At 74.0% G+C, this 57,493-nt stretch carries 45 protein-coding genes and 1 pseudogene (2 of these 46 running past the window's edge); 23 read left to right on the top strand and 23 right to left on the bottom strand.

The genetic code is table 11. From position 1 onward, the window contains the following. From ACIQUR_RS24055 to ACIQUR_RS24025, 7 genes are all read right to left on the bottom strand, one after another. On the bottom strand, positions 1–1,128 hold the 5' portion of the coding sequence (locus tag ACIQUR_RS24055) for a pyridoxal phosphate-dependent decarboxylase family protein (protein ID WP_403667955.1). 360 nt of this gene lie to the left of the window's left edge; the window shows 1,128 of its 1,488 coding nt (coding positions 1–1,128); the start codon lies at positions 1,126–1,128; its stop codon lies beyond the left edge, outside the window. 162 nt (positions 1,129–1,290) lie between these two features. Next, a complete protein-coding gene (locus ACIQUR_RS24050) occupies positions 1,291–2,157 on the bottom strand; it encodes a siderophore-interacting protein (RefSeq protein ID WP_403667745.1) in 867 nt (288 codons plus the stop codon). A 27-nt stretch (positions 2,158–2,184) separates the two neighbouring features. Next, a complete protein-coding gene (locus ACIQUR_RS24045) occupies positions 2,185–3,213 on the bottom strand; it encodes an ABC transporter substrate-binding protein (RefSeq protein WP_403667742.1) in 1,029 nt (342 codons plus the stop codon). A gap of 197 nt (positions 3,214–3,410) precedes the next feature. Further along, positions 3,411–4,571, bottom strand: a complete 1,161-nt coding sequence (locus ACIQUR_RS24040) for an acyl-CoA dehydrogenase family protein (RefSeq protein WP_403667738.1) — start codon at positions 4,569–4,571, stop codon at positions 3,411–3,413. An 8-nt stretch (positions 4,572–4,579) separates the two neighbouring features. Beyond that, the gene (locus tag ACIQUR_RS24035) at positions 4,580–5,500 is read right to left on the bottom strand and encodes a hydroxymethylglutaryl-CoA lyase (protein WP_403667953.1); all 921 of its coding nucleotides are present in this window, start codon (positions 5,498–5,500) and stop codon (positions 4,580–4,582) included. Positions 5,501–5,517: 17 nt separating this feature from the next. Next, positions 5,518–7,527: an acetyl-CoA carboxylase biotin carboxylase subunit gene (locus ACIQUR_RS24030; protein ID WP_403667736.1), complete on the bottom strand. Its 2,010-nt coding sequence runs from the start codon at positions 7,525–7,527 to the stop codon at positions 5,518–5,520. 20 nt (positions 7,528–7,547) lie between these two features. Then, positions 7,548–9,164: a carboxyl transferase domain-containing protein gene (locus ACIQUR_RS24025; protein WP_403667733.1), complete on the bottom strand. Its 1,617-nt coding sequence runs from the start codon at positions 9,162–9,164 to the stop codon at positions 7,548–7,550. Positions 9,165–9,253: 89 nt separating this feature from the next. On the opposite strand from ACIQUR_RS24025, the gene ACIQUR_RS24020 reads away from it, so the two are divergent. Continuing rightward, positions 9,254–9,832 carry a TetR/AcrR family transcriptional regulator gene (locus ACIQUR_RS24020; RefSeq protein WP_403667730.1) on the top strand — a complete coding sequence of 193 codons (579 nt, stop codon included), beginning with the start codon at positions 9,254–9,256 and terminating at the stop codon, positions 9,830–9,832. A 110-nt stretch (positions 9,833–9,942) separates the two neighbouring features. Continuing rightward, positions 9,943–10,728: a phosphatase gene (locus ACIQUR_RS24015; protein ID WP_403667727.1), complete on the top strand. Its 786-nt coding sequence runs from the start codon at positions 9,943–9,945 to the stop codon at positions 10,726–10,728. Positions 10,729–10,830: 102 nt separating this feature from the next. Here ACIQUR_RS24015 and ACIQUR_RS24010 read toward each other — a convergent pair whose 3' ends face one another. Both ACIQUR_RS24010 and ACIQUR_RS24005 read right to left on the bottom strand, forming a co-directional pair. Next, the gene (locus ACIQUR_RS24010) at positions 10,831–11,703 is read right to left on the bottom strand and encodes an acyl-CoA thioesterase (protein WP_403667950.1); all 873 of its coding nucleotides are present in this window, start codon (positions 11,701–11,703) and stop codon (positions 10,831–10,833) included. 20 nt (positions 11,704–11,723) lie between these two features. After that, entirely contained in the window at positions 11,724–12,881 is a 1,158-nt protein-coding gene (locus tag ACIQUR_RS24005) for an acyl-CoA dehydrogenase family protein (RefSeq protein WP_399950280.1), read from the bottom strand. Between the two features lie 295 nt (positions 12,882–13,176). Here ACIQUR_RS24005 and ACIQUR_RS24000 point away from each other — a divergent pair, with 295 nt between their 5' ends. Next, positions 13,177–13,881, top strand: coding sequence for an IclR family transcriptional regulator (locus ACIQUR_RS24000; protein WP_403667724.1), 705 nt, complete (start codon positions 13,177–13,179; stop codon positions 13,879–13,881). 327 nt (positions 13,882–14,208) lie between these two features. Here the strand turns inward: ACIQUR_RS24000 and ACIQUR_RS23995 are convergent, their stop codons facing one another. Then, a complete protein-coding gene (locus tag ACIQUR_RS23995) occupies positions 14,209–14,604 on the bottom strand; it encodes a GNAT family N-acetyltransferase (protein ID WP_403667721.1) in 396 nt (131 codons plus the stop codon). Positions 14,605–14,743: 139 nt separating this feature from the next. On the opposite strand from ACIQUR_RS23995, the gene ACIQUR_RS23990 reads away from it, so the two are divergent. Further along, on the top strand, positions 14,744–15,247 hold the full coding sequence (locus tag ACIQUR_RS23990; protein WP_403667718.1) for a hypothetical protein: 504 nt from the start codon (positions 14,744–14,746) through the stop codon (positions 15,245–15,247). A gap of 51 nt (positions 15,248–15,298) precedes the next feature. Here ACIQUR_RS23990 and ACIQUR_RS23985 read toward each other — a convergent pair whose 3' ends face one another. Next, complete coding sequence (locus ACIQUR_RS23985) at positions 15,299–17,083, bottom strand: helix-turn-helix domain-containing protein (RefSeq protein ID WP_403667715.1); 1,785 nt, start codon at positions 17,081–17,083, stop codon at positions 15,299–15,301. Between the two features lie 133 nt (positions 17,084–17,216). Here ACIQUR_RS23985 and speB point away from each other — a divergent pair, with 133 nt between their 5' ends. The 5 genes from speB to ACIQUR_RS23960 all read left to right on the top strand — a co-directional run bounded on the left by speB (position 17,217) and on the right by ACIQUR_RS23960 (position 26,277). Next, positions 17,217–18,185 (top strand): agmatinase, encoded by a 969-nt coding sequence (gene speB / locus ACIQUR_RS23980; protein WP_403667712.1) that lies wholly within the window; start codon positions 17,217–17,219, stop codon positions 18,183–18,185. 28 nt (positions 18,186–18,213) lie between these two features. Then, a complete protein-coding gene (locus ACIQUR_RS23975) occupies positions 18,214–19,899 on the top strand; it encodes a thiamine pyrophosphate-binding protein (RefSeq protein WP_403667709.1) in 1,686 nt (561 codons plus the stop codon). 408 nt (positions 19,900–20,307) lie between these two features. Beyond that, positions 20,308–24,186, top strand: coding sequence for an ABC transporter ATP-binding protein (locus ACIQUR_RS23970; RefSeq protein WP_403667947.1), 3,879 nt, complete (start codon positions 20,308–20,310; stop codon positions 24,184–24,186). 139 nt (positions 24,187–24,325) lie between these two features. Further along, positions 24,326–24,721, top strand: coding sequence for a hypothetical protein (locus ACIQUR_RS23965; protein ID WP_403667707.1), 396 nt, complete (start codon positions 24,326–24,328; stop codon positions 24,719–24,721). Between the two features lie 122 nt (positions 24,722–24,843). Continuing rightward, entirely contained in the window at positions 24,844–26,277 is a 1,434-nt protein-coding gene (locus ACIQUR_RS23960) for a S28 family serine protease (RefSeq protein ID WP_403667704.1), read from the top strand. A 106-nt stretch (positions 26,278–26,383) separates the two neighbouring features. Here the strand turns inward: ACIQUR_RS23960 and ACIQUR_RS23955 are convergent, their stop codons facing one another. After that, positions 26,384–28,174 (bottom strand): glycoside hydrolase family 3 protein, encoded by a 1,791-nt coding sequence (locus ACIQUR_RS23955; RefSeq protein ID WP_403667701.1) that lies wholly within the window; start codon positions 28,172–28,174, stop codon positions 26,384–26,386. Positions 28,175–28,183: 9 nt separating this feature from the next. Next, positions 28,184–29,128: a LysR substrate-binding domain-containing protein gene (locus ACIQUR_RS23950; protein ID WP_403667699.1), complete on the bottom strand. Its 945-nt coding sequence runs from the start codon at positions 29,126–29,128 to the stop codon at positions 28,184–28,186. A gap of 81 nt (positions 29,129–29,209) precedes the next feature. Here ACIQUR_RS23950 and ACIQUR_RS23945 point away from each other — a divergent pair, with 81 nt between their 5' ends. After that, a complete protein-coding gene (locus tag ACIQUR_RS23945) occupies positions 29,210–30,163 on the top strand; it encodes an EamA family transporter (protein ID WP_403667696.1) in 954 nt (317 codons plus the stop codon). Here ACIQUR_RS23945 and ACIQUR_RS23940 read toward each other — a convergent pair. Together ACIQUR_RS23940 and ACIQUR_RS23935 are read right to left on the bottom strand one after the other, a co-directional pair. Beyond that, positions 30,075–30,572: pseudogene (locus ACIQUR_RS23940) on the bottom strand (GNAT family N-acetyltransferase); the annotation flags it as partial. The gene ACIQUR_RS23945 and the pseudogene ACIQUR_RS23940 sit on opposite strands and share 89 nt — an antisense overlap. Before the next feature lie 97 nt (positions 30,573–30,669). Continuing rightward, positions 30,670–31,218 carry a DUF937 domain-containing protein gene (locus ACIQUR_RS23935; protein WP_403667693.1) on the bottom strand — a complete coding sequence of 183 codons (549 nt, stop codon included), beginning with the start codon at positions 31,216–31,218 and terminating at the stop codon, positions 30,670–30,672. A 294-nt stretch (positions 31,219–31,512) separates the two neighbouring features. Between ACIQUR_RS23935 and ACIQUR_RS23930 the strand changes: the two genes are divergently transcribed. Continuing rightward, positions 31,513–33,747: an ATP-dependent RecD-like DNA helicase gene (locus tag ACIQUR_RS23930; RefSeq protein WP_403667690.1), complete on the top strand. Its 2,235-nt coding sequence runs from the start codon at positions 31,513–31,515 to the stop codon at positions 33,745–33,747. Positions 33,748–33,925: 178 nt separating this feature from the next. After that, positions 33,926–35,215, top strand: coding sequence for a citrate synthase (locus tag ACIQUR_RS23925; RefSeq protein WP_403667688.1), 1,290 nt, complete (start codon positions 33,926–33,928; stop codon positions 35,213–35,215). A 377-nt stretch (positions 35,216–35,592) separates the two neighbouring features. Here ACIQUR_RS23925 and ACIQUR_RS23920 read toward each other — a convergent pair whose 3' ends face one another. Both ACIQUR_RS23920 and ACIQUR_RS23915 read right to left on the bottom strand, forming a co-directional pair. Next, positions 35,593–37,887 (bottom strand): heavy metal translocating P-type ATPase, encoded by a 2,295-nt coding sequence (locus ACIQUR_RS23920; RefSeq protein WP_403667685.1) that lies wholly within the window; start codon positions 37,885–37,887, stop codon positions 35,593–35,595. A 127-nt stretch (positions 37,888–38,014) separates the two neighbouring features. Then, positions 38,015–38,314, bottom strand: a complete 300-nt coding sequence (locus ACIQUR_RS23915; RefSeq protein ID WP_403667682.1) for a heavy-metal-associated domain-containing protein — start codon at positions 38,312–38,314, stop codon at positions 38,015–38,017. A 202-nt stretch (positions 38,315–38,516) separates the two neighbouring features. Here ACIQUR_RS23915 and ACIQUR_RS23910 point away from each other — a divergent pair, with 202 nt between their 5' ends. After that, complete coding sequence (locus ACIQUR_RS23910) at positions 38,517–39,731, top strand: cation:proton antiporter (RefSeq protein ID WP_403667680.1); 1,215 nt, start codon at positions 38,517–38,519, stop codon at positions 39,729–39,731. Between the two features lie 19 nt (positions 39,732–39,750). Here the strand turns inward: ACIQUR_RS23910 and ACIQUR_RS23905 are convergent, their stop codons facing one another. Further along, positions 39,751–40,431, bottom strand: a complete 681-nt coding sequence (locus ACIQUR_RS23905) for a TetR/AcrR family transcriptional regulator (RefSeq protein WP_403667944.1) — start codon at positions 40,429–40,431, stop codon at positions 39,751–39,753. Between the two features lie 314 nt (positions 40,432–40,745). Here ACIQUR_RS23905 and ACIQUR_RS23900 point away from each other — a divergent pair, with 314 nt between their 5' ends. Further along, a complete protein-coding gene (locus ACIQUR_RS23900) occupies positions 40,746–42,977 on the top strand; it encodes an MMPL family transporter (protein ID WP_403667677.1) in 2,232 nt (743 codons plus the stop codon). Positions 42,978–42,985: 8 nt separating this feature from the next. Here the strand turns inward: ACIQUR_RS23900 and ACIQUR_RS23895 are convergent, their stop codons facing one another. The 3 genes from ACIQUR_RS23895 to ACIQUR_RS23885 all read right to left on the bottom strand — a co-directional run bounded on the left by ACIQUR_RS23895 (position 42,986) and on the right by ACIQUR_RS23885 (position 45,416). After that, on the bottom strand, positions 42,986–43,186 hold the full coding sequence (locus tag ACIQUR_RS23895) for a helix-turn-helix transcriptional regulator (protein WP_399950339.1): 201 nt from the start codon (positions 43,184–43,186) through the stop codon (positions 42,986–42,988). A 264-nt stretch (positions 43,187–43,450) separates the two neighbouring features. Beyond that, a complete protein-coding gene (locus ACIQUR_RS23890; protein WP_403667673.1) occupies positions 43,451–44,464 on the bottom strand; it encodes a Gfo/Idh/MocA family protein in 1,014 nt (337 codons plus the stop codon). A 37-nt stretch (positions 44,465–44,501) separates the two neighbouring features. Further along, positions 44,502–45,416: a sugar phosphate isomerase/epimerase family protein gene (locus tag ACIQUR_RS23885; RefSeq protein WP_403667670.1), complete on the bottom strand. Its 915-nt coding sequence runs from the start codon at positions 45,414–45,416 to the stop codon at positions 44,502–44,504. Positions 45,417–45,444: 28 nt separating this feature from the next. On the opposite strand from ACIQUR_RS23885, the gene iolC reads away from it, so the two are divergent. From iolC to ACIQUR_RS23860, 5 genes are all read left to right on the top strand, one after another. Next, positions 45,445–46,416, top strand: a complete 972-nt coding sequence (gene iolC / locus ACIQUR_RS23880) for a 5-dehydro-2-deoxygluconokinase (protein ID WP_403667667.1) — start codon at positions 45,445–45,447, stop codon at positions 46,414–46,416. Positions 46,417–46,423: 7 nt separating this feature from the next. Then, a complete protein-coding gene (gene iolB / locus ACIQUR_RS23875) occupies positions 46,424–47,482 on the top strand; it encodes a 5-deoxy-glucuronate isomerase (RefSeq protein ID WP_403667941.1) in 1,059 nt (352 codons plus the stop codon). After that, the gene (iolD, locus tag ACIQUR_RS23870) at positions 47,479–49,374 is read left to right on the top strand and encodes a 3D-(3,5/4)-trihydroxycyclohexane-1,2-dione acylhydrolase (decyclizing) (protein ID WP_403667663.1); all 1,896 of its coding nucleotides are present in this window, start codon (positions 47,479–47,481) and stop codon (positions 49,372–49,374) included. Before iolB ends, iolD begins: the two co-directional genes overlap by 4 nt. A 10-nt stretch (positions 49,375–49,384) precedes the next feature. Further along, positions 49,385–50,884 carry a CoA-acylating methylmalonate-semialdehyde dehydrogenase gene (locus ACIQUR_RS23865; RefSeq protein ID WP_403667660.1) on the top strand — a complete coding sequence of 500 codons (1,500 nt, stop codon included), beginning with the start codon at positions 49,385–49,387 and terminating at the stop codon, positions 50,882–50,884. A gap of 274 nt (positions 50,885–51,158) precedes the next feature. Further along, a complete protein-coding gene (locus tag ACIQUR_RS23860) occupies positions 51,159–51,578 on the top strand; it encodes a nitroreductase family deazaflavin-dependent oxidoreductase (protein WP_403667657.1) in 420 nt (139 codons plus the stop codon). 172 nt (positions 51,579–51,750) lie between these two features. Here ACIQUR_RS23860 and ACIQUR_RS23855 read toward each other — a convergent pair whose 3' ends face one another. Both ACIQUR_RS23855 and ACIQUR_RS23850 read right to left on the bottom strand, forming a co-directional pair. Then, complete coding sequence (locus ACIQUR_RS23855) at positions 51,751–52,416, bottom strand: response regulator (protein WP_403667654.1); 666 nt, start codon at positions 52,414–52,416, stop codon at positions 51,751–51,753. Beyond that, positions 52,413–54,110, bottom strand: a complete 1,698-nt coding sequence (locus ACIQUR_RS23850) for a sensor histidine kinase (RefSeq protein ID WP_403667652.1) — start codon at positions 54,108–54,110, stop codon at positions 52,413–52,415. The genes ACIQUR_RS23855 and ACIQUR_RS23850 overlap by 4 nt, the downstream gene beginning before the upstream one ends. An 84-nt stretch (positions 54,111–54,194) precedes the next feature. On the opposite strand from ACIQUR_RS23850, the gene ACIQUR_RS23845 reads away from it, so the two are divergent. The 4 genes from ACIQUR_RS23845 to ACIQUR_RS23830 all read left to right on the top strand — a co-directional run. After that, positions 54,195–54,953, top strand: coding sequence for a 4'-phosphopantetheinyl transferase family protein (locus ACIQUR_RS23845; RefSeq protein ID WP_403667649.1), 759 nt, complete (start codon positions 54,195–54,197; stop codon positions 54,951–54,953). Between the two features lie 145 nt (positions 54,954–55,098). Further along, entirely contained in the window at positions 55,099–55,536 is a 438-nt protein-coding gene (locus ACIQUR_RS23840; RefSeq protein ID WP_403667938.1) for a GNAT family N-acetyltransferase, read from the top strand. Between the two features lie 187 nt (positions 55,537–55,723). Further along, entirely contained in the window at positions 55,724–56,341 is a 618-nt protein-coding gene (locus ACIQUR_RS23835; RefSeq protein WP_403667646.1) for a DUF6368 family protein, read from the top strand. Between the two features lie 257 nt (positions 56,342–56,598). Beyond that, a protein-coding gene (locus ACIQUR_RS23830; RefSeq protein WP_403667643.1) for a S8 family peptidase crosses the window boundary here: on the top strand, positions 56,599–57,493 show its 5' portion. 482 nt of this gene lie beyond the right edge of the window; the window shows 895 of its 1,377 coding nt (coding positions 1–895); it begins with the start codon at positions 56,599–56,601; its stop codon lies beyond the right edge, outside the window.

The following is a 57,493-nucleotide window of genomic DNA, read 5'->3' as shown; positions in this document are numbered from 1 at the left end:
GATGCCGTCGGCGCCCATGGTGCGCAGGGTCATCCACAACTTGAGGGCGTCGAACCGGCGGGTGGTCTGGATGGACTTGTCGACCTGGTTCGGGATCCGCTCCTCGGCCATGCGGCGCGGGTTGAGGTAGTCGGCGTAGAACGTGGCGTGCTGGAGGGTGTCGCGGTCGCGGACCAGCATCGCGCTGGAGGACACCGGCTGGAAGAAGGACTTGTGGTAGTCCACGGTGACCGAGTCGGCGAGCTCGATGCCGTCGAGGAGGTGCCGACGGGTGGGGGAGACCAGCAGTCCGCAGCCGTACGCGGCGTCCACGTGCATCCAGGTGGCGTGCTCGGCGGCCAGGCGGGCGATCTCGGGGAGCGGGTCGATGGACCCGAAGTCGGTGGTGCCGGCGGTGGCGACGACGGCCATCGGGTACAGCCCGTCGCGGCGGCAGTTCTCCAGCTCCAGGGCGAGGGCCGCGGTGTTCATCCGCTTGTCGGCGTCGACCGGGACGGGGATGACGGCCTCGTAGCCCAGGCCGAGCATGGCGGCCGACTTCTTCACGCTGAAGTGGCTGACCTCGGAGGTGAAGATGCGGAGTTTGGGCAGCAGTTCGGCCTTGGGGAGCGGGACGTCGCTGTTCTGCATCGCGACCCGGCAGGCCTCGTCGCGGGCCAGCAGCAACGCGTGGAAGTTGGACTGGCTGCCGCCGGAGGTGAACACGCCGTCGGCGGACGGGCCGAAGCCGATGCGGCCGGCAGTCCAGTCAATCAGGCGGCGCTCGATGAGCGTGCCGCCGATGGACTGGTCCCAGGTGTCCAGCGAGGAGTTGACGGCGGAGAGGATCGCCTCGCCGAGCACGGCGGGGATCACCACCGGGCAGTTGAGGTGGCCCAGGTAGCGCGGGTGGTGGAAGTACACCGCGTCGCGCAGGTAGACGTCCTCCAGCTCGTCCAGCACGGCGGCCGGGTCGGCGAGGGGGCGGTCCAGGTCGATGCCCGCGATGACCGGGGTGAGTTCGTCGACGGAGATGCCGGTGTGGGGCTTCTCGGTGGACGCGAGTTTCGCGGCCACGCGTTCGACGCCCTCGGTCACGGAACGCCGGTAGTCAGCGGCGGTCGTCTCGTTGAGCAGATGCTGGCGCATCGACATCGAACTGGTCCTCCGGGGCAGGGGGCGGGGGGGCGGTGATGCGTGACTAAGGTTAGCCTAACCTTAGTTGTATGCAAAACACGTAGGGCCCCGGTGAAAACCGGGGCCCTACGTGTGAACTGCCTTACAGAGGTGTGGAGTTGTGGTGTTCCGCCGCTACAGCGCCGACTCGGGGTCCTCGCTGGGCGCCTGGCCCGCGTAGGCCTCCGCCAGCAGCTGCTCCTCGCTGGCGCCGAGCCGCCAGTAGCCCGTGAAGCGCACGGACTTGCGGTCCACGGAACGTTCCTGCACGAAGTGGCGGCGGACCGCCCGCACCGTGCCCGCCTCGCCGGCCAGCCAGACGTACGGCGTGCCCGCGGGGAGGTCGGCCTTCCGTACCGCGGCCAGGACGTGCTCCGCGCGCCCCGCGCCCGGGTCCTCCCGTACGACCCAGGTGATCTCGGTGTCCGCGGGGGCGGACAGCGCGAGCCGGTCGTCCGCGTGCGGGACCTCGAACCAGGCGCGCACGCGGACGTCCGCGGGCAGCCGCTCCAGGATGGCCGCGGCCGCCGGGAGGGCGGTCTCGTCGGCGTACACCAGCACCAGGTCCGCGTCCGAAGGTCGCTGGAAGCGCACCGACTTGTTCTCCGCGACCCGCGGCCCGATCACCATGATCCGGCTGCCCGGCACCGCCCGGCCCGCCCAGTGGGAGGCGGGGGAGGAGTCCCCGTGGAGGACGAAGTCGATGTCGACCTCGTCCACGCCCGCGGGGGTGCGGCGCTGCTCGCGCACCGTGTACGAGCGCATCACCGGCCGGTCCTCGTCCGGCATCCCGCGCCAGGCGCCGAACCAGGTGTCCTCGGCCGTGGAGGGGAGTTCGGTGTGCTCCCGGTGCGGCTGCGGGAGGAAGAGCGAGAGGCTCTGGTCGAAGCCTCCGGAGCGGAAGTCCCGGAGGGACTCACCGCCGAACGTGACGCGCAGGAACGAGTGGCCGAGCCTGCGCGTGCGCAGCACCTCGAACTCGAAGAAGCCGAAGTCGGTCATGGCGGTGGGTCCCCCTCAGAGCTCGGGTCAGCTGACCTTCTTGGACTTCTCGATCGCGGCGGCCAGGTCCTCCAGGAGCGGGGCGCACTTGTCGTACGAGAAGATCGGCTCGGTCACGCGCGGGAAGACCTGGCCGGCCTTGACGGCGGGCAGCTGGGCCCAGGTGGGCTTGGCCTTCAGGTCGTTCGGCTGGAGGGTGCCGGTGCGGTTGTCCAGGATGATGACGTCGGCCTTGTACTTGCCGGCGTTCTCCCAGGACAGCTCCTCGAAGAAGCCCTCCTTGTTGACCTTCGGCTCGATGAAGGTCAGGCCCAGCTCCTGGAAGTAGCGGGTGTCGGCGTTCGGGCCGGCGGCCGAGACGTAGAACAGGTCGGCGCTGCCGGAACCGATGAGGATCTTCAGGCCGGGGTTGGCCTTCGCGGCGGAGCGAAGGCGCTCGGCGGCCTTCTCGAAGCGGGCCTTGGCGTCGGTGACGTTCTTGGCCTGAAGGTCGGCGCCCAGGCTGGCGGCGAGCTGCGCGTGGCGGTCGATGACCTTCGGGATGGTGGTGTCCGCGGCCCACAGGGCGACGCTCGGGGCCAGCTTGAGGATCTTGTCCTTGGACTCGTCCGGCACGTACCAGAGCTGGTCCTTGATCCACATGTTGGTGACGAGCAGCTCGGGCTTCAGGGCCGCGTACTTCTCGACGTTGAACTCGCCCCAGACGTTGCCCAGGATCTCCACCTTGGAGATGTCCATGGTGCCGGCCTGCACGTCGGGCTTGCCGTCGGCGGTCTTGGTCGGGCCGAAGACGCCCTTGACCTGGATGCCGAAGTCGTGGAGCGCGGCGGCGGTGCCGGTGAAGGCGACGATGTTCTTCGGAGTGGCCTTCGAGGTCACGTTCGTGCCGCGGTCGTCCTTGAAGGACCAGGGGCCCTTGTCGGAGGTGGCGGCGCCGTTGCCCTTGTCCTTTTTGTCGCCGTCCCCGCACGCGGCCAGCACGGCACCGAGGCCGAGGACGCCGCCCGCGGCGAGGATGCCGCGACGGGAGAGGTGAGCAGCTCGGGACTGGGGCATGTCGGTGTCCGCTTTCGTACGTGTCCTTGCGACCTGATGGCCGGTTCGGGACGTAGGTTAGCCTAACCTCAGCCAATTCGGGTAAGGGGGCCCTTACTTTTTCGCAGAACTGCCGTCCGTCACCCGGCCCGTGTCGCTCCCCGTGTGCAGAAACGGCCCGTGTGGGGCACACGGGCCGTTCCGGAGCGGGTGCGGGATCAGGCGGTGAAGCCCAGCTCCCGGGCGATCAGCATGCGCTGCACCTCGCTGGTGCCCTCGCCGATCTCCAGGATCTTCGAGTCGCGCCACATGCGGGCCACCGGGTACTCGTTCATGAAGCCGTAGCCGCCGTGGATCTGCGTGGCGTCCCGGGCGTTGTCGACCGCGACCGTGGAGGAGTACAGCTTCGCGATGGCCGCCTCCTTCTTGAACGGCTCGCCGGCCACCAGCCGGGAGGCCGCGTCGCGCCAGCCGATGCGGGCCATGTGGGCGCGCATCTCCATGTCGGCCAGCTTGAACTGGATGGCCTGGTTGTCACCGATCGGCTTGCCGAAGGCGTGCCGCTCCTTGGCGTACTTCACCGACTCGTCCACACACCCCTGCGCCAGACCGGTGGCCAGCGCCGCGATGGCGATCCGGCCCTCGTCGAGGATGCGCAGGAACTGGGCGTAGCCGCGGCCCTCCTCGCCCACCAGGTTGGCCACCGGCACCCGGACGTCGTCGAAGGACAGCTCACGGGTGTCCGAGGCGTTCCAGCCGACCTTCGAGTACGGGGCCGCGACGGTGAAGCCCGGCGTGCCGGACGGGACGATGATCGAGGAGATCAGCGGGCGGCCGTCCGGCTTCCGCCCGGTCACCGCGGTGACCGTGACCAGGCCCGTGATGTCCGTGCCGGAGTTGGTGATGAAGCACTTCGAGCCGTTGATGACCCACTCGTCGCCGTCCCGGACGGCCGTGGTGCGGGTGCCGCCGGCGTCGCTGCCCGCGCCGGGCTCGGTCAGGCCGAACGCGCCCAGCACCTCGCCGGCGCACAGCTTCGGCAGCCACTCGCGCTTCTGCTCGTCCGTGCCGAAGAGGTACAGCGGCATGGCGCCCAGCGAGACGCCGGCCTCCAGCGTGATGGCGACCGAGGAGTCGACCCGGGCCAGCTCCTCCAGGGCGATGCCGAGCGCGAGGTAGTCGCCGCCCATGCCGCCGTACTCCTCCGGGAAGGGCAGGCCGAACAGGCCCATGCGCCCCATCTCGCGGACGATCTCGTACGGGAACTCGTGGCGCTCGTAGAAGTCGCCGATCTTGGGGGCCACGACGTCGTGGGCGAACTCCTCCACCGTGCGGCGGAGTTCCTCGTGCTCGGGGGTGAGCCGGTGGTCGAGGGACATGGCGTGGGTCACTCCTTGTGGGAGAGGGCGCGGACGGTACGGGAGGGGCTGGGCCGGCCCAGCTGTTCTGCCATCCACACGCTCGTGGCGGTGAGCTTGGCGAGGTCGACACCGGTCTCGACGCCGAGGCCGTCGAGCATCCACACCAGGTCCTCGGTGGCGAGGTTCCCGGTCGCGCTCTTGGCGTACGGGCAGCCGCCCAGGCCGCCCGCGGACGAGTCGACCGTGGTCACGCCGTGCTGGAGGGCGGCGAGGGTGTTCGACAGGGCCTGGCCGTAGGTGTCGTGGAAGTGCACACCGATGCGCTCGGTGCCGACGCCGGCCGCGTTGAGCTCCCCGAGGAGGGCGCGGACGTGGCCGGGGGTGGCGACGCCGATGGTGTCGCCGAGGCTCAGCTCGTCGCAGCCCAGGTCCAGCAGGGCCGTGGCGACGCGGACCACCTGCGGGACGGGCACGGCGCCCTCCCAGGGGTCGCCGAAGCACATCGAGAGGTAGCCGCGGACGTGCATCCCGTCGGCCTTGGCCCGGCCGACCACGGGCTCGAACATGGCCAGGGAGTCCGCGACGGTGCGGTTGAGGTTGCGCTGCGCGAAGGTCTCGGTGGCCGAACCGAAGACCGCGATGCGGGTGGCCCCCAGGTCCCGGGCGCGGTCCAGGCCGCGCTCGTTGGGCACGAGCACCGGCAGGGCCACGCCGTCGAGGTCCGCCAGCTGCGGGAACAGCTGCTCGGCGTCGGCCAGCTGGGGCACCCACTTGGGGTGCACGAAGCTGGTGGCCTCGACGGTGGTCAGCCCGGCGTCGGCGAGCCGGCGGATGAACTCCGCCTTCACCTCGGTGGGGACGGTGCCCTTCTCGTTCTGCAGTCCGTCCCGGGCGCCGACCTCGTGGATCCGCACCCGTGCGGGCAGGCCGGGCTCCGGCACGGTCATGGGCAGTCCGGTGGCGGTCACCGCTCCTCCTCCGTCCCGTCCGGGGTCACCACGGCCAGGACCTGGTCCATGGCGACCGTGCTGCCGGGCGTGACGTCCAGCTCGGTGACGGTGCCGGCGTGCGGGGCGGAGATGGCGTGCTCCATCTTCATGGCCTCGACGACCAGCAGGGTCTGACCGGCGGCCACCTGGTCGCCGACGGCGACCTTGACCACCGTGACCGTGCCGGGCATGGGTGCGGCGAGGGTGTCGGCGCCCGCGTGCGCGCGGCCGCTGAGGCTCGCCTCGACCGGGTCGTGGGCGACGAGGTGCCAGGAGTCGCCGTCGCGGCCCAGCCAGACCCCTTCCGGGGAGGCGGCGTACGCGAACTTGTGCGTGACGCCGTCCAGTTCCAGGGTGAGGTGGTCCTGGCCGCGCCGCACGACGCGGGCCGTGGCCGGAGCGGCGTCCGGCAGGAGGACCTCGGTGCCGCCGGACGCGGACGGGCGGGTGCGCACCTCGGCCGGGTCCTGGCCCGGGATGCGGAAGTGGTGGACGGTCCAGGCGGGGGTGCCGCCCATGCGCCAGCCGTTCGCGGTGCCGAACGGGTCGACCCAGCCCGTGCCGTCCTGCCGGGCGGCCTCGCCGTTCAGCAGGGCCGCGGCCGCGTACACCTCCGGCGGGACGCCCTCCGGCAGGAGCCCCGCCAGGTCGCGCTCCACCAGGCCGGTGTCCATGTCGCCCGAGACCACCGACGGGTGGGCCAGCAGGCGGCGCAGGAAGCCGGTGTTCGTCGGGACGCCCAGGATGACCGTTTCCGCGAGCGCGGCCCGCAGCGAGCGGATGGCCGCGGCGCGGTCCGGGCCCCAGGCGATCACCTTGGAGAGCATCGGGTCGTACGTGCTGCCCACGTCCACCCCTGCCGTCAGGCCGGAGTCGGTGCGGACCGGGCCGCCCGAGGGCTCGGCCAGCGCGAGCACCCGGCCGCCCGACGGGAGGAAGCCCCGGGCGGGGTCCTCCGCGCAGACGCGGGCCTCGATGGCGTGGCCGGTGAGGACCACCTCGTCCTGGGTGAGCTCCAGCCGCCCGCCCGCCGCCACGCGGAGCTGCTGCTCCACCAGGTCGAGGCCGGTGACGAGTTCGGTGACGGGGTGCTCGACCTGGAGGCGGGTGTTCATCTCCATGAAGTAGTACGAGGAGGGGTCGCCGCCCGGGACGATGAACTCCACCGTGCCCGCGCCGACGTACCCGCAGGAGCGGGCCGCGGAGACCGCCGCCTCACCCATCGCGGCCCGGATCTCCGGGGTCAGCAGCACCGAGGGGGCCTCCTCGACCACCTTCTGGTGCCGGCGCTGCAGCGAGCACTCGCGCTCGCCGAGGTGCACCACGTTCCCGTGGCCGTCCGCCAGCACCTGGATCTCGATGTGCCGGGGGCGGTCGATCCACCGCTCGACCAGCAGCGTGTCGTCCCCGAAGGAGGAACGGGCCTCACGGCGCGCCGAGGCGATCTCCTCGCCCAGCACCGCCTCGTCCCGCACCAGCCGCATGCCCTTGCCGCCGCCGCCCGCGGAGGGCTTGAGCAGCACCGGCATGCCGATCTCCCGAGCGGCGGCGGTCAGTTCGGCGTCGGTGAGCCCGCTGCCGGAGGAGCCGGGCACCACCGGGACGCCCGCGGCCTTCACCGTCTCCTTGGCCCGGATCTTGTCGCCCATCAGGGAGATCGCCTCGGCCGGCGGCCCGATGAAGGCGAGGCCCGCCTCGGCGCAGGCCGCCGCGAAGACGGCGTTCTCCGCGAGGAAGCCGTACCCCGGGTGGACCGCCTGGGCGCCGGTGCGCCGGGCCGCGTCGATCAGCTTCGGGACCGAGAGGTAGCTCTCGGCGGCCGCGGCCGGGCCGATGCGGACGGCCGTGTCGGCCTCGCGCACGTGCCTGGCGTCGGCGTCGGCGTCGCTGAACACGGCCACCGACCGCACGCCCAGCTCCCGCAGGGTGCGGATGACGCGGACGGCGATCTCGCCGCGGTTGGCGACGAGAACGGTGGAAAACATGCTGCTCGTGGTCACGGTCCTCACATCCGGAAGATGCCGAAGCCGGGCTCGCCCAGCGGGGCGTTGGCGCAGGCGGTCAGGGCGAGTCCCAGCACCTGCCGGGTCTCCATGGGGTCGATCACGCCGTCGTCCCACAGGCGGGCGGTGGCGTAGTAGGCGTTGCCCTGCTCCTCGTACTGGGCGCGGACCGGGTCCTTGAAGGTCTCCTCGTCGTCCTGCGACCAGTACTCGCCGCGGGCCTCCAGCTGGTCGCGCTTGACCGTGGCCAGCACGGACGCGGCCTGCTCGCCGCCCATCACGGAGATCTTGGCGTTGGGCCACATCCACAGGAAGCGGGGCGAGTACGCGCGGCCGCACATCGAGTAGTTGCCCGCGCCGTAGGAGCCGCCGACGACGACCGTCAGCTTGGGCACGCGGGTGCAGGCCACGGCCGTCACCATCTTGGCGCCGTGCTTGGCGATGCCGCCCGCCTCGTAGTCGCGGCCGACCATGAAGCCGGAGATGTTCTGGAGGAACAGCAGCGGGATGCCGCGCTGGTCGCACAGCTCGATGAAGTGCGCGCCCTTCTGGGCGGACTCGGAGAACAGGATGCCGTTGTTGGCCACGATGCCGACCGGGTGGCCGTGGATCCGGGCGAAGCCGGTGACCAGGGTCTGGCCGTACTCCGCCTTGAACTCCTGGAAGCGGGAGCCGTCCACGATCCGCGCGATGATCTCGCGGGCGTCGTACGGGGTGCGGGAGTCCACCGGCACCGCGCCGTACAGCCCGGCGGGGTCGACCTTCGGCTCCTCGGGGGCCTCGACGGGCCAGGGCAGCGGGCCGCGCTCGGGGAGGGTGGCCACGATGTTGCGTACGATCCGCAGCGCGTGGGCGTCGTCCTCGGCCAGGTGGTCGGTGACGCCGGAGGTGCGCGAGTGCACCTCGCCGCCGCCCAGCTCCTCGGCCGTGACCACCTCGCCGGTGGCGGCCTTCACCAGCGGCGGGCCGCCCAGGAAGATCGTGCCCTGGTTGCGGACGATCACGGCCTCGTCGCTCATGGCCGGGACGTACGCGCCGCCCGCCGTGCAGGAGCCGAGCACGGCCGCGATCTGCGGGATGCCGGCGCCGGACATGCGGGCCTGGTTGTAGAAGATCCGGCCGAAGTGCTCGCGGTCCGGGAAGACCTCGTCCTGCATGGGCAGGAAGGCGCCGCCGGAGTCGACGAGGTAGAGGCAGGGCAGCCGGTTCTCCAGCGCCACCTCCTGCGCGCGCAGGTGCTTCTTGACCGTCATCGGGTAGTACGTGCCGCCCTTGACCGTGGCGTCGTTCGCGACGATCACGCACTCGCGGCCGCTGACCCGCCCGATGCCGGCGATCACGCCGGCGGCCGGGGCCGCCCCGCCGTACATGTCCTCGGCGGCCAGCGGGGCCAGCTCCAGGAAGGGCGAACCGGGGTCGAGGAGGGTGTCCACCCGGTCGCGCGGCAGGAGCTTCCCGCGCGCGGTGTGCTTGGCGCGGGCCTTCTCGCCGCCGCCCTCCCTGGCGGCCGAGAGCCGGGCCCGCAGGCCCTCCGTCAGCTCCTGGTGGGCGGCCTCGTTGGTCCGCCAGGCTTCGGACGCCGGGTCGGCGGCGCTCGCCAGCACTGGTGCCTGCTGCATCCCTCGAGCTCCCTTGCTCGGTTAATGAGCGTTAACGCGTTTCCCCAAAGGTTAACGAGCGCTAACAGCCCTGTCTAGAATGAATTCCCATGAGCACCCGAGCCGCCGCCCCGACCCGTCGCGAGCAGATCCTCAAGGAGGCCGCTCGCCTCTTCGCCGAGCGCGGGTTCCACGGTGTCGGCGTGGACGAGATAGGGGCCGCCGTGGGCATCTCCGGCCCCGGCCTCTACCGCCACTTCGCGGGCAAGGACGCGATGCTCGCCGAGCTGCTGGTCGGCATCAGCGAGCGGCTGCTGACCGGCGGCCGCTACCGGGTGGCCGAGGCGGACGGGGAGCCGGGGCTCGTCCTCGCCTCCCTCATCGACGGGCACATCGACTTCGCGCTCGACGACCGGCCGCTGATCACCCTGCACGACCGGGAGCTGGACCGGCTGCGCGACACCGACCGCAAGCTGGTCCGCCAGCTCCAGCGCCAGTACGTGGAGCTGTGGGTCGAGGTCGTCAGCAAGCTGCACCCCGAGGTCGCCGAGGCGGAGGTCCGGGTGGCCGTCCACGCGGTCTTCGGCCTGCTGAACTCCACGCCCCACCTGGGGCCGCTGGGCCGCGAGGCCACCGAATCGCTGCTGCGCCGGCTCGCGCACGGGGCCTTCGCCGCGCTGTCCGGCTGACCGGGCCGGCGCCGTACGTCCGCCGGCCCGTCCGCTCGCCGGCCCGTTCGTCCGTCCGCCTGGCGGAACTCCGCCCGCGCGGGCGGCCCGGCGGCGGCAGAATGATCCCCATGCCGATACCCAGCCGAGCCGAACTCGTCGACCACCTCGTCCGCACACGGATCGCCGGTGACGTCGCCACGCCCCGCGACAACAACCTCAGCCACTACCGCAAGCTCGCCAACGGCGACCGCCACTACTGGCTGGGCCTGGAGCTGGGGGACCGCTGGACGGACGAGCAGGACGTACTGGCCGTGATGGCGGAGCGGTGCGGCGTGGTCGACGACCCCGGGCACCGGTACGGGCAGGACACCATCGACCCCGAGCTGACCGTCGACGCGCTCGACCGGCTGGCCGCGCGGCTGCGCAAGGCCGCCGTCGACCGGCAGAGCGTCCTCCTGGCGACCGGGCACCCGGGCGGCCTGCTCGACGTGCACCGGGCCACGGCGGCCGCGCTGCGGACCGCGGGCTGCGAGATCGTGGTGATCCCCTCGGGGCTGCACGCGGACGAGGCGCAGGTGTGGCAGTTCGCCGACGTCGCGGTCCTGGAGCGCGGGGCCACCCTGTGGCACACGCATTCGCCGGAGCCGATGGCCGCGATCCTGGACGGCCTGGCCGCCGAGGGGCGCCCGCAGCCGGACCTGGTCGTCGCGGACCACGGCTGGGCGGGCTGCGCCGGTCAGCGCGGGCTGGACTCCGTCGGGTACGCCGACTGCAACGACCCGGCGCTCTTCCTCGGCGAGGCGGAGGGGACCCTCCAGGTCGTGGTCCCCCTGGACGACCACGTCCGCGACCCGCGCCACTACGACCCGATGGTGGCGTACCTGCTGGACGCGGCGGGCCTGCCGGCGGCGTGACGCGTGCCCCGCGCGGGGCCCCGCGGTGGCCCGGGCGACCGGGCCGCCGGGCGGGTCGCCGGACGGCCCGCCGGCCGGGTCGCCCCGCCCGGCGTCCTCGGGTCAGCGCGGGACGCGGACGACGCCCTCCTGGATGACCGTGACGGCCAGCTGCCCGTCCTGCGTGTAGATGCGGGCCTGGCCCAGGCCGCGGCCGCCGTGGGCCGAGGGCGACTCCTGGTCGTACAGCAGCCACTCGTCGGCCCGGAACGGCCGGTGGAACCACATCGCGTGGTCCAGCGAGGCCCCGACCACGTCCCCGACGGCCCAGCCGCCGCGGCCGTGCGCCAGCAGCACCGAGTCGAGCAGGGTCATGTCCGACACGTACGTCGCCAGGCAGATGTGCAGCATCGGGTCGTCCGCCAGCTTGCCCGCCGTGCGGAACCACACCTGCGAGCGCGGGTCGAGGGGTTCGCCGACGGTGCCCCAGGGCGGGGTGGTCGCGTACCGCAGGTCCACCGCGCCGCGCGCCTCCAGCAGCCGCTCCACCGTGCCGGGGTCGCGGAAGGTCCCGCGGTGGAGCGGGAGGGCCTCGGCGGCCGTCGGGAGGGTCTCCGGGTCCGGGGCGGGCGGCATGGGCGCCTGGTGCTCCAGCCCGTCCTCGTACGTCTGGAAGGACGCGGAGAGGTGGAAGATCGGGTGGCCGTGCTGGACGGCGACCACCCGGCGGGTGGTGAAGGACCGCCCGTCGCGGATCCGGTCCACCGAGTAGACGATGGGAGCGCCCGGGTCGCCGGGGCGCAGGAAGTACGAGTGCAGCGAGTGCGCCGTACGGTCGGCGGGCACGGTGCGGCCGGCCGCGACCAGCGCCTGCGCCGCGACCTGCCCGCCGAACACGCGCGGCACCAGGGAGGTCCGGCTGGTGCCGCGGAAGATGTTCTCCTCGATCTGCTCCAGGTCGAGCAGATCGAGGAGATCGGCGAGTGCCGCGTTCATGTCGGACTCGGCCAAGTGGGTTACAGGCCCATCGACTTGGCGATGATCGACTTCATGATCTCGCTGGTGCCGCCGTAGATGCGGTTGACGCGGTTGTCGGCGTACAGGCGGGCGATCGGGTACTCGTTCATGTAGCCGTAGCCGCCGTGCAGCTGGAGGCAGCGGTCGATGACGCGGTGCGCGACCTCGGTGCAGAAGAGCTTGGCGGAGGCGGCCTCGGCCGGGGTCAGCTCGTGGGCGTCCAGCGCCTCCAGGGCGCGGTCGGCGACGGCCTGGGCGGCGTCCGCCTCGGCCTGGCAGGCGGCCAGCTCGAACTTGGTGTTCTGGAAGTGGGCGACCGGCTTGCCGAAGACGGTGCGGTCGGTCACGTACTGCTGGGCGAACCGGATGGCGGCCTGGGCCTGGGCGTAGGCGCCGAACGCGATGCCCCAGCGCTCGGAGGCCAGGTTGTGGCCGAGGTAGTAGAAGCCCTTGCCCTCCTCGCCGAGCAGGTCCTCGACCGGGACCTTGACGTCGACGAAGGCCAGCTCGGCGGTGTCGGAGGTGCGCAGGCCGAGCTTGTCGAGCTTGCGGCCGATCGAGTAGCCCTCGGACTTGGTGTCCACGGCGAAGAGGGAGATGCCGAAGCGGCGGTCGTCCTCGCGCGGGGCGGAGGTGCGGGCGCAGACGATCACGCGGTCGGCGTGGACGCCGCCGGTGATGAAGGTCTTGGCGCCGTTGAGGACGTAGTGCGTGCCGTCCTCGGAGAGCTTGGCGGTGGTCTTCATGCCCGCGACGTCGGAGCCGGTGCCCGGCTCGGTCATCGCGAGGGCCCACATCTCCTCGCCGGAGACGAAGTTCGGGAGGTAGCGCTTCTTCTGCTCGTCGGAGGCGAGCATCTTGATGTACGGGAGGGCGAGCAGCACGTGCACGCCGGAGCCGCCGAAGTTCACGCCCGCGCGGGCGGTCTCCTCGTACAGGACGGCCTCGAACTTGTGGGTGTCCAGGCCCGCGCCGCCGAACTCCTCGGGGACGTTGATGCCGAAGATGCCGAGCTCGCCGAGCTTGTAGTAGAAGTCGCGCGGCGCCTGCCCGGCCGCGAACCACTCGTCGTAGACGGGGACGACCTCGGCCTCGATGAAGGCCCGGATGGTCTCCCGGAATGCCTCGTGGTCCTCGTTGAACACCGTACGGCGCACGGCCGCCTCCCTCCGTCGGGGCGGTCCGCCGCCCTTGGCTAAGCGCTTGCTCAGATCCTCAGATTAAGTTACCGGCGAGTTGTCCGCCCTGTCCAGAGCCGCGCCGGGAGGTGCCCGCGGGGCGGGACGTGACGTGCGGTACACGCGCGCCGCGGGAGGAGGCGCCGGATCCGGATGCCGTCCGGGACACGGCCCGAAAGCCTTCGTGGCCGGGCGGGTGCCCGGCATCCTGCTGCGGTGCCCGCGGGCCGGGGGGCCCGGGGGCGAGCCGTACGACGTGATCGGGGGGACGAGCATGGGGACGGGGACGGAGACGGCGGGCAGAACCGGCACCTCCACACCGGGCCGCGGGGTGCTGGAGGGGGCGTTCGCGCTGCTGGAGGCGCTGCGCCTGCACGGGGACGAGGCCGGAGTGACGGAGCTGGCGCTGACCTGCGGGGTACCGAAGGGGACCGTGCACCGGCTGCTGGACCAGCTGGTGGCGGTCGGCGCGGTGGAACGGCGGGGCGCGCGGTACCGGGTGGGGCCGCAGATGTTCCGGCTCGGGCAGGGGTGGCAGCCGCACCCGGGCCTGCGGGCCGCGGCGCGCCTGCCGCTGCACCGGCTGCGCGGGGTGACCGGGGCGAGCGCGGTGCTGGCCGTGATGCGGGAGGACCTGGCGCTGACGGTCAGCTCGGTGCCGGGGGAGCTGGAGCCGCTGGTGCCGGTGCGGGACGGGGTGAGCTTCCTGCTGGACACCGCCGCCGGGAAGGCCCTGCGCGGCCCGCGGGGCACCGGGCCGGTGCTGGACCGGGAGGACGTCATGGATCAGGTGGTCTGCGCGGCGGTGCCGGTACGGGCGCCCGACGGCCGTACCGTCGCGGCCCTGGCCGGCCTGGTCCGGGCCGGCCGCTCCCTGGACGCCCTGGCCCACGCCGTGGCCGAAGCGGGCCTGGCCATCACCCGAGCCCTGACCCGGGGTCCGGGCGCGGTCCGCCTCCCACCGGTGGCGCGCCTCTGAGGGTGCCGGGGCGCCGGCCGCGTACCGGGTGCGGGATGCAGGGTCGGCCACCGGCCCGCCCCGGCGGCCCGCGGGTGCCGCCCGGCGGCCTGCGCGGTGCGGCCCGGCCCGCCGGCCGCGGCGTCGGTTACTGCCTCGGCCCGCCGCCCCACGTGCCGCGTGCCGCGCCGTGCGCCCGGCGCCCTGCCGCCCGGCGGGTGTGGCTGGGGGCGTCGACCGGGGCTGAAGCGCGGCGCCCGTGGCACGGCGCCCGGCGCGTAGGCGCGGGGCGGGCGCCCGGCTCCGGGTTGGCGGTGCGTCGGACTCCTCGCCCCGCGGGGTGCGGGGCTACAGGGCCAGGAGGCCGGCCGGTGACTCCCTGAAGCCGCAGGCGCCCAGGTAGAACGGGCGCAGGTGCGGTTCGAAGTCGACGTGGAGCCAGGCGCAGCCGGCCGAACGGGCTCCGTCGGCGGCGGCCGCGACCAGCGCCGCGCCGACTCCGCGCGACCGGTGCCGGCCGGAGACCACCGTGTCGAGGACGAACGCGTGCGCACCGCCGTCCCAGGCGACGTTGACGAAGCCGACCAGCGCGCCGTCCTCCCGTGCGCAGACCCAGCCGAGGCTGTGCCGGAGCAGGCGCTCCCGCCACGCCGTCCCGGCGGCGGGGTGGCCGAAGCCCTCGGCGTGCAGGGTGTTCAGGGCGGCGTCGTCGACCTCGCCCCGCCACTCGTACGTGATCTTCATGCCGGGATCGTACGGCCGGCCCGGGAGGCCGTTCCGCTCAGCGGAACGCGCGTAGAGCCGGAGGCGTCCGGGCGGGCAACGTAAGGGGCGTACCGGGGAGCGCCCCGGTCCGACGGAACCGAAAACGGGGGAGTACGACATGAACACGAGCACGCAGCGCACCGCGATGACCCGCCGCGCGATGAAGGGGGCCGCCCGGGTGGCAGCCGCCGCGTGGCTGGGCCTCGGGGCCCTGGCCGTCGGGGCCGGGACCGCGCAGGCGGAGCCGATCGACTACGTGCGGATCGAGCTGCTGGAGCTGACCTGCCACCAGCAGAGCGAGGGCGACCACGACGAGGCGTACCTCAAGGTCACCGACGCCAACGGCAACCAGGTGAAGGTCTGGCCCGGCACCGCCAAGTACCAGACCATGGGCACGAACTACGTCCGCTCGCTGACCGACGCCAACGGCAACGCGGCGCTGGTCCTCGGCAAGCAGCAGGCGCGCACGCTGACCCTGTGGGACTACGACTCGACCAGCGGCGACGACAAGCTCGGCGCCACCCTGGCCACCGGCAGCGAGGCCGGCGCGGAGATCCAGTACCGCTCGCTGGAGGGCTCCGGCGGCGTCTACACGATCGCGTACCGCGTGATCGACATCTGAGCCGGCCACCACGGTTCCGCACCCTCCCGGGTGCGGAACGTCCCGGCCGGCCTACGGACCCGTGACGCCGCCGACGTCTCCGGCGCCGGGCTCCAGGTGACCGCCGACCCCTGACGCGGTGCGCAGGGCGAACCACAGCTCCATGCGGGTGTCCGCGTCGTCCAGGTCCCGGCCCAGCAGCGCGGCGGCCCGGGCCACCCGCTGGCGGACCGTGTTGCGGTGCACGCCCAGGGCGGCGGCCGTGCGGTCCCAGCTGCCGTGGTGGGCCAGCCAGCCGCGCAGGGTGTCGCGGAGCGCGGGACCCAGGGGGCCGAGGAGCGCCTCGGCGTGCGCGCGGGCCTCGGCGGCGCCGACCAGACCGGCCAGGCCGGTGTCGGTGTGCCGGGCCAGCGGGGTACGGGCGCTCTCGGCCCGCTCCAGGGCGCGGGCGGCCTGGGCGTCCGCGACGGCCAGCCCGTCCGGCCCGGCGGGAGCGCTGACACCGAGCCGCCAGCCCGGCTGCGGGGCCGGCGGCTGATCGGTGAGCAGGCGTACGTACGGGCCGTCGGCCGCGTACAGCGCGGTGCCCAGGGCGCCGGCGAGGGCCGCCGGGTCGCCGCCGCCCCGCGCGTGGACGACGGTCCGGGTGCCGGGGCCGAGGGCGTCCGCGGCACTCGCGCCGAGCAGCAGCCGGACGAGGGCCGCGGCCTCGGTCCCGCCGGTCGCGGGCCGCGCGGTCAGCAGCGTGAGCAGTACGGCCGCGACCCCGGCGACCGTGCGGTCCCCGGCCCGCCGCCGCGGGGAGGCGATCCCGAGCACCGCCCGCGGGGCGCCGGCGCCGCGACCGGTACGCGCCTCCGGCGCCGCCGACCCGGCACCACCCGGGCTGCCCAGCGCGTACGCGGCCAGGTGCGCACCGGCGACGGTCTCGCCGGCGGTCGCCACGGCCCCGGACGCCACCCGCGCGACCAGCACCTCCAGGGCCGCCACCACCTCGTCCCCGGGCACGTTCCCGGCAGCGTGCACGGCCCGGCCGTACCGCCCGCCGCCGGGGCGGAACCCCGAAGCCGCGGGCGCGCCGGCCGGGCCGCCGGTCGTGCCGGAGGCGTCCGGGAGGGCGGAGAGGCCGGGCCCGGACGGGACGCCCGCGCCGCCCCGGGTGCCGGGTGCGACCGGGGGCTCCGGTGCGCCGGTACCGCCCGGCTGCGGCCCCTCGGGGAGGTACACCGCGGACCAGCCGTCCAGCGTCGCGGACAGGCGGCGGAGCACCGACGGGACCGGGTCCGGGCGGGCGGCGGCGGAGGCCAGGGCCTGCTGGGCCTCCGTGACCCGGCGCAGCTCCCGCGTCCGCGCCTCGGCCATCAGCCGCCACACCGCGCGGGCGACGGCGGTGAACGGCGTGCCGGCCGGCACCTCCACCAGCGGCAGCCCCTGTGCGGCGCAGGCCCGCACGAGTCCCTCGGGCACCACCTCGTGCACCGGTGCCACGCCGAAGCCGAGGGCGGCCACGCCCGCCGCGGCCAGCCGGGCGACGTACCCCGCGTGGGCACCGGGATCCGGGCCCAGCTCCTGACCCGCGGTGAGCAGCAGTTCTCCGCCCAGGAGGTACGGGGAGGGGTCCGCCATCTCGGAGGCGTGGACCCCGTAGACCTCGGCCCCGGTACCGCCGGCCACGTGCCGCAGCCCGAGCCCCTGGTCCCCGAGCAGGGCCGCCAGCGCCACCGGCGTCGCCTCGGCGCCCGGTCCCGGGCCGGGGCGCACCTCGTCCCCGGTCCGGTGGCCGGCGGTAGCGGGGCCGGCGGGCGGCGGGCCGGTCGCGGTCTCCGGGAGGCGGGGCCGCGGGTCGGTGGAGGGCATGGAGGGTCCGTACATTCCTGGGGGGCAGGTATGGAGGAAACGTACACTTCGCGCCTCTCCCGGGGCCACCTACCCTCGGAAGTGGACCCGGGCGGCATCCCCGACCGGGCGGCACAGAGAAGGGCACCCCCACATGAGCACCGAGCAGACGCCGCGCGGACCCGTCGACTCCTCCCGGATCCCGCGTTACGCGGGCCCCGCGACCTTCGCCCGCCTGCCCCGCCTGGACGAGGTCGGCTCCGCCGACGTCGCCGTCGTCGGCGTGCCCTTCGACTCCGGCGTCTCCTACCGCCCCGGCGCCCGCTTCGGCGGCAACGCCATCCGTGAGGCCTCCCGCCTGCTGCGCCCGTACAACCCGGCCCAGGACGCCTCGCCCTTCGCTCTCGCGCAGGTCGCCGACGCCGGCGACATCGCCGTGAACCCCTTCAACATCAACGAGGCCGTCGAGACGGTCGAGGCCGCCGCCGACGAGCTGCTCGGCAACGGCTCCCGCCTGATGACCCTCGGCGGCGACCACACCATCGCCCTGCCGCTGCTCCGCTCGGTCGCGAAGAAGCACGGCCCCGTCGCCCTGCTGCACTTCGACGCCCACCTCGACACCTGGGACACCTACTTCGGCGCCGAGTACACCCACGGCACGCCGTTCCGCCGCGCCGTCGAGGAGGGCATCCTCGACACCGAGGCCCTCTCCCACGTCGGCACCCGCGGCCCGCTCTACGGCAAGCAGGACCTCGACGACGACGCCAAGATGGGATTCGGCATCGTGACGTCCGCCGACGTCTACCGCCGCGGCGCCGACGAGATCGCCGACCAGCTGCGCCAGCGCATCGGCGACCGCCCGCTGTACATCTCCATCGACATCGACGTGCTCGACCCGGCGCACGCGCCCGGCACCGGCACCCCCGAGGCCGGCGGCATGACCTCCCGCGAGCTGCTGGAGATCATCCGCGGTCTGTCGTCCTGCAACCTCGTCTCCGCCGACGTGGTCGAGGTCGCCCCGGCGTACGATCACGCCGAGATCACCTCCGTCGCGGCCTCCCACACCGCGTACGAGCTGACCACGATCATGAGCCGCCAGATCGCGGCCTCGAAGGGCAAGTAGCCGAGCGAGCAAGGAAGGCGCGCAGCGCGTGACGCACGACCACGACCTGGTACTCCGTCCCACCGAGGCCCAGAAGGCGGCGGCCCTGGCGCCGCCGCCCGGCCGGACGGGCGGGGACCTGGTCGTGGAGACGCTCCAGGGGCTCGGGGCGACCACCGTCTTCGGGCTCCCGGGGCAGCACGCGCTGGGCGTCTTCGACGCCGTACGCCGTTCGGACCTGCGCCTGGTCACCCTCCGGGTGGAGAACAACGCCGGCTTCGCCGCCGACGCGTACGGACGGATCACCGGCGAGGCCGCGCCCCTGCTGCTCTCCACCGGTCCCGGCGCGCTCACCTCCCTGCCCGCCCTCCAGGAGGCCGCCGCGGCCTCCGCGCCCGTGGTCGCCATCTGCTCCCAGGTCCCGACCGCCGGCCTCGGCGGCGGGCGCCGCGGCCACCTGCACGAGCTGCGGGACCAGCAGGCCTCGTTCCGCGAGATCGTGAAGTCCGTGCACGTCGCGCGGACCCAGTCCCAGATCCCCTCCGTCATCGCGGCGGCCTGGGAGTCGGCCCTGACCGCCCCGCACGGGCCCGTATGGGTCGAGATCCCCGAGGACACCATCCGCGCCGAGACGGTGATCCCGCAGGTCACCGGTGTGGACGCGACCCCGCACGAGCTCGCGCCGCGTCCGGAGCTGACCGCGCTCGCCGCCCACTGGCTGGAGACCGCCTCCCGCCCGGTGATCATCGCGGGCGGCGGCGTCGTGCGCGCCGACGCCGCCGGCAAGCTGAAGCAGCTCGCCGAGCGTCTCAACGCCCCCGTCGTCACCACCTTCGGCGGCAAGGGCGCCTTCCCCTGGAACCACCCGCTCTCGCTCCAGTCGTGGCTGGAGGACCGGCACACGACCGGCTTCCTGGAGGACGCGGACGTCCTGCTCGTCGTCGGGTCGGGCCTGGGCGAGCTGTCCTCGAACTACCACACCTTCCTGCCCGGCGGCCGGGTCGTCCAGATCGAGGCCGACCTCGGCAAGCTGGAGTCCAACCACCCCGCCCTCGGCATCCACGCCGACGCCCGGCTCGCCCTGATGGCCCTGCTGGAGACCGTCGGCGAGCGCGAGGACCCGTACGCGCCCGAGCGCGTGAAGATGCTGCTGGCCGAGGTCGCGGGCCGGATCGCCGCCCAGGGGCTCACCCTGGAGCAGGAGGCGCTGGCCGCCGTGCGCGCCGCCCTGCCGGCGAGGTCGCCGTCCTTCTGGGACATGACGATCCTGTCGTACTGGGCCTGGTCCGCCTTCGATCCCGGGCACCCCAACACCATGCACTCGGCCCAGGGTGCGGGCGGCCTCGGCTACGCCTTCCCCGCCGCCCTCGGCGCGGCCGTCGCCGAGCCGGGCACGCCCGTCCTGGCGGTCTCCGGGGACGGCGGCGCGATGTACTCGATCGCGGAGCTGGCCACCGCCCGCCAGTACGACCTCGACGTGACCTGGCTGATCGTCGACGACGGCGGCTACGGCATCCTCCGCGAGTACATGACCGACGCCTTCGGGGCCACCGCCGGCACCGAACTCACCCGCCCGGACTTCGTCGCGCTGGCCGCCTCCTTCGGCGTACCGGCCGTCGCGACCACCCCCGAGCGGCTCCGCGCCGACCTCGCGGAGGCCCTGGCCACGCCCGGCCCGTCGGTGGTGGTGCTGCCGGCCGTGCTCCGGATGTTCGCCCCGACCCACCTCGACTGACCGCCCGGGCCACCCCGCCCGACCGCCCGGCCCACCCCGCCCGACCGCCGCCGGGCCCGTACGCCCGTACGCCGGGGCGCCCGTACGGGGGCGCCCGTACGGGGGCGCCCGTACGGGGGCGACGCCGGTACGGGCGCCGCCCGCGCGCCCCCGCTCCGCGCCCCCGGCCACCCCGCGGATTGTTGCGGCGGGATGAAATCCGCAGCTCGGGGTGTTGGGCCTTCCGGCAGAACAGGACGAACGGGGAGGCTCCACGTGGCGGCGGCAGAGACGGCCGGGGCAGGGAAAGCCGGTCCGGATACGGACCGGGAAACGCACACGGACACCGGCGGCGGCACGGGAGGGGACCGGGCGCCGCAGGCGGCCGGCTGGGCGCGCAGGCTCGCCGGCTACACCTGGCGGTACCGCCTGAACGTCCTGCTGGCCCTCGGCTCCTCCCTCGGCGGCATGGCCGTCATGGCCCTGGTCCCGTTGGTCACCAAGGTGATCATCGACGACGTCATCGGCGACCACACCAGGCCGATGGGCCCCTGGGCCGGCCTGCTGGTCGGCGCGGCCGTGCTCGTCTACGTCCTGACGTACGTGCGCCGCTACTACGGCGGCCGCCTCGCCCTCGACGTGCAGCACGACCTGCGCACCGAGATGTACGCCACCATCGCCCGGCTCGACGGCCGCCGCCAGGACGAGCTGTCCACCGGTCAGGTCGTGGGGCGCGCCACCAGCGACCTCCAGCTGATCCAGGGCCTGCTCTTCATGCTCCCGATGACCATCGGGAACTTCATGCTGTTCGGCATATCCCTCGCCGTCATGCTGTGGCTCTCGCCGCTGCTCACGGTCATCGCGCTGGCCATCGCCCCGGCCCTCTGGTTCATCGCCAAGCGCAGCCGGGCCAAGCTGTTCCCCGCCACCTGGTGGGCCCAGGGCCAGGCCGCCGCCGTCGCCACCGTGGTCGACGGCGCCGTCACCGGCGTCCGGGTGGTGAAGGGCTTCGGCCAGGAGGAGCAGGAGACCGGCAAGCTGCGGGAGGCGAGCCGCCGCCTGTTCGCCGGCCGCCTGCGCACCATCCGGCTGAACTCGCGCTACAACCCCGCGCTCCAGGCCGTGCCCGCCCTCGGTCAGGTCGCGATGCTCGCCGTCGGCGGCTGGATGGCCACCCGCGGCCAGGTCACGCTGGGCACCTTCGTGGCCTTCTCGACCTACCTGGCGCAGCTGGTCGGCCCGGTCCGGATGCTCGCCATGGTCCTCACCGTCGGCCAGCAGGCCCGGGCGGGCGTCGAGCGCGTGCTGGAGCTGATCGACACCGAGCCGGTGATCCGGGACGGCACGCGGGAGCTGCCGGCGGACGCGCCCGCCACCGTCGAGTTCGACGACGTCTCCTTCGGGTACGACCCGGAGCGGCCGGTCCTCGACGGCTTCTCCCTCTCCCTCGCCCCCGGCGAGACCGTGGCCGTGGTCGGCGCCTCCGGCAGCGGCAAGTCCACCGTCTCGCTGCTGCTGCCGCGCTTCTACGACGTCACCGGCGGCGCCGTGCTGGTCGGCGGCCACGACGTGCGGGAGCTGACCCAGGACTCGCTGCGGGCCGCCATCGGCCTCGTACCGGAGGACAGCTTCCTCTTCTCCGACACGGTCCGCGCCAACATCGCGTACGGCCGCCCCGAGGCCGGCGAGGAGCAGATCCGCGCCGCCGCCCGGGCGGCCCAGGCCGAGGGGTTCATCGAGGCCCTGCCCGAGGGGTACGACACCAAGGTCGGCGAGCACGGCCTGACCCTCTCCGGCGGTCAGCGCCAGCGCATCGCCCTGGCCCGCGCCATCCTCACCGACCCGCGGCTGCTGCTGCTCGACGACGCCACCTCGGCCGTCGACGCCCGCATCGAGCACGAGATCCACGAGGCCCTGCGCTCGGTGATGGCCGGCCGCACCACGCTGCTGATCGCGCACCGCCGCTCGACCCTCGCGCTGGCCGACCGGATCGCCGTACTGGACCGGGGCCGGCTCTCGGCCATCGGCACCCACGAGGAGCTGGAGGCCGGCTCGGAGCTGTACCGGCGGCTGCTGACCGACCCGGACGCGCTGGCCGGCGGCTCCCCGGACCCGGCGGGCGCGGCCGCGGCCCGGAGCCGGGACGAGGCGGCCGCCGAGGCCGCCACGCTCGCCGAGCTGGAGCTGGAACTCGACATCGAGGCCGAGGCCGAGATCGACGCCGAGCCGGTGAACGCCAAGCGCCGGGTCGCCGACGGCGTCACCCCGGAGCTGTGGCGCCGCGCCGAGGAGAACGAGGAGTACGGGGCCGCCCCCCGCGCCCACGCCGGGGGCAGCCGCAAGGGCGGCCCCGGCGCCGCCGCCCCCGCCAAGGCCCCCACCGCCGGCGCCCCCATGGCCGGCCCGGGCGGCCACTCCATGGGCGCCGCGGTGGCCGGCATGCCGGCCACCCCCGAACTGCTCGCGCAGGTGGCGGCGCTGCCGCCGGCCACCGACGTCCCCGAGGTCGACGAGGCGGCGGCCGCCGCCCCCGAGGAGAGCTACGGCCTGCGGCGCCTGCTGCGCGGCTTCTGGGCTCCCCTCGCGGTCAGCCTCGGCCTGGTGGCCGTGGACGCGGGCGCCGGACTGCTGCTGCCCGTGCTGATCCGGCACGGCATCGACGAGGGCGTCACCCGCCTCGCCCTCGGTGCCGTCTGGGCCGCGGCCGGGCTGGCGCTGCTCGTCGTCCTGTCCCAGTGGGCGGCCCAGGTGGCCGAGACCCGGATGACCGGCCGGACCGGCGAGCGGGTGCTGTACTCACTGCGCGTCAAGATCTTCGCCCAGCTCCAGCGGCTCGGCCTGGACTACTACGAGCGCGAGCTGACCGGCCGCATCATGACAAGGATGACCACGGACGTGGACGCGCTCAGCACGTTCCTCCAGACCGGCCTGGTCACCGCCGTGGTCTCGGTCCTCACCTTCTTCGGCATCCTCGTCGCGCTGCTGGTGATCGACGTCGAGCTGGCCCTGATCGTCTTCGCCACGCTGCCGGTGCTGGTCGTCGGCACGATCGTGTTCCGCCGCAGGTCGGTCAAGGCGTACGAGCTGGCCCGCGACCGCGTTTCGGTCGTCAACGCCGACCTCCAGGAGTCCGTCTCCGGCCTGCGGATCGTGCAGGCCTTCCGGCGCGAGGGGGCCGGCGCCGACCGGTTCGCCGCGCGCAGCGACGCGTACCGCGAGGCCCGGGTGCGCGGCCAGTGGCTGATCTCGGTCTACTTCCCCTTCGTCCAGCTGCTCTCCTCGCTCGCCGCCGCGGCCGTCCTGGTCGTGGGCGCCGGCCGGGTGGAGGCCGGCACGCTGACCACCGGCGCGCTGGTCGCGTACCTCCTCTACATCGACCTGTTCTTCGCGCCGGTGCAGCAGCTCTCCCAGGTCTTCGACGGCTACCAGCAGGCCACCGTCTCGCTGCGCCGGATCCAGGAGCTGCTGCGCGAGCCCACCCGCACCCCGCTCGCCGAGCGGCCGCGGGAGGCGGGCGAGCTGCGCGGCGAGATCGCGTTCGAGGACGTGCACTTCCGCTACGGGACCGGCGAGGAGGACGGTGCCCAGGGCACGGCCGTCGAGCGCAAGGGCGAGGCCCTGGCCGGCATCGAGCTGCGGATACCCGCCGGGCAGACCGTCGCGTTCGTCGGCGAGACCGGCGCGGGCAAGTCCACGCTGGTGAAGCTGGTCGCGCGCTTTTACGACCCGACCTCCGGCCGGGTCACCGTCGACGGCACCGACCTCCGCGAGCTGGACCTCACCGGCTACCGGCACCGGCTCGGGGTGGTCCCGCAGGAGTCGTACCTCTTCCCGGGGACGGTCCGCGACGCGATCGCGTACGGGCGCCCGGAGGCGACCGACGCGGAGGTCGAGGCCGCCGCGCGGGCCGTCGGGGCCCACGACATGATCGCCACGCTGGACGGCGGCTACCTGCACACCGTGGCCGAGCGGGGCAGGAACCTCTCGGCCGGCCAGCGCCAGCTGATCGCGCTGGCCCGGGCCGAGCTGGTCGACCCGGACGTGCTGCTGCTCGACGAGGCCACCGCCGCCCTGGACCTGGCCACCGAGGCCGTGGTCAACCAGGCCACCGACCGGCTCGTCGGCAAGCGGACCACCCTGGTGGTGGCGCACCGGCTCACCACGGCCGCCCGCGCGGACCGGGTGGTCGTGATGGACCGGGGCCGGGTCGTCGAGGACGGCACCCACGCCGAACTGCTGGCGCGCGGCGGCCGGTACGCCGAGCTGTGGCGGACCTTCATCGGCGAGGACGAGCACGCCGCCGCGTAGGGGGCGCCCGGCGGGCGTGTCCGGAACCTTTCGGCACCGGCGGCGCGCGAGGGGCCCTGCGCAACCAACGGGGTCCCTCGCGCGTCCGACGTAGGTACGTGCGTTCGGTACGTACGTCCGGAGTGTGAGGGGACGACGGGTGTTTTCTTCGAGGGGCGGGACCCGGCGCGCGCTGGTGCGCACCGCCGGCGTGACGATATCCGGGGCGGCGCTGCTGGTCGGCGCCCTCTCCGCGCCGGCCCAGGCCGCGTCCGGCTGCGGGGGACGGCTGATGAAGTCCCTGCCGTTCAGCACCGGGACCACGTACGTCTACAAGACCCGCACGCACGCCTGCGCCGTCACCCTCCCCAAGCGCCCGGGCGGCCGGCAGCAGATGTCCGTCAGCATCCAGGCCCGCGGCGGGGTGCCCGTGCGCGACAGCGGCCGCTTCTACCAACTGGCCGGTCCGGTCACCGTGTACGCGGTGACCCGCTGCGTCTTCGTGCGCGGGTCCGTGGGCGGCGGCTCGGTGGCCTCGGGCTGGATCCTCTGCTGACCGCGGCCGGATTCCGACCGTCCCCCCGGCCGAGATCCGACGAACGGGCCAACCGGGTCTGGTCAGCCGCGTGTTGACCCCGTAGGTTCACGGCGTCCGCAGTGAACTCAAGGGGAGGGTGAATGCGCAAGGCGCTCAGATGGCTGCTGTCGCTCGTGGTGCTGATCGGCACCATGGGTGCGGCCGGAGTGACGGCCGGGGCGGCCACCGCCGCCGGGCCGGCAGCCGGCACAGACATCAAGGACCAGGTCCTCGCGATACCGGGGATGAGCCTCGTCGAGGAGAAGCCGTACCCCGGCTACCGCTTCTTCGTACTGAACTACAAGCAGCCGGTCGACCACCGGCAGCCGTGGAAGGGCACCTTCGACCAGCGGTTCACCCTGCTGCACAAGGACGCGTCCCGCCCCACGGTGTTCTTCACCTCGGGCTACAACGTCAACACCAGCCCGCGCCGCAGCGAGCCGACGACCATCGTCGACGGCAACCAGGTGTCGCTGGAGTATCGATTCTTCACCCCGTCGCGCCCGGCGCCCGCCGACTGGTCGAAGCTGGACATCTGGCAGGCCGCCAGCGACCAGCACCGCCTCTTCAAGGCGCTGAAGCCGCTGTACACCAAGCGCTGGATCGCCACCGGCGGCAGCAAGGGCGGCATGACCGCCACGTACTACGAGCGCTTCTACCCGCGTGACATGGACGGCGTCGTCGCGTACGTCGCCCCCAACGACGTGGTCAACAAGGAGGACTCGGCCTACGACCGGTTCTTCGACCGCGTCGGCACCAAGGAGTGCCGCGACCGGCTGAACGCCGTCCAGCGCGAGGCCCTCGTGCGCCGCGACGCCCTGGAGGCCAAGTACGCCGCGTACGCCGCGGAGAACGGCTACACCTTCACCACCGTCGGCAGCCTCGACAAGGCCTTCGAGGCCGTCGTCCTGGACTACGTGTGGGCCTTCTGGCAGTACAGCCTGCTGGCCGACTGCGGCTCGATCCCCGTCGCGGCGACCGCCACCGACCAGGAGATCTGGGACTCGGTCGATGCCATCTCCGGCTTCTCGGCCTACGCCGACCAGGGCCTGGAGACGTACACCCCGTACTACTACCAGGCCGGCACGCAGCTCGGTTCGCCCGACATCAAGCAGCGCCACCTGGCCGGCCTGAGCCGCTACGGCTACCAGCCGCCGCGCAACTTCGTGCCGGCCTCCATCCCCATGCAGTTCCAGCCGTGGGTGATGCGTGACGTCGACACCTGGGTCCGCAACAACGCCCGTCACATGCTCTTCGTGTACGGCCAGAACGACCCGTGGGGCGCCGAGCCGTTCCACCTCGGCTACGGCTCCCGCGACAGCTACGTGATGACCGCCCCCGGCGCGAACCACGGAGCCCGCGTGTCCATGCTGAAGGACGACGAGAAGGCCCTCGCCACCGCCCGCATCCTGGAGTGGGCCGGCGTCGCCCCGGCGGCCGTCAAGGCCGACGCGGGCAAGGCGCGCCCGCTGGCGAAGCCGGACGCGAAGCTGGACCGCAAGGACGTCGAGCGCCGGCAGACGCTGCGCCCGTAGTACCCGTAGTACCCGTAGTACCCGAGAGGCCCTTGCGGGCGGCGTACACCCGCCGCCCGCAAGGGCCTCCGCACGTCTCCGGCACGCAGTCCCCGGTAGGCCGGCCTCAGTACGACAGCCCGTGTCCCACCGGGTAGCGGCCCGGCACCGGGACGGGCAGCCGGCCCGCCGGCCGCACCTCTCCCGCGACCACCCGGGCGGCGGCCCGCAGCTCCACGTCCGTCCACGAGTACGCCGCCAGGCTCGCCGCGCACTCCGGCAGCCGGGCGGCGTCGTACGGGTTGCGCACGGCGAGGGAGACCACCGGCACCCCGGTGTCCACCAGGGCCTGGACGAGGGCCCGCTGCGGGCTGCCGTCGGCCACGTTGTACGTGCACACCAGCACCGCGTCGGCCTCCCGTGCCGCCGCGACCGCGCGCCGTACCGCGTCCGCGTCGGGCGCGAGCCCGGTCGGCACGGCGCCCGCGGTGAACCCGAGGGCGGTCAGCTCCCGGGCCAGGGTCGCCGTCGGCGGTCCGGTCGTCCCGGTGGGCGACACCGGATCGGCCCCGGTGACCAGCAGGCGAGGGGTCCGCGCTGGCGAAAGGGGCAGCAGGCCGGCGGAGTTGGCCAGCAGCGTGGTCCCCGCGGCCGCGATGGTGTCGGCCGCCGCGCGGTGTTCCGCCGCACCCACCACGGCCTCCACCCGCGCGGGATCCGTGAACGGGGCGCCGAACAGCCCCAGCCGCGCCTTGAGCCGGAGGATCCGCAGCACCGACTCCTCGATCCGCGCCTCCGTCAGCTCACCGCTCCGGACGGCCGCGATGACGCTCCGGTGGGCCAGGTCCAGGTCCGGCGGGTTGAGCAGCTGGTCGCAGCCCGCCTTCAGGGCCAGCACCGGCACCCGGTCGTTGCCGTACTTCTGCCGTACCCCCGCCATGTCGAGGGCGTCGGTGACCACGACGCCCTCGAAGCCCAGCCGCCGGCGCAGGATGCCGGTCACGATGGGCTGCGAGAGGGTGGCCGGATCGCCGGACGGGTCGAGCGCGGGGAAGACGATGTGGGCGGTCATCACCGCGTCCACCCCGGCGGCGATCGCCGCCTCGAAGGGCGGCGCGTCCAGCCGCTCCCACTCCTTCAGGCTGTGCCCCATCCGGGGCAGCCCGTAGTGGCTGTCCGTCTCGGTGTCCCCGTGGCCCGGGAAGTGCTTGGCGGTGGCCGCGATCCCGGCTGCCCGGTAACCCCGTACCTGGGCCGCGACCAGCTCCGCCACCGGGCCGGGGGCCGAGCCGAAGGACCGTACCCCGATCACCGGGTTGGCCGGGTTGACGTTCACGTCGGCCACCGGCGCGTAGTCCTGGGCCACGCCCAGCGCGGCCAGCTCGGTGCCCGCGATCTCGGCGGCCCGCCGGGCGTGCTCGGCGGAACCGGCCGCACCGAGCGCCATGGCGCCGGGCAGCAGCGTGAGCGGCCGGCCGATCCGGGCGATGATCCCGTGCTCCTGGTCGGTGGAGACCAGCAGCGGTACCGGGTTCGGCCCGGCGAGCGCGGCCCGCTGGAGGCCGTCGGACAGCCCCGCGATCTGCGCCGGCTCCCGGGTGTTGTGCGCCCACGCGAAGTAGACGACCCCGCCCAGGTGGTAGCGGCGGACCACCTCCGCGGCGGTCCGCACCCCGAACTGGGCGAGGTTCTTCTCGGCGTCGGCGGGCTCGGGATCGGTGGCGGAGTGCCCGTACACCCGGCTGACGAACAACTGCCCGACCTTCTCGGCCAGGCTCATCCGCGCCACGAGCCGCAGCAGCCAGGGATGCGGCACCGCCGTGGCCCGGCCGCTGGCCGAGGCCGAGGCCCCGGCGGCCGAGACGGCAGCCGCCGCGGCCGCGGCGAGCAGGGTGCGTCGAGAGGTCGCGTTCACCACCCGCGCACGCTACTGCGGCCCGCCGCCGGGGGCGGGGGGACACGCCAGAGCGGTGCCCGGGGGCGGCCAGTGGGACTGCAGGGTGGTGATCGTCTCCGTGATGGCCGGGCGGCGGGCGGCGGCGGTGCGCCAGAGGGCGTAGAGGCGGCGGACCGGGGCCGGTTCGAGGGGGAGTGCGGTCACGCCCGCGGGAAGGGGGCCGGTGCCCAGCGTGGGGACCACGGCGATGCCGAGGCCCGCCGCGACCAGGGCGACGATGGTGTGGTTCTCCTCCGCCATGTGGACGACCTCCGGCTCGTGGCCCGCCGTGCGCAGCGTCCGCATCAGCCAGTCGTGGCAGACCCGGCCCGGGGGCTGGCTGATCCAGCGCTGGCCGGCCAGGTCCGCGTGGCGCACCACGGCGCGCCCCGCGAAGGCGTGGTCCGCCGGGACGAGGAGGTCGCAGCGCTCCTCGCCGACGCGGGTCTGCTCCACGCCGTCGGGCGCCGGCAGCGGGGCGATGTCCCAGTCGTGCGCGACCGCGAGGTCGGTCACGCCCCGGGCCACCAGGTCCACCGACAGGTGCGGGTCCACCTCGGTCATCCGGACGTCCAGGGCGGGGTGACGGCGCGCCAGGTCGGCCAGGACCGCCGGCATCAGCCCGCGGGCCGCGGAGGCGAAGGCGGCGACGGTCAGGCGGCCGCCCGGCAGGCCCCGGCGCTCCTCCAGCGTGGTCTCGGCCTGCTCCATGATCGCGAGCAGCCGCTCGGCCGTGTCGGCCAGGTGGCGGGCCTCCTCGGTCAGGGCCACGCCGCGGCCCCGGCGCTCCAGGAGGGTGGTGCGGGTCTCCCGCTCCAGCTTGGTGATCTGCTGGGAGACGGCCGAGGGGGTGTAGCCCAGGGCGGCGGCCGCGGCGGCGACCGAGCCGTGGACGGAGACGGCGTGCAGGGCGCGGAGTCGGGCGAGGTCCAGCATCCCTCCAGTTAAGCACTGCTTAATCCGGCCCGGTAGGGATGCGCGCTGGTGCTTCATCCGGCGGCCACGGATGCTCGACGTATGCGTCCCGTACACACCGCGCTCGCCGTGCTCGTCGCCGCCGTCTGGGGCTTCAACTTCGTCGTCATCGAGATCGGCCTCGACCACTTCCCGCCGCTGCTGCTCTCCGCGCTGCGGTTCCTCGTCGCGGCCCTGCCCGCGGTGTTCCTCGTCGGGCGGCCCACCGTCGCCTGGAAGTGGATCGTCGGGGTCGGACTCGCCCTCGGGGTCGCCAAGTTCGGGCTGCTGTTCACCGGCATGGACGCCGGGATGCCGGCCGGGCTGTCCTCCCTGGTGCTCCAGGCCCAGGCCGTGTTCACCGCGGTGTTCGCCGCGCTGGTGCTGGGGGAGCGGCCGGGCCGGGTGCGGCTGGCGGGCATGGCGGTGGCCTTCGCGGGGATCGCCGTGGCCGCCGTGGAGCAGGGGGCCTCGGGGCCGGTGCTCGGCTTCGCGCTGGTGGTTGCCGCGGCCGCGTGCTGGGGCGTGTCGAACGTACTGACCCGCCGGGCGGCCCCGCCCGACGCCCTGAACTTCATGATCTGGGTGTGCACCGTGCCGGTGCTGCCGCTGTTCGCCCTCTCGCTGCTGCTGGAGGGGCCCGAGCGGGACCTCGCCGCGCTGCGGGCGCTCGACTGGGGCGGGGCCGGGGTGCTGGTGTACGTCGCCTGGGTGTCCACGGTGTTCGGCTTCGGGGCCTGGGGATACCTGCTGCGCCGCTACCCGGCCTCCTCGGTGGCGCCCTTCTCGCTGCTGGTGCCGGTCTTCGGGATGAGCTCGGCGGCACTGGTGCTGGGCGAGCCGGTGAGCGGGCTCCGGTGGGCGGCGGCGGTGCTGCTGGTCGGCGGGGTGGCCCTGACCTCCTTCGGCCGCGGCCCCCGCCGTGCCGTCAGCGCGGCGAACGCTCCTGGAGGTCCAGCCGCCAGTCCTGTCCCACCAGGTCCGCGCCGAACGACCGGTGCGGCTTCTCGGCGATGAGGGTGAAGCCGGCGCGCCGGTAGATGCCGGCCGCCGAGGTCAGCACGTCGTTGGTCCACAGGACCAGCTCGCGGTAGCCCACCTCGCGGGCGAAGGCGACGACCGCGTCGACCAGGCGCGCGCCGATGCCGTGGCCGCGCCCCTCGGGGTCGACCAGCAGCAGGCGCAGCCGGGCGGCGCCGGGCGCGTCGTCCCGTACGCACATCACGGAGCCCACCGGGCGGCCGGCCAGCTCGGCGATCCAGACCCGCTCCAGGTGCGGGTCGTGGTCCTGGGCGAAGTCCGCGACGATCCGGGCGACCAGGCCCTCGAAGTCGGCGTTCCAGCCGAACTCGGCGGCGTACAGCGCGCCGTGGCGCTGCACGATCCAGCCCAGGTCGCCGGGCTCGGGGTCGCGGAGGCGTACGTCCTGCTCGGGCCGGTCGGTGTCCATGGCGCCCAAAATAGCGCGGCGGCCGAGGGCCCGGCAGCGCTGCCGGGCCCTCACCCGGACGGGTGAGACGGGGCTACTTCCGGCCGCCGCCGAGGATCTGCCCGAGCAGGTCGCCGAGACCGCCGCCGGCGGACGGTGACGACGGCGCGGGGGAGCCGGAGCCGGGGGCCGGGGCGGCGCCGGGGGCCGCCGTGCCCTTGCCGGCCGCCCGCTTGGCGAAGACCGCCAGGACGACGGGGATCAGCAGCTCGATCACGCGGCTGACGGTCGCGGCCGGCAGGCCCGTCTTCTTCGCGACCGCGTTGGCGACCGGCTTGCTCACCTTGGCCAGCACGCCCGCCATCAGGCCGCCGCCCAGCAGCCCGCCGCCGAGGGTGGCGACGCCCTGGAGGGGTGGCTCGGCCACCTCGGCGAAGGCCTGGCGGACCTCGTCGCCGTCGTCGTCCTCGTCGTGGTCGACGGCCGAGGCCTTCTGCTCCAGCCCGCCCGTCAGCTCGCCGACGGTCGTCGCGACGGTGGCGCGGGCGCCGTCGGTGTCGGTGCCGAGCAGGCCGGCGATCTCGGTCAGCCCGTCCTCGCCGAGTTCGGCGAGCACGTCGTCCTGGAAAGAGGGTTCGCTCATGCCGGAAACGCTACGTCCGTCCCTATTTGCCGGCACGTTGGGTGCGTCGAAGGTAACGGAAAGATAAATCTCGGATTCTCGTGCAACCGTCCGGCGGGGTCGGGGGTCGTACATGGCGTCGGAACTTCCGGGAGGGGATCTGGGGGGATCGGGAAGGACCGACGAGGGTGGGGAACCCACGCGAGGGGGTTCCGGCCGCGAGGCCGGACCCCCTTCGCTGTTTTCCGGCCCCGGGCCGAGCGGGTTGTCCACAGGCCCCGGCGGGGTGTCGGCGCCTGACGGTAGCTTCGGGGCATGTCGAATCTCGCGGTGCTGGAAGGGGTGCTGGAGCGGATCACGTACGCCAACGAGGAGACCGGCTACACGGTCGCCCGGGTCGACACCGGCCGGGGCGGCGGGGACCTCCTCACGGTCGTCGGATCCCTGCTCGGCGCGCAGCCCGGCGAATCCCTGCGCATGGAGGGCCGTTGGGGCTCCCACCCGCAGTACGGCAGGCAGTTCGCGGTGGAGAACTACTCCACGGTCCTGCCCGCCACCATCCAGGGCATCCGCCGCTACCTCGGCTCGGGGCTCATCAAGGGCATCGGCCCCCGCATCGCCGACCGGATCGTCGAGCACTTCGGCACCGACACCCTCGACGTGATCGAGCGGGAGCCGAAGCGGCTGGTCGAGGTGCCCGGGCTGGGGCCCAAGCGGACGAGGATGATCGGCGCGGCCTGGGAGGAGCAGAAGGCCATCAAGGAGGTCATGGTCTTCCTCCAGGGCGTCGGCGTCTCCACCTCCATCGCGGTGCGCATCTACAAGAAGTACGGCGACGCCTCGATCTCCGTGGTGCGCAACCAGCCCTACCGCCTCGCCGCCGACGTCTGGGGCATCGGCTTCCTCACCGCCGACCGCATCGCCCAGGCCGTCGGCATCCCCCACGACAGCCCCGAGCGGGTCAAGGCCGGGCTCCAGTACGCCCTCTCGCAGTCCACCGACCAGGGCCACTGCTTCCTGCCCGAGGAGCGGCTGATCTCCGACGCCGTCAAGCTCCTCCAGGTCGACACCGGGCTCGTCATCGAGTGCCTCGCCGAACTGGCCGGCGAGGAGGAGGGCGTGGTCCGCGAGTCCGTCCCCGATCCCGGGGGCGGTGACCCGGTCAGGGCCGTCTACCTGGTGCCCTTCCACCGCGCGGAGCTGTCGCTGACGGGACAGCTGCGGCGGCTGCTGGCGGCCGAGGACGACCGGATGCCGGCCTTCCGGGACGTGGACTGGGAGAAGGCCCTCGGCTGGCTGGCCGGGCGTACCGGCGCGGACCTCGCCGCCGAGCAGCGGGAGGCCGTACGGCTGGCGCTGACCCGGAAGGTCGCGGTGCTCACCGGCGGGCCGGGTTGCGGCAAGTCCTTCACCGTCCGGTCGATCGTGGAACTGGCCCGGGCCAAGCGGTACAAGGTGGTGCTGGCCGCGCCGACCGGCCGCGCGGCCAAGCGGCTGGCCGAGCTGACCGGGGCCGAGGCCTCCACGGTCCACCGGCTGCTGGAGCTGAAGCCGGGCGGGGACGCCGCGTACGACCGGGAGCGGCCGCTCGACGCCGACCTGGTCGTCGTCGACGAGGCCTCGATGCTGGACCTGCTGCTGGCCAACAAGCTGGTCAAGGCGGTGGCGCCGGGGGCCCACCTGCTGCTGGTGGGCGACGTGGACCAGCTGCCGTCGGTGGGCGCGGGCGAGGTGCTGCGGGACCTGCTGGCCGAGGGCGGGCCGGTTCCCGCCGTACGGCTGACGCGCATCTTCCGGCAGGCCCAGCAGTCGGGGGTGGTCACCAACGCCCACCGGATCAACACCGGGGTCCCGCCGATCACCCAGGGGCTGCCGGACTTCTTCCTGTTCGCCGAGGAGGACACCGAGGCCGCGGGGCTGCTGGCGGTGGACGTGGCCGCCCGCCGGATCCCGGCCAGGTTCGGCCTCGACCCCCGGCGCGACGTCCAGGTGCTGGCGCCCATGCACCGGGGCCCGGCCGGGGCCGGCAACCTCAACGGCCTGCTCCAGCAGGCCGTCACCCCGGCCCGCCCCGACGTGCCGGAGAAGCGCTTCGGCGGCCGGGTCTTCCGGGTGGGCGACAAGGTCACCCAGATCCGCAACAACTACGAGAAGGGCGCCAACGGCGTCTTCAACGGCACGGTCGGCGTGGTCACCGCGCTCAGCCTCGACGACCAGCGGCTCACCGTCCGCACCGACGAGGACGAGGAGGTCGTGTACGAGTTCGACGAACTTGACGAACTCGCCCATGCGTACGCCGTCACCATTCACAGGTCCCAGGGGAGTGAATACCCGGCGGTCGTGATCCCGGTCACCACCGGGGCCTGGATGATGCTCCAGCGGAACCTGCTCTATACGGCTGTCACCCGCGCGAAGAAACTGGTCGTGCTGGTGGGTTCCCGCAAGGCTCTCGGGCAGGCGGTGCGTACCGTTTCCGCAGGCAGGAGGTACACGGCGGTGGCCGCCAGGCTGTCCGGACGCATACCGGTGGGAAACATCACCCAAGAATGATCGATCATTGGGGTTTCCTCCCCCGGTGCGGAGGGGGCAGTATGTGCAGGTTGACGGCACTCAGTGCCGCCAAAGGGCCCGAAGGCCGACCCCGAGTGCACTCTCCTGCGCCAAATGGGGGAAGGTAGAGGCAGTCAGGGCACCTCGAAGAAGAGGCACTACGTCGGTGAGGGATGACGTGAGCGACAACTCTGTAGTACTGCGGTACGCGGACGGTGAATACACCTACCCGGTGGTCGAGAGCACCGTCGGTGACAAGGGCTTCGACATCTCGAAGCTCCGCGCCCAGACCGGTCTGGTCACCCTGGACAGCGGCTACGGGAACACCGCTGCCTATAAATCCGCGATCACCTACCTCGACGGCGAGCAGGGGATCCTCCGCTACCGCGGCTACCCGATCGAGCAGCTGGCCGAGAAGTCGACCTTCATCGAGGTCGCCTACCTGCTGATCAACGGGGAGCTGCCGACCGTCGACCAGCTCGCGTCGTTCCGCAACGAGATCACCCAGCACACGCTGCTGCACGAGGACGTCAAGCGCTTCTACGACGGCTTCCCGCGCGACGCGCACCCGATGGCGATGCTGTCCTCCGTGGTCAGCGCGCTGTCGACGTTCTACCAGGACAGCCACAACCCGTTCGACGAGAAGCAGCGCCACATCTCGACGATCCGGCTGCTGGCCAAGCTCCCGACGATCGCCGCGTACGCGTACAAGAAGTCGGTCGGCCACCCGGTCGTCTACCCGCGCAACGACCTCGGCTACGTCGAGAACTTCCTGCGCATGACGTTCTCCGTGCCGGCCCAGGAGTACGAGCTGGACCCGGTCGTGGTCTCCGCGCTCGACAAGCTCCTCATCCTGCACGCGGACCACGAGCAGAACTGCTCCACCTCCACCGTCCGCCTGGTCGGCTCCTCGCAGGCGAACATGTTCGCCTCGATCTCCGCCGGCATCAGCGCCCTGTGGGGCCCGCTGCACGGTGGCGCCAACCAGTCCGTCCTGGAGATGCTGGAAGGCATCCAGGCCAACGGCGGCGACGTGGACTCCTTCATCCGCAAGGTGAAGAACAAGGAGGACGGCGTCCGCCTGATGGGCTTCGGCCACCGCGTCTACAAGAGCTTCGACCCCCGGGCGAAGATCATCAAGGCGGCGGCGCACGACGTCCTCTCGGCGCTCGGCAAGTCCGACGAGCTGCTCGACATCGCGCTCAAGCTGGAGGAGCACGCGCTCTCCGACGAGTACTTCGTCTCGCGCAACCTCTACCCGAACGTGGACTTCTACACGGGCCTCATCTACCGCGCGATGGGCTTCCCGACCGAGATGTTCACCGTGCTCTTCGCGCTCGGCCGGCTGCCCGGCTGGATCGCCCAGTGGCACGAGATGATCAAGGAGCCGGGTTCCCGCATCGGCCGCCCGCGCCAGATCTACACCGGTGTCGTCGAGCGCGACTTCGTCCCGGTCGAGTCCCGCTGACGCCCGGCGCGTAGGACAGCGAAAAGCGCCCCGCCGTCGATCCCCCCACGGGTCGAAGACGGGGCGCTTTCCATACCCCGGTGCGGATTCCCCCCACGGGACCCGTGCCGGGTGTCGGCGAGGGGCCGGAGCCCCTGGTGGGTCTGCCGGGACCCGTAGTGGTCGGGAGGGCCGCTCAAAGCTCCCCGGCCGCACGTGCCCCGGCGTGGCGGATGCATGGACGTCCCCCAAGACGCCCGCCCAACGTCCCCCAAAGACGTTCTCGGCATCGCCTCATTAGACTCGCGTCACCCCCGGATGGTTACGTACGCATCCCTGTGATCTCTGTCTCGATCTTGTGCCTCGCGTGAAGGAACTGTGCTCGAGATGCGAAGAGGCTACCTGAAGGACCGCAGCCGCAGGCTGTTTGTCACAACGAAGACCGACGAGAAGGCCATCGCGGCTCCCGCGATCATCGGATTGAGCAGTCCGGCGGCCGCCAGCGGCAGGGCCGCCACGTTGTAGCCGAAGGCCCAGAAGAGGTTGCCCCTGATGGTGGCCAGGGTGCGCCGGGAGAGCCGGATGGCGTCGGCGGCGACGCGCAGGTCCCCGCGTACGAGCGTCAGGTCGCCCGCCTCGATGGCGGCGTCGGTGCCGGTGCCCATGGCCAGGCCCAGGTCTGCCTGGGCGAGCGCGGCGGCGTCGTTGACCCCGTCGCCGACCATCGCGACCGTACGTCCCTCGCCCTGCAGGCGCTTGACCTCCGCCACCTTCTCCTGCGGCAGCACCTCGGCGACCACCTCGTCGATGCCCACCTCGCGGGCCACGGCCTCGGCCACCGCCCGGTTGTCGCCGGTGAGCAGCACCGGGGTGAGGCCCAGGGCGCGCAGCCGGGCCACCGCCTCGGCGCTGGTCCCCTTGACCGCGTCCGCCACCGTCAGCACCCCGCGCGCCGCACCGTCCCAGGCGACCACGACGGCGGTACGACCGGCCGCCTCGGCCCCGGCCCCGGCGGCCGCCAGCTCCGCCGGGAGCGGGATCGACCGGTCCGCCAGCAGCCGCTCGCGGCCCACCAGCACCGCGTGCCCGTCGACCACGCCCCGGACGCCGAGGCCGGCGATGTTCTCGAAGCCCTCGGGGACCGGCAGGGCGCCCACCCGCTCGGCCGCGCCGGTCGCGATCGCGCGGGCCACCGGGTGCTCCGACGCGTGCTCCAGGGCGCCCGCCAGGCGCAGCAGCTCCGCCTCGTCGGTGCCCTCGGCGGCGGTGACGCCCAGCAGGGTCATCCGGCCGGTGGTGACCGTGCCGGTCTTGTCCAGGACCACGGTGTCCACGCGGCGGGTGGACTCCAGCACCTCGGGGCCCTTGATGAGGATGCCGAGCTGCGCGCCGCGCCCGGTGCCGACCATCAGGGCGGTCGGGGTGGCCAGGCCCAGGGCGCAGGGGCAGGCGATGATCAGGACGGCCACGGCGGCGGTGAAGGCCGCGGTGGCGTCGCCGGTGACGAGCAGCCAGGTCAGCAGGGTGCCGAGGGCGATGACCAGGACGACGGGCACGAAGACCGCGGAGATCCGGTCGGCCAGCCGCTGGACCTCGGCCTTGCCGTTCTGGGCGTCCTCGACCAGCTTGGCCATCCGGGAGAGCTGGGTGTCCGAGCCGACCCGGGTGGCCTCGACGACCAGCCGTCCGGCGGTGTTGACGGTCGCTCCGGTGACGGCGTCGCCGGTGGTGACGTCCACGGGCACCGACTCGCCGGTGAGCATCGAGGCGTCGACGGCGGAGGTGCCCTCGACCACCGTGCCGTCGGTGGCGATCTTCTCGCCGGGGCGGACGACGAAGCGGTCACCGACCGCCAGGGCGTCGACGGGGATCCGTACCTCCGTGCCGCCGCGCAGCACGGACACGTCCTTGGCGCCGAGTTCCATCAGGGCCCTGAGGGCCGCGCCGGCCTTCCGCTTGGAGCGGGCCTCCAGGTAGCGGCCGAGCAGGATCAAGGTGACGACCCCGGCCGCGACCTCCAGGTAGATGGTGGAGGCGCCGTCGGCGCGGGAGACCGTCAGGTCGAAGCCGTGCCGCATGCCGGGCATGCCCGCGTGGCCGAGGAACAGGGCCCACAGCGACCAGCCGAAGGCGGCCAGCGTGCCCACGGAGACCAGGGTGTCCATGGTGGCGGCGCCGTGCCGGGCGTTGGTCCAGGCGGCCCGGTGGAAGGGGTACGCGCCCCAGACGACGACCGGGGCGGCCAGGGTGAGCGAGAGCCACTGCCAGTTGTCGAACTGGAGGGCGGGGACCATGGCCAGCAGGACCACGGGGGCGGCGAGCAGGGCCGAGACGACGAGACGCTGCCGCAGGGCGGCGAGTGCCGGGTCCGCGGGGGCCCGGCCCGCTTCGGCGCCGGGCGCGCCGGGCTCCGGGGCGGCGGCGGGCTCGGGGGCCGGCGGCGGGGGTTCCTCGGCGGTGTAGCCGGTCTTCACGACGGTCGCGATCAGGTCGGCGACCTCGACGCCCTCGGCGTACGTGACCCGGGCCTTCTCGGTGGCGTAGTTGACCGTCGCCGTGACGCCGTCCATGCGGTTGAGCTTCTTCTCGATGCGGGCGGCGCAGGAGGCGCAGGTCATGCCGCCGATGGAGAGCTCGACCTCGGCGGCCGGTGCGGTGGGCGCTATCGGGTCGTCGTGCAGGGTGCTGCTCATGTCCGGCTCCAGGGGGAGGGCCGGACCGTACGGGACCGGTATCAGCCGGCCGGCACGGTCCGGCGGGAAGTCCTGCGTGAGGAGTGCGGCCCCCGGACCCCGCGGGGTCCGGGCGCCGTGCGGCGGCTCAGGCCAGGCCGGCGAGCTCGTAGCCCGCCTCGTCCACGGCGGCCCGGACGGCCTCCAGGTCCAGCGGGGCCTCCGAGACCACGGTGACCTCGCCGGTGGCGGCCACGGCCTTCACCGAGGAGACGCCGGCCAGGCCGGAGACCTCGGCGGTCACGGCGCCCTCGCAGTGGCCGCAGGTCATGCCCGTGACGCGGTAGACCGTGGTGACGCCCGCGGTGGCGGCGGTGCCGTCCTGGCAGGCGCTGCTGCCGCCGCAGCAGGAGCCGGTGGCGGTCTGGGTGTCGGTCTCGGCGGTCATGTCGTTCTCCTCTTCGGGACGTGCGAAGTCGGGGGGCCGGGAGCCCGTGGATCCCTCCACCGTCTCCCGACGCTGACCACACTATACCCCTGGGGGGTATTAAGCGACCCTCTCTCGCGGGCGCGCCGGGTGCGGTGCCGCGGGTGCGGAACGACTCCCTCCCGGTTGGCGGTTCCGGTCGGAGCGTAGATAAATGGGGCGTATGTCGCATTCGGGGACGCTCGTTCTGATCATGGCCATCGCCGTCCTCGCGCCCCTGCTGGCCTACGGCGTCTCCCGCTGGCTCCCGGTGCCGCTGGTCATCTTCGAGATCCTGCTGGGCATCCTGGTCGGCCCCGACGTGCTCGGCTGGGCCCGGTCCGGGGGCGTGATCGACACGCTCTCCCAGCTCGGCCTGGCGATGCTGATCTTCCTGGCCGGGTACGAGATCCGGTTCGACCGGGTGCGCGGGGACACGCTCCGGCGCTCGGTGTGGGCCTGGATCACGGCGCTCGCGCTGGGGCTGGCCCTCGGGGTGCTGCTCGCGCACGGCGGCGGGTTCGGCAAGGGCGTGTACATCGGCACCGCGCTCACCAGCACCGCGCTCGGCACGATCCTGCCCGTGCTGCGGGACGCCGGGGACCTGGGGACCCGGTTCGGCACGGTGATGATGGCCTTCGGCTCGGTCGGCGAGTTCGGACCGATCGTCGCCATGGCGCTGCTGCTCAGCGGGCGGGCGCCGGCCGCCTCGGCCGCGACGCTTATCGCCTTCGCGGTGCTCACCGCGCTGGCCGTGCTCTGGGCGATGCGGCCCAAGCCGCCCTGGTTCTCCCGGGTCATCGCCAAGACCCTGCACAGCAGCGGTCAGTTCGCGGTGCGGCTGGTGGTCTTCATGCTGGTGGTGATGCTGGGGCTCACCGAGGTGCTGGGGCTGGACGTGCTGCTCGGCGCCTTCGCGGCCGGGATGGTCACGCGGCTGGTGCTCCAGGGGGCCGCCCCGGAGAGCAGCGGGCTGGTCCTCTCGAAGGTGGAGGCCATGGGGTTCGGCTTCCTGGTGCCGGTGTTCTTCGTCGTCACCGGCATCGAGTTCGACCTCGACTCGCTGCTGGGGGGCGGGCGGGAGCTGCTCCTGCTGCCCCTCTTCCTGCTGCTCTTCCTGGTGGTGCGGGGGCTGCCCATCTGGGTCCTGGCCCCGCGCGACCTGGTCCGGCGGGACCGGGCGGCGCTGGTCCTCTTCGGGTCCACCGCGCTGCCGCTGGTCGTCGCCATCACCACGCTGGGCACCGAGGACGGGGTGCTGGGTGCGGGGGAGGCGGCGGCGCTGGTCGGCGCCGCCATGGTCTCCGTACTGGTCTTCCCGCTGCTCGCCCTCAAGTGCCGGGCCCGCCCCGGCGAAGCCCTCCCGCGGGGTGAGCGGGCCGGGGAGGAGTCCTGGTGAGGGGCGCCGGCCGCGCCGCCTACCGCGCGGGGGTTCCGGGCGCTCCCGTGCGGTCCCCGATGAGCGGGTCCAGGTAGCGGAGGAGCACCGTCTTCAGCTCGGCGACGTACGCCTCGCGCTCGGCGCCCTCGCTGGCCAGGATCAGGTCGAGCCCCGCCTTGAAGACCGCGAGCGTCATGTGCGCGGTGCGGGACAGCTCGGCCTGCGGCGCTTCGGGCAGGAACGTGGCCAGGATGCCCTCGACCCGGGTCTGGAGGCCCTGGTGGAGCGCCTCGTGCTCGTCGTTGATGTGGCCCGGGATGCCGGAACCGTGCATCAGTGCCCAGAAGGCCGGGTTCTCGCAGTTGAAGGTGATGACCGGGTCGAGCACGGCGTCCAGCAGCTCGGGCAGCGGGAGGTGCAGGTTCTCCGGCAGGAAGGCCTGGCCGTGCATCACGTTCGCCTTGTGCAGCAGCTGGCCGCCCAGCTCGATCGCGATGGCCTCCTTGTTCGGGAAGAACTGGTACAGCGTCCCCGGGGAGACGCCGGCCTCGCGGGCGATGGCGTTGGTGCTGGCCGCCGCGTAGCCGCTGCGGCAGAACACGCCGGCCGCGGCCTCCAGGAGCTGGGCCACGCGGCGCTCGCCGCGGGCCTGGCGGCGGCGCGGCTTGGCGGTCTCGGCGGGGTTGGCCTCCGGCACGGTGATTCCTCTGCTTTCCAGGTACTCCCCAGGAGCGATTGACAAACGCGAGTGGTCGCTCGCATTCTTGAGAAACGCGAGCGAGGTCTCGTGTTTGCCAGTCTACGGGTCTGGGCTTGGTTCTGGTCTGGTCTTGGGCAATGGGGGCGACCCGTGTGGGCGGGTCATGGTGAAGGGGACACCGAGGTATGTCCGAAGTCAAGAAGGCCCTGACCACGAAGGATCCCGCGACGGGCGGGGGCGGCGGGGGCGGCAGAGGCGGCGGGTCAGGAGGGGCCGGAGGCCCCGGAAAGGACGCCGGCGGGCCGCGGGGTGCCGGGGGAGCCGCGGCCGCGGTGACCGGCACGGGGGGTGGCGGCTGGACGCGCCTCGTCACCGCGCGGCCCCGGCTCTCGCTGCTGCTCGCCCTCGTGGTCACCGCGCTCGCCGTGTTCGCCGGCGGCGGGGTGGCCGACCGGATGGGCAGCGGCGGCTGGGAGGACCCGGACGCCCGGTCCACGTACGCCGCAGAGGTACTGGAGCGCGAGTTCCCGGCCTCCCAGCCCAACCTGCTGCTGCTCCTCGACGCCGGGCGGGGCCGCGTGGACGACCCGGCCGTCGCGGCCGAGGCGGAGCGGCTGACCGCGGCCCTCGCCGCGGAGCCCGGAGTCACCGGCGTCGGCTCGTACTGGCGGACCAAGGCGCCGCTGATGCGCTCCGAGGACGGCAGCCAGGCGCTGATCGCCGCCCGCGTCCAGGGCGACGACAAGACGGCCACCGCGACGCTGGACCGCATCGCACCCCGCTTCGAGGGCACCCGGGGGCCGGTCTCCGTCTCCATCGGCGGGCCCGTGGCCGTCCAGCGCGAGGTGACCACCACCATCCAGGAGGACCTGCTCAGGGCCGAGCTGATCGCCCTTCCGGTCACCCTCGTCCTGCTGGTCCTCGTCTTCGGCAGCGCGGTGGCCGCCCTGCTGCCGCTCGGCGTCGGCATCGTCGCCATCCTCGGCACCAACGCCGTCCTCCGCGGACTCACCGAGATCACCGAGGTCTCCGTCTTCGCCCAGAACCTCACCACCGCGCTCGGACTGGGCCTGGCCATCGACTACGCCCTCTTCATCGTGCGCCGGTACCGCGAGGAGCTGGCCGCGGGGAAGGATCCGGCCGCGGCCGTGGCCACCACCCTGCGCACCGCGGGCCGGACGGTGCTCTTCTCGGCGCTCACCGTCGCCGTCGCCCTGTCCGGGATGCTGTTCTTCCCGATGTACTTCCTGCGCTCCTTCGCCTACGCCGGGGTCGCGGTGGTGCTGCTGGCGGCCGCCGCCGCGCTGATCCTGCTGCCCGCGGCGCTGGTGCTGCTCGGCGACCGGGTCAACGCCCTGGACCTCAGGCGCCTCTGGCGGCGCGGCCGGAAGGCCGGCCGGCCCGACGGGTCCGGCGGGCCCGACGGGTCCGGCCGCGGATGGGCCCGCAGCACCGCGCTGGTGATGCGCCGGGCGCCGGTCTTCGCGGTGGCCACCACCGCCGGGCTGCTGCTGCTCGGACTCCCCTTCCTCGGCGTGAAGTTCGGCACCGTGGACGACCGCCAGCTGCCCTCCACCGCCGCCTCCCACCTCGTCCAGCAGCAGATCAGGGACGGCTTCCCGGGCAGCCCGGGGGCCGGACTCGTGGTGCTGGCCGAGGGGCCGGCCGACGACGCCGCCTACGCCGCGTACCGGGGCCGGATCGCGGAGCTGCCCGGCGTGCTGCGGGCCGACGGTCCGATCAGGTCCGGCGCGTACGCGTACTTCTCCGTGCTGGCCGAAGGAGAGGCCGTCGGCCGGCAGGCCCAGGACCTCGTCGACGAGGTGCGCGCGGTCGACGCGCCCTTCACGACCTCGGTGACCGGCCAGGCGGCCGTGCTGGTGGACGCGCAGGACGTGATCGCGGAGCAACTGCCCAAGGCGGGCGTGCTGATCGCGGCGGCCACGCTGCTGCTGGTGTTCCTGATGACCGGCAGCCTGCTGATCCCGCTCCAGGCGGTGCTGCTCAACGCCCTCAGCCTGACGGCCATGTTCGGCGCCGTGGTGTGGGTCTTCCAGGAGGGCCACCTGTCCGGGCTGCTCGGCTTCACCCCGACCGGGGACATCGAGACGACGCTGCCGGTGCTGATGTTCTGCATCGCCTTCGGCCTCTCCATGGACTACGGGGTGTTCCTCATATCCCGCATCAAGGAGGAGTACGAGCGGACCGGCGACCACGAGGGTGCCGTGCGGGCCGGGCTGGCCAAGACGGGCGGGCTGATCACCGCGGCCGCCGTGATCCTCGCGGTGGTGATGGTGGCCATCGGCAGCTCCCGGGTGACCAACACCAAGATGCTGGGCCTGGGGATCGCGCTGGCGGTGCTGATGGACGCGATGGTCGTCCGCGGGCTGCTCGTGCCGGCGGTGATGAAACTGACCGGACGGGCCACCTGGTGGGCCCCGCGCCCGCTCCGGGCGCTGCACGACCGCTTCGGGCTCAGCGAGGGGGAGAGCGCCGCGCCGCCGGCCCCCGAGGGACGGGCGGCGGAGGAGACCGCCGCACCGGTTCCCGAGCGCGTGGGGTAGGAGGGCCCTCAGTCGTCCCGGCGGCCCCGGTTGCCGGGACGGCGGGCCACCCAGTCCCGGATGGTGTCCGCGTACCAGTAGGGCTTGCCTGCCTCGACGTGGTCCGGGGGCGGCAGCAGCCCGTGCTTGCGGTACGACCGCACGGTGTCGGGCTGGACCCGGATGTGTGCGGCGATCTCCTTGTACGACCACAGCTTTCGGTCGGTCATCTGCGGCACCTCCTTGTCCGTGCCGCCGGGCGGCCGGGAGGCCGTCGGGGGAAGCGGGGCACGGACGCTGACGATCACTCAGCCTTGTGCCCCGAGAACGACGCTCCCCGGGGCCGGGGGAGGGGCTGTCGACCGCCTGTGACGGAAGACCCGCGTAATGCGGACATCCGTCACGGGGTGCCGAACCCTGTGACGGACACGGGACGGCGGGACGCCGCCGGCCGCCCGTCACGGGGCGGGCGGTGCGGTGTTCCGGGAGGACGCTCAGGCGTACAGCGCGGGCTTCGGCGCGAGGGACACCTCGGTGCGGATCCCGGTGCGCTGGGCGGTGACACCGGCCTCGCTGACGGCCGCGGCCGCGTAACCGTCCCAGGCGCCGGGGCCCGTCACCTCGCCCCGCCGGGTGGCCTCCACCCAGCGGCGAACCTGGCGGTCGTAGGCGTCCGCGAAGCGCACCGTGTAGTCCTGGGTGATCTCGCCGCCCCAGCGGCCCCGGGACTGCACGAGCACCGACTGGCCGTCGCCGATGCGGGCGCTGCCGGACTCGCCGACGGCCTCGCACACCACCTGGTAGCCGAAGCCGCAGTTGACGAAGATCTCCACGTCCACCAGGGCCCCGCCGGAGGTCTCCAGCAGGATGAACTGCGGGTCGCGCAGCCCCTCGGGCGCCGCGGCGGACGAGGCGGGCGAGAGCACCGTCACGGCGGTGACCTCCTGGCCGAGCAGCCAGCGGGCCGCGTCCACCTCGTGCACCACCGAGTCGTTCACGAGCATCTCGGTCGTGAAGAAGGAAGGGGACGAGGCGTTGCGGTGGCGGCAGTGCAGGAAGAGCGGCCGGCCCAGCTCCCCGGCGTCCAGCAGGGCCTTGAGCCGCTCGTACTCGGCGTCGTGCCGGCGCATGAAGCCGACCTGCACCAGCCGCCGGCCCAGCCGCTGCTCCGCCTCCATGATCCGCAGGGCGCCCGCGGGATCCGGGGTGAGCGGCTTCTCGCAGAGCACCGGGAGCTCCCTGCCGAGGGCCTCCAGCACCGTGGCCTCGTGGGCCGGGCCCGGCGAGGCGATCAGCACGGCGTCGACGCCCGGCGCCGCCAGGGCCGCCGACGGGTCCGTGAAGGCGGCGCAGCCCTCGATGCCGGCCGCGATCTCCTTCACCCGGTCCCCGTCCGGGTCGGCCACGGCGGCCACCCGGGCCCCGCTGATCACGCGGTCGATGCGCCGTACGTGGTCGGCCCCCATCCGGCCCGTGCCGATCACCGCGATACCGAGCGTGCCGCTCATGCTTCCCCCTCGCTGCTGCTCTTGTGGGCGGTCTGCCTCAGCGCAGGCCGCAGGACCGAAGATAGGCGCGGGTCCGGCGGGCGATGGGCAGCGGCCGGTCGGGCGGGCAGGGGTACATGTCCTGCTCGACGATCGCGAAGAGCGGCGTGTCCAGCCGCTCGGCCGCCGCCAGCACCGGCCCCAGGTCCGGCACCCCCTGGGGTGGCTCGCACATCACGCCGCGGGCCACCGCGGGCCCGAACGGCACCTGCTCCGCCCGCACTTCGGCCAGCACGGCCGGGTCCACCTGCTTGAGGTGGAGGTAGCCGATCCGCTCGCCGAAGGTCTGGATGAGCTCCACGCTGTCGCCGCCGCAGTAGGCGTAGTGCCCGGTGTCCAGGCAGAGCGAGACGGCGTCCGGGTCGGTGGCGTCCAGGAAGCGGGCGACGTTCTCCGGGGTGTCGATGTGGGTGTCGGCGTGGGGGTGGACCACGATCCGCAGCCCGTAGCGGTCCCGGACCTCGCGGCCCAGGCGCTCCGTCTGGCGGGCCAGTTCCCGCCACTGGCCGGCGTCGAGCTCCGCGTCCTCCAGGACGGCACCGGTCTTGTCGTCGCGCCAGAACGACGGGATGACCACCAGGTGCCCGGCGCCCATGGCCTGGGTCAGGGCCGCGATCTGCGACACGTGCTCCCAGGTCGCGTCCCAGACGGCGGGCCCGTGATGGAGTCCGGTGAAGACGGTGCCGGCCGAGACCCGCAGGCCCCGCCGCGCCGTCTCGTCCCTCAGCCGGACCGGGTCGGTGGGGAGGTAGCCGTACGGGCCGAGCTCGATCCACTCGTACCCGGCGTCCGCGACCTCGTCGAGGAAGCGGTCCCAGGGCGTCTGCTCCGGGTCCTCGGGGAACCACACTCCCCAGGAGTCCGGAGCCGAACCGAGCCGAATGCGGGTCAACGCGGGCGGGGAGGAAGCCATACGGCCAGCTTAGGCAGAAGGCACGGGGATGTTCGGAGGATTGCCAGTGACCAGCGAGCGGTTTGACCTGATCACGATGGGACGGATCGGGGTGGACCTGTACCCGCTCGAGACGGGCGTGCCGCTCGGGGAGGCCGACACCTTCGGCCGGTTCCTCGGCGGCTCACCGGCGAACGTGGCGGTCGCCGCCGCCCGGCTGGGCAGACGGGTCGCGATGGTCACGCGGACGGGCGCGGACCCCTTCGGCGCGTACCTGCGGGCGGAGCTGCGGGCGTTCGGGGTGGACGACCGGTACGTGGCCGAGGTGGCCGCGTACCCGACGCCGATCACGTTCTGCGAGGTGTTCCCGCCGGACCGGTTCCCGCTGTACTTCTACCGGCTGCCGAAGGCGCCGGACCTGGAGATCCGGGAGGACGAGCTGGACCTCGACGCGATCCGGGCGGCACGGGTCTTCTGGATGACCGGGACCGGGCTGAGCGCGGAGCCCAGCCGCGGTGCGACGCTGGCCGCGCTGGAGGCCCGGGCGAAGTCCGGGACCACCGTCTTCGACCTGGACTGGCGGCCGACGCTGTGGTCGGAGCCGCCGGGCGAGCACTACGCGAGGGCACTGTCGCTGGCCACCGTGGCCGTGGGCAACGAGGAGGAGTGCGAGGTGGCCACCGGCGAGCGGGATCCGCGGGCGGCCGGGCGCGCCCTGCTGGCGGCCGGCGTGGAGCTGGCCGTGGTGAAGCGCGGCCCCGAGGGGGTGCTGGCGATGCACCGGGACGGGCGGGTCGCCGAGGTGCCGCCGGTGCCGGTGGAGGTGGTCAACGGGCTGGGTGCGGGTGACGCGTTCGGGGGCGCGCTGTGCCACGGGCTGCTGGCCGGGTGGGAGCCGGAGCGGGTGCTGCGGTACGGGAACGCGGCGGGGGCCATCGTCGCCTCCCGGCTGGCGTGTTCGTCCGCCATGCCGGTGGCCGCGGAGATCGAGGAGGTGCTGGGGCGTGCCGGTGAGCGGTGAGTGGGAGATGGAGTACGCGCGGCTGCGGGTGCTTTCCCTGGGGGCGGGGGAGGTGTACGTGCACGAGGCGGGGGAGTGCGAGTGGATCGTGCTGCCGTTGCGGGGCGGGTGCGAGGTCCGCTGCGCGGAGCCCGTCCCCGCCCCGCCCTTCTCCCGTTCACCGGAGGCTCCGCCCCCGGCCCCCCGCGCCTCAAACGCCGGCGGGGCTGGAACGAACCCGGGGGCTCCGCCCCCAGACCCCCGCGCCTCAAACGCCGGCGGGGCTGGAGAAGCGGTGGAGGTTGGGCCTGCGGGCCTTGGCGCCGGGAGTGCCGGCGGGGGTGGAGGTGTGGTGGAGGTCGGGGGTGTTGGGGACGGGCGGGTCGTTGTGTTTGAGCTGCGGGGGCGGGACGGGGTGTTCGGCGGCCCCAGTGACTTCGGCTATCTGCCGCGCGGGAGCGTCAGCGAGCTCCGGGCCGCCGCCGGGGGGCGGTTCGCGCTGGCCGGGGCCGTGTGCGAGACGGTGCTGCCCGCGCGGTACGGGGCGGCCGCCGACGTGCCGGTCGAGATCCGCGGCGCCGGCGTGTGCTCCCGGCAGGTCAACAACTTCGCCGCCGCCGACACCTTCGCCTGCGACCGGCTGATCGCCGTCGAGGTGCTCACCCCCGGCGGCAACTGGTCCTCGTACCCGCCCCACAAGCACGACGAGCACCACCCCGGGCACGAGTCGCGGCTGGAGGAGATCTACTACTACGAGATCGCCCCGCACGGGGACACGGCCGGCGTCGGCTACCAGCGGGTGAGCCCGTCGCCGGCCGGGCGGACGGACGTGCTCGCCGAGGTCCGCACCGGGGACGCCGTGCTGATCCCCGACGGCTGGCACGGGCCGTCCATCGCCGCCCCCGGCCACGACATGTACTACCTCAACGTGATGGCCGGCCCCGGCCCCGAGCGGGAGTGGCTGATCCGGGACCATCCCGATCACGCGTGGGTTCGCGCGTCCTGGGCGGGGCAGGAAGCCGATCCCAGGCTGCCGGTCACCGGACCGCCGCCGCACCCCGCCCCGGACCCCGAGGAGGCCCCGTGACCACCCCGCGCACCGTCCGGCTCACCACCGCCCAGGCCCTCGTCAGGTTCCTCTCCCGGCAGTACGCGGAGCGCGACGGGCGGCGGCACCGGCTGATCGCCGCCACCTGGGGCATCTTCGGGCACGGCAACGTCGCCGGCATCGGCCAGGCGCTGCTGGAGACCGGCCCGGAACCCGAGCACGGCATGCCCTTCCTCCAGGGCCGCAACGAACAGGCCATGGTGCACGCGGCGGTCGGGTACGCCCGGCACAGCGGGCGGCTCAGCACGCACGCCGTGACCACGTCCATCGGGCCCGGCGCGACGAACCTGGTGACCGGCGCGGCCCTCGCGACCATCAACCGCATCCCCGTCCTGCTGCTGCCCGGCGACGTCTTCGCCGGCCGGCCCGCCGACCCGGTGCTCCAGCAGCTGGAGGTCCCCCACGCCGGGGACGTGTCGGTCAACGACTGCCTGCGGCCCGTCTCGCGCTACTTCGACCGGATCGGCCGCCCCGAGGCCCTGGTCCCGGCCGCCCTCCAGGCCATGCGGGTGCTCACCGACCCGGTGGCCACCGGCGCCGTCACCCTCGCCCTCCCGCAGGACGTGCAGGCCGAGGCCCACGACTGGCCGGAGGAGTTCTTCACCGAGCGGGTGTGGCCGGTACGCCGCCCCCGCCCCGGGACCGCCGAGGTCGAGGCCGCCGCCGCGGCGGTCCGGGCGGCCCGCCGCCCCCTGGTCGTGGCCGGCGGCGGCATCCACCACAGCGCCGCCGAGGAGGCCCTGCGCGCCTTCGCCGAAGCCACCGGCATCCCCGTCGCCTCCACCCAGGCGGGCAAGGGCTCGCTGCGCCACGACCACCCCGCCGACGTGGGCGCCGTCGGCCACACCGGCACCGCCACCGCCGACGACCTGGCCCGCTCCGCCGACCTCGTGATCGCTGCCGGGACCAGGCTGAGCGACTTCACCACCGCCTCCTCGACCCTGTTCCAGGACCCCGGCGTCCGCTTCCTGGGCCTCAACCTCGACCCCCACGACGCCCACAAGCAGGCCGCGCTGCCGCTGGTCGGCGACGCCCGCGAGAGCCTGGACGCGCTGCGGGCGGCGGTCGCCGGGTACCGCGTGCCGACGGCGTACGAGGAGTCGTACGGCAAGGCCAAGGCCCACTGGGAGACCCTGGTCGACCGGGCCTTCCACGCCCCCGACGAGGACGCCCGCCCGACCCAGGCCCAGGTGCTCGGCGCACTCGACGCCCTGGTCACCGACGAGGACGTGGTGGTCAACGCGGCCGGCTCGCTGCCCGGCGACCTGCACCGGCTGTGGCGGGCCCGCTCGCCGCGGCAGTACCACGTCGAGTACGGCTACTCCTGCATGGGCTACGAGATCCCGGCCGCCATCGGCGTGGCCCTGGCCGAGCCCGGCCGGCCGGTCTGGGCCCTGGTCGGCGACGGCTCGTACCTCATGAACCCCACCGAACTGGTCACGGCGGTGCAGGAGGGGATCCCGCTGACGGTGGTGATCCTGGACAACCACGGGTACGCCTCCATCGGGGGCCTTTCCGAGGCCGTGGGAGGTGAGCGCTTCGGCACCGACTACCGCCACCGGGCACTGGACACCTCGTACACCGGTGACCCCCTTCCGGTGGACCTGGCGGCCAACGCGGCCTCGCTGGGAATGGCCGTGGTCCGCGCCCGTACCGTCCGTGACCTGCGGGAAGCCCTCGCGACCGCGCGTTCGGCGGGCCGCCCCACATGTGTCTACACGGAGACCAAAACGCCCGACACTGTGTCGGGCCCGCCCCCCGCGCAGGCGTGGTGGGATGTGCCTGTGGCCGAGACCGCGACCCGCACGTCGGCCGTCAGAGCACGCGAAGAGTACGACCGGCAAGCCGCAGCGCGACGTCGCCATCTGTGAAGGAGTAGCAATGAAGACCGTCAACCACTGGATCGGTGGCAAGACCGTCGAGGGCGCGTCGGGCAACTTCGGCCCGGTCACCGACCCGGCGACGGGCGAGGTCACCACCCAGGTCGCGCTCGCCTCCGTCGAGGAGGTCGACGCGGCGGTACAGGTGGCCCGCGAGGCCTTCCAGACCTGGGGCCAGTCCTCGCTGGCCGCCCGCACCAAGGTGCTCTTCGCGTACCGCGCGCTGCTGGACGCCAACCGCGACGCGATCGCCGAGCTGATCACCGCCGAGCACGGCAAGGTCCACTCGGACGCGCTGGGCGAGGTCGCCCGCGGCCTGGAGATCGTCGAGCTGGCCTGCGGCATCACCACCCAGCTCAAGGGCGAGCTGTCCACCTCGGTCTCCAACCGCGTGGACGTCGCCGCCATCCGCCAGCCGCTCGGTGTGGTCGCCGGCATCACGCCGTTCAACTTCCCGGCGATGGTCCCGATGTGGATGTTCCCGCTGGCCATCGCCTGCGGCAACACCTTCGTCCTCAAGCCGAGCGAGAAGGACCCGTCGGCCGCCAACAAGCTGGCCGAGCTGGCCAAGGAGGCCGGCCTGCCCGACGGCGTGCTGAACGTGCTGCACGGTGACAAGGTCGCCGTCGACGCGCTGCTGGCGCACCCGGACGTGGCCGCCGTCTCCTTCGTCGGCTCCACCCCGATCGCCCGTCACATCCACACCACCGCCTCCGCCAACGGCAAGCGCGTGCAGGCCCTGGGCGGCGCGAAGAACCACATGCTGGTGCTGCCCGACGCCGACCTGGACGCCGCCGCCGACGCCGCGGTCTCCGCCGCGTACGGCTCGGCCGGCGAGCGCTGCATGGCCATCTCGGCGGTCGTCGCGGTCGGCTCCATCGGCGACGAGCTGGTCCAGAAGATCCGCGAGCGCGCCGAGAAGATCAAGATCGGCCCCGGCAACGACCCGACCTCCGAGATGGGCCCGCTGATCACCAAGGCCCACCGCGACAAGGTCGCCTCGTACGTGCACGGCGCCGCCGAGCAGGGCGCGGACGTGGTCCTGGACGGCACCGGCTACACCGTGGACGGCTTCGAGGACGGCCACTGGATCGGCCTGTCGCTGCTGGACAACGTCAAGACCGACTCCGACGCCTACCGCGACGAGATCTTCGGCCCGGTGCTGTGCGTGCTGCGCGCCGAGACCTACGAGGAGGGCGTGGCGCTCATCAACGCCTCGCCGTTCGGCAACGGCACCGCGATCTTCACCCGGGACGGCGGCGCCGCCCGCCGCTTCCAGCTGGAGATCCAGGCCGGCATGGTCGGCGTCAACGTGCCGATCCCGGTGCCGGTGGGCTACCACTCCTTCGGTGGCTGGAAGGACTCGCTCTTCGGCGACCACCACATCTACGGCAACGACGGCATCCACTTCTACACGCGCGGCAAGGTCGTCACGACCCGCTGGCCGGACCCGTCCGAGGCCCCGGCGGGCGTCGACCTCGGCTTCCCGCGCAACCACTGACGGCGGGCGCGGGTCCGGGTCCCCCCATGGGCCCGGCCCCGTGGTCCCGTAGCCGCAGACCCCCGGCCCACCCTCACCGGCCGGGGGTTCCTGCGTGCGCGGAGCCCGTACGGGTCGTTGCGGATCCCGTACGGGCCCAGGCCCCCCTTCCCCGGCCCGGCCCGCCCCGGCGGACCTCACCAGGTATGGCCCGGCTGCTGGCGGACCGCCGGAATCCGCCCCGAGAATCGGGCCGGAACCACGTCGGGGCTGACGATCGGGACGAGGGGGAGCCGTGTCGGAGCGTCTGGAGCGCAACCAGCGGGTGATCGACGAGTTCAGGGCCAAGGGCGGGGTCGTCGGCGGCGACTTCGAGGGCATGCCGCTGCTGCTGCTCACCACCACCGGGGCGCGCAGCGGGGAACCGCGCACCTCGCCGATGGCCTACCTGAGGGACGGGGACCGGCTGGTGGTCTTCGCGGCCAACGGCGGCCGGGAGCACCACCCCGGCTGGTACCACAACCTGCTGGCCCACCCCTCGGCCGGCGTCGAGGTCGGGAAGGACTCCTTCACCGTGACGGCCGCCGTGGCCGACGGCGCCGAGCGGGAACGGCTCTGGGCCGCCCAGCTGGCGGTCGCGCCGTTCCTCGGGGACTTCCAGGCGCGCTCCGGACGCCGCGTCCCGGTCGTCACGCTGACACCGGCCGGCGCCTGAGAGGGGCCCGCTGCCGGGACTCACCACGCCGGGAGCGGCCCCGGGCCGGAGCGCGAGCCGGCCCCGCCGGGCAACCGCACCGATCCGCACCGATCCGCATCGGGCAACCGCACCGATCCGCATCGGGCAACCGCACCGACCCGCACCTGGTACCCCATCGGGCGGGGAACGCTCAGGCCAGCAGACCCGCGCGGTGGGCCAGCACGGCCGCCTGGACCCGGCTGGTCGTGCCGGTCTTCTCCAGGATCGAGCCGACGTGCGTCTTGACCGTGCCGACGCCGATGCCGAGCCGCCCGGCGATCTCCGAGTTGGCCAGCCCGCCGCCCAGCATCACCAGCACCTCGCGCTCACGGTCGGTCAGGGCCGCGAGCCGCGCGTCGGGTCCGGGGTTCCGGCCGGTGCCGGCGGCCAGCATCCGGCGGATGACGGTGCCCGTGACGCCGGGGGAGAGGACCGCGTCGCCCGCGGCGGCCGCCCGTACCGCGCTGATCAGCTCCTCCGGGCCCTCGTCCTTGAGCAGGAAGCCCGTCGCGCCCGACTCCAGGGCCCGCAGCACGTTCTCCTCGTCGCCGAAGGTGGTCAGCATGACGACCTGCGGGGCCGGGACGAGCGCGGTGAGCGGGGCGACGGCCGCGAGGCCGTCCAGCACCGGCATCCGGATGTCGAGCAGGACCACGTCGGGGCGGTGTTCGGCGGCGAGTTCGACCGCGCGGGCGCCGTCGGGTGCCTCCGCGACCACCTCGATGCCCTCGGCGTGGCGCAGGATCAGCCGCACTCCGGTGCGGATCATCTGCTCGTCGTCGGCGAGCAGGACGCGGACGGGCCGCTGCGGGGTCATGGGGTGCTCCTGGTCTCTCCGCCGGGCGCCAGCGGCACGTCGAAACGGTCGATACCGGTCAGGACGTCGCCGCTGAAACAGTACCGGGTGAGCTCGATCGAGTGCGGTCCCGAGGTGCCGTACGAGTACGGGTAGACGCAGTCGGTGGTGCCCGCGGGGCGGGGCGGTTCACGGCCCGCGGCGGCGGCCCGGCTCAGCTCGTGGTCCACGGCGCCGGCGCGCTCGGCCGCGGAGCGGGACATGCCCAGGCGGGGCGGCTCGGGCGGTGCGTAGTCGTGGCTGAGCCGCAGGTCGTCGGCGAGCCGCAGCCCCAGGATCAGCATCGCGCCCACGCCGGCCATGCCGAGCAGCGCGGTGGCGCCCTGGCCGAGCCGCCGCAGCAGGGCGGCCCCGCTGCGGGGGACGCCGGGGTCGGCGGGGTCGGGTGGGGCCGGTACGGGTACGGGGGATCCGGCGCCGGGGCCGGGCGGGCCGGCGGGCCCGGCCGGGTCGCTCGGGCCGCCCCCGCCGGTGGCGGGGCGGTTCGGGCCGGCGGAGGGGCCGGCCGGGTCCGTGGGCGTGGCCGGGATGCGGGCGGTGAGCGTGTACCCGCCGTCGGACCGGGGCGCCGCCTCCAGGGTGCCGCCGAGCAGCGCGACGCGTTCCCGCAGCGCCGTCAGGCCCCGGCCGGTGCCGGGCGGGGCGGCCGGGTGCCCCTCGGCGCGCGGGCCGTTGGTGATCCGTACGACGGCCAGCTCGCCGGTGTGCGTGACCACGACCGACACCGGCGCGCCGGCGGCGTACCGGTGGACGTTCGTCAGGCCCTCGCGCACCACCCGGTGCACGGCCCGCCGCACCCGGGCCTCCCGCACGTCCGTGTCGGGCCCCGACCAGTGCAGGGTGACGGCCACCCCGCCGGCCCGCGACTCCGCCACCAGGGCCTCGATGTCGGCGCGGGTGCCGGTGGCGTCGGTCAGCGCGTCCGTACCGGTGTCACGGGACAGCGGCCCGAGCACGCCCAGCACCTCGCGCAGCTCGCGCATCGCGTCGCGGGTGGTCTGGCGCACCTGGGCGGCGCTCTCGCGCAGGTCGCGCGGCTGGCCGCGCAGGGCCATCTCCAGCCCGCCGGTGTGCAGCGAGATCAGGCTCAGCCGGTGGCCCACCAGGTCGTGCATCTCGGCGGCGATCCGGGTGCGCTCCTGGATCCGCGAGGCCTCCTCCGCGGTCTCGCTGCGCTCCCGCAACGCGGCCACCAGACGGTCCTGCTGGCCCGCGGAGGCACCGGCCAGCCCCGGCACGAGCACCGTCAGCCCGGCCACCACCGCGCCGATGGTCAGCCCGTACCGCAGGGAGCCCAGGCCCTCGTACGGCGCGGACAGGGCCGCGGAACAGACCGTCACCGCGCTCGCCGAGAGCAGCAGCGCGGCCCGTCGGCGCGCGCCGGGCAGCTGGCGGGCCGTGGTGTACGCGATGACGGCCATCAGCATCCCGAGGGAGGACAGCGCGCCCAGCAGTGCGCCGGTGCCCAGCAGGCTGAGCGCCGGTCGGCGGCGGCGTACGACGAGCAGCGCGAGGGCGGCGAGCACCATCAGCGCCTTGGCCTGGCGGGGGACGGAGACGCCGGTGCCGGCGCCGGCCAGCACGGTGTGGGTGACGGCGAAGACGGCTGCCCCGGCGGCGGCCTCGGCGAGGGGGCGGACGAAGGGGCGGGCCATGCGGAAATTATCCGGAGGAATCGGATCCGGCTCATCCCACTCCCGGCTGAGATCGGCCTCTGCCCAACGGCATACCCTCGCGGGATGGGCGAGTACGAGCTGGGCGGGGACGCCCCGGGGACCGGTCCCGGTGACCGGCCCGCGGGCGGTGCGGTGGAGCTGTGGCGGCTGGACACCACGCGGGAGGTGGTCGGCGGGGTGCGGGTGGACGACGGGCTGCTCGCGGGGGACGGGCCGGGGCCGTCTGCGGGGGACGGGCCGGGGCTGCTCGACGCCGCCGAGCGCAGCCGCGCGGCCCGGCTGGTCCGCGACCTCGACCGGCGCCGCTACCTCGCGGCGCACGTGGGCCTGCGGGTGCTGCTCGGCGGCTACCTCGGGGTGCCGCCGGGCGAGGTGGCCCTCGTACGGGAGGACTGCCCCGGCTGCGGCGCACCGCACGGGCGGCCCGCGCCGGCCGGGCCCTTCGCCGGCACCCTGCACTTCTCGCTCTCGCACAGCGGTGACGTGGCGCTGATGGCCTTCTCCGGGCGGCCGGTCGGCGTGGACGTGGAGGCGGTCCCGGACGCCGAGGCCACCGCCGACCTCGTCGAGACCCTGCACCCGCGGGAGGCCGCCGAGCTGCTGGCCCTGCCCGAGGCGGCCCGGCCGCCGCTGCTGGGGCGGGTCTGGGCGCGCAAGGAGGCGTACCTCAAGGGCACGGGGATGGGGCTGGCGAAGGGGCTGCGGGACCCGTACGTCGGCACCGCGGAGCGGCCCGCGCCGACACCGGGCTGGACCGTCCGTGACGTGACCGCGCCCGCGGGTTTCGCGGCGGCCGTGGCGGTGGCCGCCGGAGGGGTCTAGGTTCGGCGGCATGAGCAGCCGCGAGGACCGTCGTTCGGGCGGCCACGGAGAGGGCGGCGCGGAGGGCCCGGAGGCGGGCCGCCGCGGGAACGGGGCGGGCAGGACGGACGACCGCACCGGCGGCCCGCCGGCCGGCCCCGCCGACATCCGCCCCGCCCGCACCGTCGCGGAACTGGTCGCCGCCGAGGCGCTGTTCGACGGTCCGGTGAGGCAGGACCGGGCGGAACGGTTCCTGGCCGCGCCGGGGCACCTGATGCTGATCGCGTACGTGGACGGCCGCCCGGCCGGCATGGTCTCCGGCGTCGAGATGACCCACCCGGACAAGGGCACCGAGATGTGCCTGTACGAACTGTCGGTGGCCGAGGAGCACCGCCACCGCGGCATCGGGCGCGCCCTCACGGAGGCCCTGGCCGCGGCCGCCCGCAGCCGCGGCTGCTACGGCATGTGGGTGGGCGTCGACACGGACAACGCACCGGCCCTGGCCACGTACCGCGCGGCGGGCAGCCGGGACGAGGGCGTCTTCTCGATGCACGACTGGCACTTCCCGGACCCCGACGGTCCGGCGCCCGCCCCGGACGCCTGAGCCCGGCGGGGCCGCCGAGGACGGCGTGCGGGGGCGGGCGCCGCGCACCCCGGCCGGCGGCCCGCAGCTCCACGAGGGCACCGAGCTCGCCGCGCGACTGCCGTGGGCCGGGGGCCAGGCCCTGTCCTCCGGATCACGCCGGCTCGCGGGGCGGCCTGATCCGAAGGACAGGGCCTAGGCTTCCGGTGTGTCCGGACCGACGTTGGTGATCGAGTTGGCGGAGGCCCCTTCGGGCGCCGTGCTGCGGGAGTTCCGTTCGCTGATGGTGGGGATCTCCTCCCGTTGCGAGGAGGAGCGTCCCGGGTTCTTCGACGTGCACGTGCCCGCAGGGCGGCTCGGGATCGAGGTCGGCCGGGAGCCGTTTCCCTCGCCCGGCTTCGGCGGGGCCACGCTGAACGAGGAGCTGATGGCCCTGTTCGGGTCGGATCCGCGGCCCGCGGCCGAGCACCGGCCGTTCCTCGTCTACCTGATGGGGCCCGGTGCCGGTGACGAGGACGTCTTCGCGGCCGAGCACGAGGGCGAGGCCGAGGCGGAGGCCGTCCTCGGCTTCCGGCCGACCCATGCCGTGAACGTCAGCGCGTGCTGCAACGACGCGGTCGACCACCGGGTGACGGCCTTGCTGGCCGCCGCCGTCATGGACGTCATCGGGGGCGTGGCCAACGCCGAGCTGGCGGACGGCCAGGCGCCCCTCGTCGCCGGCCTTCCGGGCGTGCTGGGCGTCACCGACGACGGCTACCAGGTGCTGGGCACCGCGGAGTTCCTGCGCGCCTGGTCCGGCCGGCCCGGCTTCCGGCTGGTCAAGTAGCAGCCGGGCCGCGGGCGCTGCCCGGTGCGGTCCGGCCGACTGCCCGGCGCGGGGCGGCCAGGCGGGCTCGGACCTGCCCTGCCCGGCCCGGCCCTGCTCGGCCCGATTCGGCCCGGCCCTGTCCTGCTCGGCTCGGGGTGCGGTTCGGCTCGGGGTGTGGGGTGGGTGGTTCGTCGCGCGACTGATCGGGTGGCCCCCTGCCGTGCGGCGGGGCGCCTCGGGGGTCCGTGGGGGGTGGGTCGCGGAGCATCGGCGGCATGATCAGAACACCCTTGGCGGCACTGGCCGCCGCCGCGCTCTTCGCAGCCGCGGCCCCCGCGACCGCCGCCGCCCCGGGAGCCGCCACGACCTCGCCGGCCTCGCCGACCGCGGCTTCCGCGCAGCCGTCCGCCGGTGCCGGGAGCGCGGTTCCCGGAATGACGGCGGGCCCGGGAGGCGCAGCGGGCGGGACCGCCGCACGTACCGTGACCGGAGAGGGCGGGGGCGCGGTGGGGCCCGTGGCCGTGGCGGGCGGGAGGCCGGCTGAGCCCGGGGCCTCGGCGAGCCGTGCGGCCTTCGGTGCCGCCGCCGAGGAGGCCGGGCGGTGGATCGTCGTGCTGCGGGACGGGGCCGTGGGGAGTCCGCGGGCGTTGGCCGCCGCGTCCGGTGGCGCCGTCGAGCACGTCTACGAGAGCGCCGTGCGCGGCTACTCGGCCCGGCTGACCCCCGAGCGGGCCCGCGCCCTGGCCGCCGACCCCCGCGTCGACTACCTCGAACCCGACCGCGAGTTCCGCATCACCGACGACCAGCACCTCACCCAGACCGGGGCGCCCTGGGGCCTGGACCGCATCGACCAGCGCGCGCTGCCGCTGTCCGGCACGTACACGTACGCCGACCCGGCGGCCGCCGCCGAGGTCACCGCGTACGTCGTCGACACCGGCATCGAGGCCGGGAACCCGGAGTTCGGCGGACGCGCCTCCACCGGGTTCACCGCCTCGGACGACCTGGAGCCCGGCGACTGCAACGGCCACGGCACGCACGTGGCCGGCACCATCGGCGGCACCACGTACGGGGTCGCCAAGCGGGTGCGGATCGTCGCCGTGCACGTGGCGGACTGCCGCGGCACGGCCAGCACCGCCGACGTGCTGGCCGGCATCGACTGGGTGAGCGCCC

Origin of the sequence: Streptomyces sp. NPDC101132 (assembly GCF_044759225.1) — a bacterium.
Lineage (GTDB): Bacteria > Actinomycetota > Actinomycetes > Streptomycetales > Streptomycetaceae > Streptomyces.
Note: the sequence above shows the minus strand (reverse complement) of the source record. Positions and strands in the feature narration are given on the sequence as shown.

Excerpts from the sequence above, each read along its gene's own strand:
- ACIQUR_RS24050 (WP_403667745.1), bottom strand. The coding sequence starts at position 2,157 with ATGACCGACTTCGGCTTCTTCGAGTTCGAGGTGCTGCGCACGCGCAGG.
- ACIQUR_RS24045 (WP_403667742.1), bottom strand. The coding sequence starts at position 3,213 with ATGCCCCAGTCCCGAGCTGCTCACCTCTCCCGTCGCGGCATCCTCGCC.
- ACIQUR_RS24040 (WP_403667738.1), bottom strand. The coding sequence starts at position 4,571 with ATGTCCCTCGACCACCGGCTCACCCCCGAGCACGAGGAACTCCGCCGC.
- ACIQUR_RS24035 (WP_403667953.1), bottom strand. The coding sequence starts at position 5,500 with ATGACCGTGCCGGAGCCCGGCCTGCCCGCACGGGTGCGGATCCACGAG.
- ACIQUR_RS24030 (WP_403667736.1), bottom strand. The coding sequence starts at position 7,527 with ATGTTTTCCACCGTTCTCGTCGCCAACCGCGGCGAGATCGCCGTCCGC.
- ACIQUR_RS24025 (WP_403667733.1), bottom strand. The coding sequence starts at position 9,164 with ATGCAGCAGGCACCAGTGCTGGCGAGCGCCGCCGACCCGGCGTCCGAA.
- ACIQUR_RS24020 (WP_403667730.1), top strand. The coding sequence starts at position 9,254 with ATGAGCACCCGAGCCGCCGCCCCGACCCGTCGCGAGCAGATCCTCAAG.
- ACIQUR_RS24015 (WP_403667727.1), top strand. The coding sequence starts at position 9,943 with ATGCCGATACCCAGCCGAGCCGAACTCGTCGACCACCTCGTCCGCACA.
- ACIQUR_RS24010 (WP_403667950.1), bottom strand. The coding sequence starts at position 11,703 with ATGAACGCGGCACTCGCCGATCTCCTCGATCTGCTCGACCTGGAGCAG.
- ACIQUR_RS24000 (WP_403667724.1), top strand. The coding sequence starts at position 13,177 with ATGGGGACGGGGACGGAGACGGCGGGCAGAACCGGCACCTCCACACCG.
- ACIQUR_RS23995 (WP_403667721.1), bottom strand. The coding sequence starts at position 14,604 with ATGAAGATCACGTACGAGTGGCGGGGCGAGGTCGACGACGCCGCCCTG.
- ACIQUR_RS23990 (WP_403667718.1), top strand. The coding sequence starts at position 14,744 with ATGAACACGAGCACGCAGCGCACCGCGATGACCCGCCGCGCGATGAAG.
- ACIQUR_RS23985 (WP_403667715.1), bottom strand. The coding sequence starts at position 17,083 with ATGCCCTCCACCGACCCGCGGCCCCGCCTCCCGGAGACCGCGACCGGC.
- speB (WP_403667712.1), top strand. The coding sequence starts at position 17,217 with ATGAGCACCGAGCAGACGCCGCGCGGACCCGTCGACTCCTCCCGGATC.
- ACIQUR_RS23960 (WP_403667704.1), top strand. The coding sequence starts at position 24,844 with ATGCGCAAGGCGCTCAGATGGCTGCTGTCGCTCGTGGTGCTGATCGGC.
- ACIQUR_RS23950 (WP_403667699.1), bottom strand. The coding sequence starts at position 29,128 with ATGCTGGACCTCGCCCGACTCCGCGCCCTGCACGCCGTCTCCGTCCAC.
- ACIQUR_RS23945 (WP_403667696.1), top strand. The coding sequence starts at position 29,210 with ATGCGTCCCGTACACACCGCGCTCGCCGTGCTCGTCGCCGCCGTCTGG.
- ACIQUR_RS23935 (WP_403667693.1), bottom strand. The coding sequence starts at position 31,218 with ATGAGCGAACCCTCTTTCCAGGACGACGTGCTCGCCGAACTCGGCGAG.
- ACIQUR_RS23930 (WP_403667690.1), top strand. The coding sequence starts at position 31,513 with ATGTCGAATCTCGCGGTGCTGGAAGGGGTGCTGGAGCGGATCACGTAC.
- ACIQUR_RS23920 (WP_403667685.1), bottom strand. The coding sequence starts at position 37,887 with ATGAGCAGCACCCTGCACGACGACCCGATAGCGCCCACCGCACCGGCC.
- ACIQUR_RS23915 (WP_403667682.1), bottom strand. The coding sequence starts at position 38,314 with ATGACCGCCGAGACCGACACCCAGACCGCCACCGGCTCCTGCTGCGGC.
- ACIQUR_RS23910 (WP_403667680.1), top strand. The coding sequence starts at position 38,517 with ATGTCGCATTCGGGGACGCTCGTTCTGATCATGGCCATCGCCGTCCTC.
- ACIQUR_RS23895 (WP_399950339.1), bottom strand. The coding sequence starts at position 43,186 with ATGACCGACCGAAAGCTGTGGTCGTACAAGGAGATCGCCGCACACATC.
- ACIQUR_RS23890 (WP_403667673.1), bottom strand. The coding sequence starts at position 44,464 with ATGAGCGGCACGCTCGGTATCGCGGTGATCGGCACGGGCCGGATGGGG.
- ACIQUR_RS23885 (WP_403667670.1), bottom strand. The coding sequence starts at position 45,416 with ATGGCTTCCTCCCCGCCCGCGTTGACCCGCATTCGGCTCGGTTCGGCT.
- iolC (WP_403667667.1), top strand. The coding sequence starts at position 45,445 with ATGTTCGGAGGATTGCCAGTGACCAGCGAGCGGTTTGACCTGATCACG.
- iolB (WP_403667941.1), top strand. The coding sequence starts at position 46,424 with ATGGAGTACGCGCGGCTGCGGGTGCTTTCCCTGGGGGCGGGGGAGGTG.
- ACIQUR_RS23865 (WP_403667660.1), top strand. The coding sequence starts at position 49,385 with ATGAAGACCGTCAACCACTGGATCGGTGGCAAGACCGTCGAGGGCGCG.
- ACIQUR_RS23855 (WP_403667654.1), bottom strand. The coding sequence starts at position 52,416 with ATGACCCCGCAGCGGCCCGTCCGCGTCCTGCTCGCCGACGACGAGCAG.
- ACIQUR_RS23850 (WP_403667652.1), bottom strand. The coding sequence starts at position 54,110 with ATGGCCCGCCCCTTCGTCCGCCCCCTCGCCGAGGCCGCCGCCGGGGCA.
- ACIQUR_RS23845 (WP_403667649.1), top strand. The coding sequence starts at position 54,195 with ATGGGCGAGTACGAGCTGGGCGGGGACGCCCCGGGGACCGGTCCCGGT.